This window comes from Streptomyces nojiriensis, from assembly GCF_017639205.1.
In the GTDB taxonomy this organism is placed as follows: domain Bacteria; phylum Actinomycetota; class Actinomycetes; order Streptomycetales; family Streptomycetaceae; genus Streptomyces; species Streptomyces nojiriensis.
Genome location: NZ_CP071139.1, coordinates 5,025,004 through 5,082,674 on the forward strand (window position 1 = coordinate 5,025,004; position 57,671 = coordinate 5,082,674).

General features: G+C 72.8%; 45 protein-coding genes and 1 tRNA gene (2 of these 46 only partly in view). 32 read left to right on the plus strand and 14 right to left on the minus strand.

Features of this window, described 5'->3' with window-relative positions:
* Nucleotides 1–497, plus strand: partial view of an MBL fold metallo-hydrolase gene (locus tag JYK04_RS23520; protein ID WP_189743877.1) — the 3' portion only. Its footprint begins 349 nt before the window's first position; 497 of the gene's 846 nt are visible here — the last part of the coding sequence; its start codon lies off the left edge, out of view; its stop codon occupies nt 495–497.
* Nucleotides 494–793 carry a hypothetical protein gene (locus tag JYK04_RS23525; protein ID WP_189743879.1) on the plus strand — a complete coding sequence of 100 codons (300 nt, stop codon included), beginning with the start codon at nt 494–496 and terminating at the stop codon, nt 791–793. The genes JYK04_RS23520 and JYK04_RS23525 overlap by 4 nt, the downstream gene beginning before the upstream one ends.
* Nucleotides 794–812: 19 nt before the next feature.
* On the opposite strand, the gene JYK04_RS23530 is transcribed toward JYK04_RS23525, so the two are convergent.
* Both JYK04_RS23530 and JYK04_RS23535 read right to left on the minus strand, forming a co-directional pair.
* On the minus strand, nt 813–1,619 hold the full coding sequence (locus JYK04_RS23530; protein WP_189743881.1) for a nucleotidyltransferase domain-containing protein: 807 nt from the start codon (nt 1,617–1,619) through the stop codon (nt 813–815).
* Between the two features lie 160 nt (nt 1,620–1,779).
* The gene (locus tag JYK04_RS23535) at nt 1,780–2,454 is read right to left on the minus strand and encodes a Crp/Fnr family transcriptional regulator (protein ID WP_003981529.1); all 675 of its coding nucleotides are present in this window, start codon (nt 2,452–2,454) and stop codon (nt 1,780–1,782) included.
* Nucleotides 2,455–2,723: 269 nt separating this feature from the next.
* Here JYK04_RS23535 and nth point away from each other — a divergent pair, with 269 nt between their 5' ends.
* The 3 genes from nth (at nt 2,724) to JYK04_RS23550 (ending at nt 5,667) form a co-directional block, all read left to right on the plus strand.
* Entirely contained in the window at nt 2,724–3,572 is an 849-nt protein-coding gene (nth, locus tag JYK04_RS23540) for an endonuclease III (protein WP_229876560.1), read from the plus strand.
* A 156-nt stretch (nt 3,573–3,728) separates the two neighbouring features.
* On the plus strand, nt 3,729–4,451 hold the full coding sequence (locus JYK04_RS23545) for an NUDIX hydrolase (protein ID WP_189743885.1): 723 nt from the start codon (nt 3,729–3,731) through the stop codon (nt 4,449–4,451).
* A gap of 13 nt (nt 4,452–4,464) precedes the next feature.
* Nucleotides 4,465–5,667 (plus strand): MarP family serine protease, encoded by a 1,203-nt coding sequence (locus JYK04_RS23550; RefSeq protein WP_189743886.1) that lies wholly within the window; start codon nt 4,465–4,467, stop codon nt 5,665–5,667.
* 380 nt (nt 5,668–6,047) lie between these two features.
* Here the strand turns inward: JYK04_RS23550 and JYK04_RS23555 are convergent, their stop codons facing one another.
* The 5 genes from JYK04_RS23555 to JYK04_RS23575 all read right to left on the minus strand — a co-directional run bounded on the left by JYK04_RS23555 (nt 6,048) and on the right by JYK04_RS23575 (nt 13,742).
* The gene (locus JYK04_RS23555) at nt 6,048–7,007 is read right to left on the minus strand and encodes an alpha/beta fold hydrolase (protein ID WP_030010121.1); all 960 of its coding nucleotides are present in this window, start codon (nt 7,005–7,007) and stop codon (nt 6,048–6,050) included.
* Nucleotides 7,004–7,462, minus strand: a complete 459-nt coding sequence (locus JYK04_RS23560; RefSeq protein WP_189743890.1) for a phage holin family protein — start codon at nt 7,460–7,462, stop codon at nt 7,004–7,006. Before JYK04_RS23560 ends, JYK04_RS23555 begins: the two co-directional genes overlap by 4 nt.
* A 60-nt stretch (nt 7,463–7,522) precedes the next feature.
* On the minus strand, nt 7,523–8,932 hold the full coding sequence (nhaA, locus tag JYK04_RS23565; protein ID WP_229876563.1) for a Na+/H+ antiporter NhaA: 1,410 nt from the start codon (nt 8,930–8,932) through the stop codon (nt 7,523–7,525).
* Nucleotides 8,933–9,142: 210 nt separating this feature from the next.
* A complete protein-coding gene (acs, locus tag JYK04_RS23570) occupies nt 9,143–11,140 on the minus strand; it encodes an acetate--CoA ligase (protein ID WP_189743892.1) in 1,998 nt (665 codons plus the stop codon).
* Nucleotides 11,141–11,300: 160 nt separating this feature from the next.
* Nucleotides 11,301–13,742 carry a SulP family inorganic anion transporter gene (locus JYK04_RS23575; protein WP_189743894.1) on the minus strand — a complete coding sequence of 814 codons (2,442 nt, stop codon included), beginning with the start codon at nt 13,740–13,742 and terminating at the stop codon, nt 11,301–11,303.
* Nucleotides 13,743–13,977: 235 nt separating this feature from the next.
* On the opposite strand from JYK04_RS23575, the gene JYK04_RS23580 reads away from it, so the two are divergent.
* Entirely contained in the window at nt 13,978–15,285 is a 1,308-nt protein-coding gene (locus JYK04_RS23580; RefSeq protein WP_189743896.1) for a polysaccharide deacetylase family protein, read from the plus strand.
* Here the strand turns inward: JYK04_RS23580 and JYK04_RS23585 are convergent.
* Nucleotides 15,239–16,261 (minus strand): ATP-binding protein, encoded by a 1,023-nt coding sequence (locus JYK04_RS23585; RefSeq protein WP_189743898.1) that lies wholly within the window; start codon nt 16,259–16,261, stop codon nt 15,239–15,241. The genes JYK04_RS23580 and JYK04_RS23585 overlap by 47 nt on opposite strands.
* A gap of 109 nt (nt 16,262–16,370) precedes the next feature.
* Here JYK04_RS23585 and JYK04_RS23590 point away from each other — a divergent pair, with 109 nt between their 5' ends.
* Nucleotides 16,371–17,192 (plus strand): Fic family protein, encoded by an 822-nt coding sequence (locus JYK04_RS23590; RefSeq protein WP_189743900.1) that lies wholly within the window; start codon nt 16,371–16,373, stop codon nt 17,190–17,192.
* Between the two features lie 406 nt (nt 17,193–17,598).
* On the opposite strand, the gene JYK04_RS23595 is transcribed toward JYK04_RS23590, so the two are convergent.
* Nucleotides 17,599–18,474 carry an HAD family hydrolase gene (locus tag JYK04_RS23595; RefSeq protein ID WP_189743902.1) on the minus strand — a complete coding sequence of 292 codons (876 nt, stop codon included), beginning with the start codon at nt 18,472–18,474 and terminating at the stop codon, nt 17,599–17,601.
* A 539-nt stretch (nt 18,475–19,013) separates the two neighbouring features.
* Between JYK04_RS23595 and ssd the strand changes: the two genes are divergently transcribed.
* From ssd to JYK04_RS23630, 7 genes are read left to right on the plus strand one after another with little or no spacing between them, the layout of a single operon-like run.
* Nucleotides 19,014–20,138, plus strand: a complete 1,125-nt coding sequence (gene ssd, locus JYK04_RS23600) for a septum site-determining protein Ssd (protein ID WP_189743903.1) — start codon at nt 19,014–19,016, stop codon at nt 20,136–20,138.
* Nucleotides 20,135–21,283 carry a TadA family conjugal transfer-associated ATPase gene (locus tag JYK04_RS23605; RefSeq protein WP_189743905.1) on the plus strand — a complete coding sequence of 383 codons (1,149 nt, stop codon included), beginning with the start codon at nt 20,135–20,137 and terminating at the stop codon, nt 21,281–21,283. Before ssd ends, JYK04_RS23605 begins: the two co-directional genes overlap by 4 nt.
* Complete coding sequence (locus JYK04_RS23610; RefSeq protein ID WP_229876578.1) at nt 21,280–22,164, plus strand: type II secretion system F family protein; 885 nt, start codon at nt 21,280–21,282, stop codon at nt 22,162–22,164. The genes JYK04_RS23605 and JYK04_RS23610 overlap by 4 nt, the downstream gene beginning before the upstream one ends.
* Complete coding sequence (locus JYK04_RS23615; RefSeq protein ID WP_229876581.1) at nt 22,161–22,940, plus strand: type II secretion system F family protein; 780 nt, start codon at nt 22,161–22,163, stop codon at nt 22,938–22,940. Before JYK04_RS23610 ends, JYK04_RS23615 begins: the two co-directional genes overlap by 4 nt.
* Before the next feature lie 50 nt (nt 22,941–22,990).
* The gene (locus JYK04_RS23620) at nt 22,991–23,188 is read left to right on the plus strand and encodes a DUF4244 domain-containing protein (RefSeq protein WP_189743907.1); all 198 of its coding nucleotides are present in this window, start codon (nt 22,991–22,993) and stop codon (nt 23,186–23,188) included.
* 43 nt (nt 23,189–23,231) lie between these two features.
* Entirely contained in the window at nt 23,232–23,561 is a 330-nt protein-coding gene (locus tag JYK04_RS23625; protein ID WP_373297488.1) for a TadE family type IV pilus minor pilin, read from the plus strand.
* The gene (locus JYK04_RS23630; RefSeq protein WP_189743911.1) at nt 23,558–23,896 is read left to right on the plus strand and encodes an Rv3654c family TadE-like protein; all 339 of its coding nucleotides are present in this window, start codon (nt 23,558–23,560) and stop codon (nt 23,894–23,896) included. The genes JYK04_RS23625 and JYK04_RS23630 overlap by 4 nt, the downstream gene beginning before the upstream one ends.
* A gap of 62 nt (nt 23,897–23,958) precedes the next feature.
* Here JYK04_RS23630 and JYK04_RS23635 read toward each other — a convergent pair whose 3' ends face one another.
* Nucleotides 23,959–26,454 (minus strand): DEAD/DEAH box helicase, encoded by a 2,496-nt coding sequence (locus JYK04_RS23635; protein ID WP_189743913.1) that lies wholly within the window; start codon nt 26,452–26,454, stop codon nt 23,959–23,961.
* Between the two features lie 70 nt (nt 26,455–26,524).
* Between JYK04_RS23635 and bldG the strand changes: the two genes are divergently transcribed.
* The 10 genes from bldG to JYK04_RS23685 all read left to right on the plus strand — a co-directional run bounded on the left by bldG (nt 26,525) and on the right by JYK04_RS23685 (nt 42,791).
* A complete protein-coding gene (gene bldG, locus JYK04_RS23640; protein ID WP_008743037.1) occupies nt 26,525–26,866 on the plus strand; it encodes an anti-sigma factor antagonist BldG in 342 nt (113 codons plus the stop codon).
* A gap of 122 nt (nt 26,867–26,988) precedes the next feature.
* The gene (locus JYK04_RS23645) at nt 26,989–27,429 is read left to right on the plus strand and encodes an ATP-binding protein (RefSeq protein ID WP_189743915.1); all 441 of its coding nucleotides are present in this window, start codon (nt 26,989–26,991) and stop codon (nt 27,427–27,429) included.
* Nucleotides 27,430–27,696: 267 nt separating this feature from the next.
* Complete coding sequence (locus JYK04_RS23650; RefSeq protein ID WP_189743916.1) at nt 27,697–30,099, plus strand: sodium-translocating pyrophosphatase; 2,403 nt, start codon at nt 27,697–27,699, stop codon at nt 30,097–30,099.
* A 164-nt stretch (nt 30,100–30,263) separates the two neighbouring features.
* Entirely contained in the window at nt 30,264–30,830 is a 567-nt protein-coding gene (locus tag JYK04_RS23655; RefSeq protein WP_189743918.1) for a small secreted protein, read from the plus strand.
* A gap of 141 nt (nt 30,831–30,971) precedes the next feature.
* Nucleotides 30,972–32,513, plus strand: a complete 1,542-nt coding sequence (locus JYK04_RS23660; protein WP_189743920.1) for a DUF7059 domain-containing protein — start codon at nt 30,972–30,974, stop codon at nt 32,511–32,513.
* Between the two features lie 610 nt (nt 32,514–33,123).
* Nucleotides 33,124–35,946 carry a type I DNA topoisomerase gene (gene topA / locus JYK04_RS23665; protein ID WP_189743921.1) on the plus strand — a complete coding sequence of 941 codons (2,823 nt, stop codon included), beginning with the start codon at nt 33,124–33,126 and terminating at the stop codon, nt 35,944–35,946.
* A 209-nt stretch (nt 35,947–36,155) separates the two neighbouring features.
* A complete protein-coding gene (gene tmk, locus JYK04_RS23670) occupies nt 36,156–39,500 on the plus strand; it encodes a dTMP kinase (protein ID WP_189743923.1) in 3,345 nt (1,114 codons plus the stop codon).
* A gap of 83 nt (nt 39,501–39,583) precedes the next feature.
* Nucleotides 39,584–40,795, plus strand: a complete 1,212-nt coding sequence (locus JYK04_RS23675) for a DNA polymerase III subunit delta' (RefSeq protein WP_189743925.1) — start codon at nt 39,584–39,586, stop codon at nt 40,793–40,795.
* Nucleotides 40,796–40,979: 184 nt separating this feature from the next.
* Nucleotides 40,980–42,548: an alpha/beta hydrolase gene (locus JYK04_RS23680; protein ID WP_189743927.1), complete on the plus strand. Its 1,569-nt coding sequence runs from the start codon at nt 40,980–40,982 to the stop codon at nt 42,546–42,548.
* 169 nt (nt 42,549–42,717) lie between these two features.
* Nucleotides 42,718–42,791, plus strand: a tRNA-Thr gene (locus JYK04_RS23685).
* A 102-nt stretch (nt 42,792–42,893) separates the two neighbouring features.
* Here JYK04_RS23685 and JYK04_RS23690 read toward each other — a convergent pair.
* The gene (locus JYK04_RS23690; protein ID WP_229876585.1) at nt 42,894–43,472 is read right to left on the minus strand and encodes a TetR/AcrR family transcriptional regulator; all 579 of its coding nucleotides are present in this window, start codon (nt 43,470–43,472) and stop codon (nt 42,894–42,896) included.
* A gap of 118 nt (nt 43,473–43,590) precedes the next feature.
* Nucleotides 43,591–44,847, minus strand: a complete 1,257-nt coding sequence (locus tag JYK04_RS23695) for an MFS transporter (RefSeq protein WP_229876588.1) — start codon at nt 44,845–44,847, stop codon at nt 43,591–43,593.
* A gap of 230 nt (nt 44,848–45,077) precedes the next feature.
* On the opposite strand from JYK04_RS23695, the gene JYK04_RS23700 reads away from it, so the two are divergent.
* Nucleotides 45,078–45,248, plus strand: coding sequence for an MbtH family protein (locus tag JYK04_RS23700; RefSeq protein ID WP_189743929.1), 171 nt, complete (start codon nt 45,078–45,080; stop codon nt 45,246–45,248).
* Nucleotides 45,249–45,266: 18 nt separating this feature from the next.
* On the opposite strand, the gene JYK04_RS23705 is transcribed toward JYK04_RS23700, so the two are convergent.
* The gene (locus JYK04_RS23705; protein ID WP_189743931.1) at nt 45,267–46,274 is read right to left on the minus strand and encodes a helix-turn-helix domain-containing protein; all 1,008 of its coding nucleotides are present in this window, start codon (nt 46,272–46,274) and stop codon (nt 45,267–45,269) included.
* 172 nt (nt 46,275–46,446) lie between these two features.
* On the opposite strand from JYK04_RS23705, the gene JYK04_RS23710 reads away from it, so the two are divergent.
* Both JYK04_RS23710 and JYK04_RS23715 read left to right on the plus strand, forming a co-directional pair.
* Complete coding sequence (locus JYK04_RS23710) at nt 46,447–46,611, plus strand: hypothetical protein (RefSeq protein ID WP_189743933.1); 165 nt, start codon at nt 46,447–46,449, stop codon at nt 46,609–46,611.
* 43 nt (nt 46,612–46,654) lie between these two features.
* Nucleotides 46,655–47,560, plus strand: a complete 906-nt coding sequence (locus JYK04_RS23715) for a LysR family transcriptional regulator (protein ID WP_189743935.1) — start codon at nt 46,655–46,657, stop codon at nt 47,558–47,560.
* A gap of 75 nt (nt 47,561–47,635) precedes the next feature.
* On the opposite strand, the gene JYK04_RS23720 is transcribed toward JYK04_RS23715, so the two are convergent.
* Nucleotides 47,636–48,667 (minus strand): aspartate-semialdehyde dehydrogenase, encoded by a 1,032-nt coding sequence (locus JYK04_RS23720; RefSeq protein WP_189743937.1) that lies wholly within the window; start codon nt 48,665–48,667, stop codon nt 47,636–47,638.
* Nucleotides 48,668–49,132: 465 nt separating this feature from the next.
* Here JYK04_RS23720 and JYK04_RS23725 point away from each other — a divergent pair, with 465 nt between their 5' ends.
* The 5 genes in view from JYK04_RS23725 to JYK04_RS23745 are tightly spaced (each overlapping or abutting the next) and all read left to right on the plus strand, a layout consistent with a single transcriptional unit that may run on beyond the window.
* Nucleotides 49,133–49,732 (plus strand): NADPH-dependent FMN reductase, encoded by a 600-nt coding sequence (locus JYK04_RS23725; RefSeq protein ID WP_189743939.1) that lies wholly within the window; start codon nt 49,133–49,135, stop codon nt 49,730–49,732.
* Entirely contained in the window at nt 49,732–50,607 is an 876-nt protein-coding gene (locus tag JYK04_RS23730) for a thioesterase II family protein (RefSeq protein ID WP_189743940.1), read from the plus strand. Before JYK04_RS23725 ends, JYK04_RS23730 begins: the two co-directional genes overlap by 1 nt.
* Complete coding sequence (locus JYK04_RS23735) at nt 50,604–52,280, plus strand: condensation domain-containing protein (protein WP_189743942.1); 1,677 nt, start codon at nt 50,604–50,606, stop codon at nt 52,278–52,280. The genes JYK04_RS23730 and JYK04_RS23735 overlap by 4 nt, the downstream gene beginning before the upstream one ends.
* Nucleotides 52,270–54,135, plus strand: a complete 1,866-nt coding sequence (locus JYK04_RS23740; RefSeq protein ID WP_189743944.1) for an amino acid adenylation domain-containing protein — start codon at nt 52,270–52,272, stop codon at nt 54,133–54,135. Before JYK04_RS23735 ends, JYK04_RS23740 begins: the two co-directional genes overlap by 11 nt.
* On the plus strand, nt 54,132–57,671 hold the 5' portion of the coding sequence (locus JYK04_RS23745) for a type I polyketide synthase (protein ID WP_189743946.1). Its footprint extends 1,047 nt past the window's final position; only the first 3,540 of its 4,587 coding nucleotides appear in the window; its start codon is at nt 54,132–54,134; its stop codon lies off the right edge, out of view. Before JYK04_RS23740 ends, JYK04_RS23745 begins: the two co-directional genes overlap by 4 nt.

The following is a 57,671-nucleotide window of genomic DNA, read 5'->3' on the forward strand; positions in this document are numbered from 1 at the left end:
GCGACGAGGGCTTGGCCGCCGGGGACGTGATCCGGACCGGCGGGCTGGAGCTGCGGGTGGTGCCGACCCCCGGCCACACCAGCGATTCGCTCTGCTTCCACCTGCCCGCCGACCGGGCCGTGCTGACCGGCGACACCATCCTGGGCCGCGGCACCACCGTCGTCGCCCACCCCGACGGCCGCCTCGGCGACTACCTGGACTCCCTGCGCCGCCTGCGCTCGCTCACGGTGGACGACGGGGTGCACACGGTCCTGCCGGGCCACGGGCCGGTCCTGGAGGACGCACAGGGCGCCGTGGAGTTCTACCTGGCCCACCGCGCGCACCGGCTCGCCCAGGTCGAGACCGCCGTCGAGAACGGCTGCCTGACCCCGGAGGCGGTCGTCGCCCAGGTCTACGCGGACGTGGACCGCTCCCTGTGGCCGGCCGCGGAATGGTCCGTCCGGGCGCAGCTGGAGTACCTTCAAGATCACGGACTGATCCCGGGAGGGCCTGAATGAACACCGTGTTCCTGCTGGTAGCGCTGGTCGCGACGGCCGGATGGATCACCTCGACCGTGACGCTCCGGGTGCAGAGCCTCCAGCACAAGGCGGACCGCATGGAGCGCCGCCTGGCGCTGGTGCTGGACCACTTCGGCATCGAGGAGCCGGAGCCGGCCGGGATGGACGAGGTACGGGCCCACCTGAGGGCCGACCGCCACATCTCGGCGATCAAGGAGTACCGCCGGATCACCGGCGCGGGCCTGGCGGAGGCCAAGCTGGCCGTCGACGCCCTCGCGGCGGCCGAGAAGGTCTGAGTCGGCCCGGGGCCGGTGCTCAGCCCCGGCGCGGCGTCTTCGTGCCGTGCCGGGCCGTGTACTCGTCCGCCAGCCACGGCCCGAGGTCCTCGACGTAATCGCGCAGCACCTCCGGGTCTGCGACGGGATCCAGCGCGACGCGGGCCGCGGCCTCCAGCTGCGCCGCGCGTTCCGGGTAGTACATGGCGAAGATCTCCGCGGACTCGCCGAGATCGCTGGTCCAGCCGCCCCACCGCGGCATGACCAGCGTGAAGGCCGTGCGCACCAGGTGCCGGGAGAAGTGCCGGCTCAGCTTCCGGTACTCCTGCGGGGTCGAGGCCTCCCGCACCCGTGCCCGCCACGCGGGCAGCAGGTCGGCCAGGTCGCCGTTGGTCTCGCGGGCGAGCAGGCTGTCCGGCCGGTAGCGCGGCAGGTGCTCGGCCAGGTCCGCGCCGAGCAGCGGGGTGCACAGGCAGGCGAGGAACCAGCCCAGGTCGAATCGTTCCGCCTCGCTCAGCACGGCGACCTTGTCGTGGAGCAGGATGCCGACCCCGTCGACCTCCGGGAAGTCCTCGTCGAGCCCGCGGGCGAGCACCTCGGCGGTGTCCCGGTCCTCCTCGGACGGCTCGTGGTGCAGGACGAGCAGCAGGTCCAGGTCCGACCGCCCGGGCCGGGCCGTCCCGCGCGGCACGGACCCGTAGAGGTACGCGCTGTGCAGCCGTCGGCCGTACGCCTCGCCGGTCCGGGCCCGCGCGGCCGCCACGACGCCCTTGAACTCGTCCTGCACCCGTCCGAGGGACCCCTCCCGCTCGAAGTACCCGTACGCGTCCAGCCCTCTGTGCTCCATGGCTCCACTGTGCCCGGCCGTCCGCCCGGGGCGGCGGACCGAACGCCGTGCGTCGGCCGGACCGGGCTCCGCGGGCGCCGGCGAGCGTGTCCGCGCCGGGAAAACGCGAAGGGGCCCGTGCCCGGTCGGGCAGGACCCCTTCGAACGGCTGTGGCCGGCGTCAGCGGGAGCGCTTCGCGAGGCGCTCCACGTCCAGCAGGATGACCGCACGCGCTTCCAGGCGCAGCCAGCCGCGGCCCGCGAAGTCGGCCAGGGCCTTGTTCACGGTCTCGCGCGAGGCGCCGACGAGCTGGGCGAGCTCCTCCTGCGTGAGGTCGTGCACCACGTGGATGCCCTCCTCCGACTGCACGCCGAAGCGGCGCGACAGGTCGAGGAGCGCCCGCGCCACACGGCCGGGAACGTCGGAGAAGACCAGGTCGGACATCTGGTCATTGGTCTTGCGCAGGCGGCGGGCGACGGCGCGCAGCAGCGCGGTCGCGACCTCGGGCCGGGCGTTGAGCCAGGGCTGGAGGTCGCCGTGGCCGAGGCCGAGGAGCTTGACCTCGGTCAGGGCGGTGGCGGTGGCGGTGCGCGGGCCCGGGTCGAAGAGCGACAGCTCTCCGATCAGCTCGCCGGGGCCGAGGACGGCCAGCATGTTCTCGCGACCGTCGGGGGAGGTGCGGTGGAGCTTCACCTTGCCCTCGGTCACGACATACAGCCGGTCGCCGGGGTCGCCCTCGTGGAACAGGGCGTCACCGCGTGCGAGGGTCACCTCGCCCATGGAGGCGCGGAGCTCCGCGGCCTGCTCGTCATCGAGCGCCGCGAAGAGCGGGGCGCGCCGCAGAACGTCGTCCACGAGTCTCTCTCCTATGTCGACCAGCTCAGGGGACCGTGCTCCCCATTTTGCCGGACGGCTCAAACAGTGCGATCAATCACAAGGATGCCGGACGGACGGGCGTGCTGTGCGGCGAGAGGCCAATCGGAGTGGTGTTACCTGAGGTCCGGGCGGGTGTCAGCGGCCGGCCTTAGGCTGGCCGGGTGTCCAATAAGCCGGTGAGAGCACAGGCCAAGGGGTCCGCCGGAGTGACGGAGCCCCAAAATTCTGCCGTGGGCGAACATGTCCCAGTGAAGACGCCCGGGAGGGCCGCGGCCACCCCTCAGGGCAAAGTTTCGGCCAAGAAACCGAAGTCGGCCAAGCCGGAATCGCGTCTGGCCATGGTGCGCAGGGCCCGGCGCATCAACCGCGAGCTGGCCGAGATCTATCCGTACGCCCATCCGGAGCTCGACTTCCGCAATCCCTTCGAGCTGCTCGTCGCGACGGTGCTGTCCGCGCAGACCACCGACCTGCGGGTGAACCAGACGACCCCGGCCCTCTTCGCCGCCTACCCGACCCCCGAGGACATGGCCGCGGCCGCCCCCGAGGATCTGGAAGAGCTGATCCGGCCGACCGGGTTCTTCCGGGCCAAGTCGAGGTCCCTGCTCGGCCTCTCGCAGGCCCTGCGGGACAACTTCGGCGGGGAGGTGCCGGGCCGGATAGAGGACCTGGTGACGCTGCCCGGAGTGGGCCGCAAGACCGCGAACGTGGTCCTCGGCAATGCGTTCGGTGTCCCGGGGATCACGGTGGACACCCATTTCGGCCGGCTGGTGCGCCGCTGGAAGCTGACCGAGCAGGAGGACCCGGAGAAGGTCGAGGCGGAGATCTGCGCGATCTTCCCGAAGAGCGAGTGGACGATGCTCTCGCACCGGGTCGTCTTCCACGGGCGCCGGATCTGCCACTCGCGCAAACCCGCCTGCGGGGCCTGCCCGATCGCCCCGCTCTGCCCGGCGTACGGGGAGGGCGAGACCGACCCGGAGAAGGCGAAGAAGCTGCTCAAGTACGAGAAGGGCGGCCAGCCGGGCCAGCGGCTGACCCCGCCCCCGGACTACCCGGGCCTCCCGGCCCCGCCGCTGGGCGGGGCCGTGGCGGCGCCGTAGCGGGTGCCCGGAGGGCGGCGGGGCGGGGGACGGGGACGCAGGGCCGAGGGGGCGTGAAGACCTGCGGACTTGGGGACTTAGGAACGAATCGGTACCCGTACCGCGTTTGCGGTGTGGGAGACGGCGCTGGACAGGACAACGCGGACAGGGGTGCCTATGACGCGCGGTACACGGGACGAGACCGGAACCACGGTGGGAGCCCGCGAGGGCGGCGGCCCGGCCGTCACCACCGACGGCCTGCCCGGATGGCTCGACCCCGTCGTCGAGGCGGCCCGGTCCGTCCAGCCGGGACAGCTGAGCCGGTTCCTGCCGCCCGAGGACGGCCGAGGGCGGCAGTCCGCCGTGCTCGTCCTCTTCGGGGAGGGCGCCCGAGGCCCCGAGCTGCTCCTGATGGAGCGCGCCGGCACCCTGCGCTCGCACGCGGGCCAGCCGTCCTTCCCCGGTGGTGCGCTTGATCCCGGGGACGGCGATCCGCACACCACCGGCCCGCTGCGCGCCGCGCTGCGCGAGGCCGAGGAAGAAACCGGACTCGATCCTTCCGGTGTCCAGCTCTTCGGTGTGCTGCCCCGCCTCTACATCCCGGTCAGCGAGTTCGTCGTGACCCCGGTCCTCGGCTGGTGGCGCGACCCCAGCCCGGTCGGAGCCGTGGACCTCGCCGAGACGGCGCGGGTCTTCACGGTTCCCGTGGCCGATCTCACGAACCCCGAACACCGGGTCATGACCGTCCATCCCAGCGGCCACTTGGGACCGGGATTCACCGTCGAATCGGCTCTGGTCTGGGGTTTCACCGCCGGAGTGATCGACCGGATCCTGCACTTCGCGGGCTGGGAGCGTCCGTGGGACCGCTCACGACAGGTCCCGCTCGACTGGCGCGCATGAGACGGTGGCCCACGTGAACGTGCTGGACATCCTGTTGCTGCTCGCCGCCGTATGGTTCGCGATCGTCGGCTACCGCCAGGGGTTCGTCGTCGGCATCCTGTCGGTGATCGGCTTCCTCGGCGGTGGTCTCGTCGCCGTGTCCCTGCTCCCGCTGATCTGGGACCGGGTGACGGACAACGGCACCCAGGTGTCCACCACGGTCGTCGTGATCTCCGTGGTCGTGATCATCATCTGCGCCTCGATCGGGCAGGCCCTGACCACCCATCTCGGGAGCAAGCTCCGCCGCCAGATCACCTGGTCACCGGCGCGCGCGCTCGACGCGACCGGCGGGGCCCTGGTCAACGTCGTCGCGATGCTCCTGGTGGCCTGGCTGATCGGTTCCGCGCTCGCCGGGACCTCGCTGCCCACCCTGGGCAAGGAGGTCCGCAACTCCAAGGTCCTCCTCGGCGTGTCGCGGGTGCTGCCCGAGCAGGCGAACACCTGGTTCTCCGACTTCAGCTCCACCCTCGCGCGCAACGGCTTCCCCCAGGTGTTCAGCCCGTTCTCCAACGAGCCCATCACCGAGGTGCAGGCGCCCGACCCGACGCTCGCCAGCAGCCCCGTCGCCGAGCTGGCGAAGCGCTCGATCGTGAAGGTCGTCGGTACCGCGCCCAGTTGCAGCAAGGTGCTGGAGGGCACGGGCTTCGTCTTCGCGCCCGGCAAGGTGATGACCAACGCGCACGTCGTCGGCGGGGTCAGCGAGCCGACCGTGCAGATCGGCGGCGAGGGCAGGCTGTACGACGCCAAGGTCGTGCTCTACGACTGGGCGCGCGACATCGCGGTCCTGGACGTGCCGAAGCTGAAGGCCCCGGTGCTGGAGTTCTCCGAGAAGGACGCGGCGAGCGGGAACGACGCGATCGTCGCCGGCTTCCCGGAGAACGGCGGGTACGACGTCCGCTCGGCCCGCGTCCGCGGGCGGATCAACGCCAACGGCCCGGACATCTACCACCGCGGCACGGTCCGACGGGACGTCTACTCGCTGTTCGCGACGGTCCGCCAGGGCAACTCCGGCGGACCGCTGCTGACGCCCGACGGCAGGGTGTACGGAGTCGTCTTCGCGAAGTCCCTCGACGACCCCAACACCGGTTACGTGCTGACGGCGGACGAGATCCGCGACGACATCCGGTTCGGCAAGGACGCCGTGCGCCGGGTCGACAGCCAGGGCTGCGCGCTCTGAGGCGCCGCTCCCGCCGGGTCCCTACGTCCGTGGATGGCGCAGGCGCGCGGAGACCCAGCGGGCCCGTCGGCGCAGGATGAGCGGAATCCCGAGGCGGGGGTCGTGGCCGTGCCGGCCGGCCCTCTCGTGGGTGCCCGGCGTAGCTGCCGAGCGGCGTTCGTGCGCGGTGTCACCGTAGTCGTGCGTCCAGCTCATACTCCGAGCTCTGCCCGTGGCCCAAGGTCCGTAACCCCGTCAGGGGCGGCCAATTGGCCTATGCGCCGGGCAATTGAATGCTCGTAAGACAAGCGCACGATCGAACTCCCGCCCGTTCAGGGGGCGGTCGCCGGTCCGCGCCCGTTCGGCGGCCCGTTCGGCGGCGCGGCGACCGGCCGCCCCCGTCAGCGGTCCGGCTCGGGGTCCTTGAGCCAGTTCACCAGCTCGGACGAGAAGGCGACCGGGTCCTCCTCGTGCGGGAAGTGCCCGAGCCCGTCGAACAGCCGCCACCGGTACGGGGCTTCGACGTACTCCCCGGAACCGGCCGCGCTGCGCGTACGCATCACCGGGTCGAGGGAGCCGTGCAGATGCAGCGTCGGCACCCGCACCGGGCGCTTCATCCGCCGGTTGAACTGGATCCCGTCGGGCCGTGCCATCGACCGCATCATCCAGCGGTACGGCTCGATCGAGCAGTGCGCGGTGGACGGGATGCACATGGCCCGCCGGTACACGGCCAGATCCTCGTCCTCGGGCGGCCGCGGCCCCGACCAGTCCCGGATCAACTCCCCTACGAGCGCCCCGCCGTCGGCGACGAGCTGCCGCTCGGGGACGAACGGCCGCTGGAAGCCCCAGATGTGTGAACTCGCCCGGGTCTGACCGAAGTCCGACAGCATCGCCGAGCGCCACCGGCGCGGATGCGGCATGGAGGAGACGACGAGCCGGCGCACCAGCTTGGGCCGCATCACGGCCGCCGTCCAGGCGAGGTAGCCGCCCAGGTCGTGCCCGACGAGCGCGGCGTCCGGCTCGCCGAGGGACCGTACGACCCCGGTGATGTCGAGCGCCAGGTTGGCGGGGTCGTAGCCGCGCGGGGTGCGGTCGCTGCCGCCCACCCCGCGCAGGTCCATCGCGACCGCCCGGTACCCGGCGTCGGCGAGCGCGGTCATCTGGTGCCGCCAGGTCCACCAGAACTGCGGGAAGCCGTGGAGCAGCAGCACCAGCGGCCCGTCACCGAGCTCGGCGACGTGGAAGCGGGCGCCGTTCGCGGCGACGTCCCGGTGCGTCACCGCCTGCCCGCCGGGGAGGTCGAGCCGTACCGCCGTGGCAGCTGTGGGAGGAACGCTGGAGTCCGGCGTGGGCGCTGTCATGAGGACGAGCGTGCCACACCCACGGCCTTGTCACTCACCGGCCGCTCGTGGGGCTTGACGGTCCCGACGAGCGCGGCGGTCTGCTTGACGGCCTCGATGGTCTTCACCGGCGGCTTCACCTTCTTGAACTTGGCGTAGGCGAGCAGCCCGACCACGCCCGCGAGCAGCCAGAACACCCCGGCGACGATGAGGAAGCACCACGGGAGCCCGAGCCCGGAGGTGTGAATCCAGTAAGCCAGGGCGAAGCTCAGCATCGGCACGGAGGCGAGCAGGAACACCCCGGCGGCGATCGCGGCACCGCTGCCGATGCCCGCGCGCCTGACGTCCTGCTTGATCTCCACCTTGGCGAGGGCGATCTCGTCGTGCACCAGGGCGGACATCTCGGCGGTGGCCGAGGCGACCAGCTGGCCGAGCGTGCGCTCGGCTCCTTGCGCCCCTTGGTCCACTGCGCTCATCGCTCTCTCCCTCTGTCGTCAGCTGCTGGCGGCTGTCCTGCGCCGCCGGTCCCAGTCAGATCATGCCGGACCGTCGCCCTCGATGCTGGACCCAGCCGCCGCTTCGGCCTTGCGGCGGTGCTCCGCGGCCTTCTCGTCGTAGATCTCCGCCATCCGCAGGTGGTACGCGGGATTGTGCTCCTCGTAGATGTCCGGGATGCCGTCGAGGTCCTCGTCGCGCTCCTCGGCCTCGGTGAGCGCCCTGTACTTGCGGTCGCGGAGCTTGAGCAAGACACAGGCGACGATCGCGGCGATGAGGGAACCGATCAGGACCGCGGCCTTGATCTCGTACATGAGGGTCCGGTCGTCGGTGAAGGCGAGTTCGCCGATCAGCAGCGAGACCGTGAATCCGATGCCGGCGAGCGAGGCGACGGCGAACACGTCCGGCCAGGCGAGGTCCTCGTTCAGCTCCGCCTTGGTGAAGCGCGCGGCCAGCCAGGTGCCGCCGAAGATGCCGACGGTCTTGCCGACGACCAGGCCGAGGACGACGCCGAGGGTCTCCGGCCGGGTGAAGACCTGGGCGATGGCTTCGTCGGAGAGCGAGACTCCGGCCGAGAAGAGCGCGAAGAGCGGTACGGCGAGCCCGGCCGAGATGGGCCGTACGAGGTGCTCGATGTGCTCGCCGGGGGACTGCTCCTCGCCCTCCTTGCGGTGGCAGCGCAGCATCAGGCCCATGGCGACACCGGCGATGGTGGCGTGTACCCCGCTGTTGTACATCAGGCCCCAGATGACCAGGGCGAGCGGGACGTGGACGTACCAGCCGCGGACACCTCGGCGCAGCAGGAACCAGAACAGGGCGAGGCCCACGACGGCGCCACCGAGGGCCAGGAAGTTGATGTCGCTGGTGAAGAACACCGCGATGATGATGATCGCGAAGAGGTCGTCGACGACGGCGAGGGTCAGCAGGAAGGCGCGCAGGGCGGAAGGCAGCGAGGTGCCGATGACCGCGAGGACGGCGAGCGCGAAGGCGATGTCGGTGGCGGTCGGGACCGCCCAGCCGGCCAGTGAGCCGTCGCCGAGCAGGTTGACGAGGGCGTAGACCAGCGCCGGGGCGGCCATGCCGCAGATTGCGGCGATGACCGGGAGGGCGGCGGCCTTGCGGTCGCGCAGATCGCCCGCGACCAGCTCGCGCTTGAGCTCGATGCCGGCGACGAAGAAGAAGATGGCGAGCAGGCCGTCGGCCGCCCAGTGCTGTATGGACAGGTCCAGGCCGATGGCGGCGGGGCCGATGTGGAAGTCGCTGACGGTCTGGTAGCTGGCGGCAAGGGCAGGGGTGTTCGCCCAGACCAGGGCGCAGATCGTGGCCACGAGCAGCAGCACGCCGCCGACGGTCTCGGCGCGCAGGGCATCGGCCACGAAGCGGTGCTCGGGCAGCGAGAGCCGGCCGAGGAACTTGCGGCGCTGGGGTTCGGTCGGGGTGGGCGTGGCCACGGAAGGAAACCTCCGGTTGGTCGACGGCATGACGAATGCAGTTGCCGACCAGACTTCCCGGCTCACCCTGTGGACTTTCTTGATGCTTTCAATATTTTACAGGGTGTAACCAAGGGTGTATCCGGCGACCATCACTTTATGCGCGAAAAGGGCGTCCGGCGCGTTGCGCACCGGACGCCCTCCCGAGCCCGATCGGCCCGTCGGCCCGTGTCAGTCCTCGCTGCCGGCGGCCGGGAGCTTGCTCTGGATCAGGTCCATGACCGAGGAGTCGGCGAGCGTGGTGACGTCACCGACCGCCCGGTTCTCCGCCACGTCGCGCAGCAGACGGCGCATGATCTTGCCGGAGCGGGTCTTCGGCAGCTCCTGGACCGGCAGGATGCGCTTCGGCTTGGCGATCGGGCCCAGCGTGCTGCCCACGTGGTTGCGCAGGTCCGCGACCAGGTTCTCGGTCTCGGAGGCGCTGCCGCGCAGGATGACGAAGGCGACGATGGCCTGACCGGTGGTCTCGTCGTTGGCGCCGACCACGGCGGCCTCGGCGACCGAGGGGTGCGAGACGAGGGCCGACTCGACCTCGGTGGTCGAGATGTTGTGGCCGGACACCAGCATCACGTCGTCCACCCGGCCGAGCAGCCAGATGTCGCCGTCGTCGTCCTTCTTGGCGCCGTCGCCCGCGAAGTACTTGCCCTCGAAGCGCGACCAGTAGGTGTCGAGGAACCGCTGGTCGTCGCCCCAGATGGTGCGCAGCATCGACGGCCACGGCTCGGTGAGGACCAGGTAGCCACCCCCGCCGTTCGGGACCTCGTGCGCCTCGTCGTCCACGACGGTGGCGGAGATTCCGGGCAGGGCGCGCTGTGCGGAGCCCGGCTTGGTGGCGGTGACGCCCGGCAGCGGGGAGATCATCATCGCGCCGGTCTCGGTCTGCCACCAGGTGTCCACGATCGGGCAGCGGTCGCCGCCGATGTGCTTGCGGTACCAGATCCAGGCCTCGGGGTTGATCGGCTCGCCGACCGAGCCCAGTACGCGCAGGCTCGACAGGTCGAACTTCGCGGGGATGTCGTCGCCCCACTTCATGAACGTACGGATGGCGGTCGGTGCCGTGTAGAGGATGGTCACCCCGTACTTCTGGACGACCTCCCAGAACCGGCCCTGATGCGGGGTGTCGGGGGTGCCCTCGTACATCACCTGGGTGGCGCCGTTCGCGAGCGGCCCGTAGACGATGTAGGAGTGCCCGGTCACCCAGCCGATGTCGGCGGTGCACCAGTAGACGTCGGTCTCCGGCTTCAGGTCGAAGACCGCGTGGTGGGTGTACGCGGCCTGCGTGAGGTAGCCGCCGGAGGTGTGCAGGATGCCCTTCGGCTTACCCGTGGTCCCCGAGGTGTAGAGGATGAAGAGCGGGTGCTCGGCGTCGAACGGCTGCGGGGTGTGCTCGGCGGACTGCCGGCCGACCACGTCGTGCCACCAGACGTCGCGGCCCTCGGTGAAGGCGGTGTCCTGGCCGGTGCGGCGTACGACGAGCACGTGCTCGACCTGCGGACACTTGGCGACGGCGTCGTCGATGGCGGGCTTCAGGGCGCTGGGCTTGCCGCGGCGGTAGCCGCCGTCGGCGGTGATGACCAGCTTCGCGTCGGCGTCCTGGATGCGGGAGGCGACGGCGTCGGCGGAGAAACCGCCGAAGACCACGGAGTGCGCGGCGCCGACGCGGGCGCACGCGAGCATCGCGACGACCGCCTCCGGGATCATCGGCAGGTAGACGGCGACCCGGTCGCCGGCCTCGACACCCAGCTCGGTCAGGGCGTTGGCGGCCTTGGAGACCTCGTCCTTGAGTTCGGCGTAGGTGATCGAGCGGCTGTCGCCGGGCTCGCCCTCGAAGTGGATGGCGACGCGGTCGCCGTTGCCGGCCTCGACGTGGCGGTCCACGCAGTTGTACGCGACGTTGAGCTTGCCGTCCGCGAACCACTTCGCGAAGGGCGGGTTCGTCCAGTCGAGCGTCTCGGTCGGCTCGGTGGCCCAGGTCAGCCGCCGGGCCTGCTCGGCCCAGAAGCCCAGCCGGTCCGCGTCGGCCTGTGCGTACGCAGCCTCGGTCACATTGGCGGCGGCGGCCAGATCGGCGGGCGGTGCGAACCGCCGCTCCTCCTTGAGCAGATTGGCCAGGCTCTCATTGCTCACGACATCTCCCTTTCCCAGGGTGTCCGTTGTGTCCCCGGGCATAGCTCATCAGTCAGCGGCCCAGGTGACAAGGGGTAGCCGAGAATTGGTTTAGACCTATATCACGACCTGGCCCGCGCGAGAACGGAGTGCGAATGGCCCCTCCCCGCTGCAGGGGGCGGGAAGGGGCCAAACGATTGCACGATTACGGGAGAGTATCGGTTCAGGCGTGCTGGCCCACGCTGTCGAAGACCCGGCAGTCGAAGAAGTCCTCGCCCTCGGACAGCAGATACGCCTGCGCCTCGCCCACGTGGAAGTACATCCCGTGCAGCTCCAGGGTGCCCTCGGCGAGCCGCCTGGCCACCGATTCATGGGCCCGCAGGTGCTCCAGCTGCTGGACCACATTGGTCAGGCACAGCTGCTCCACCGCGTCCGCCGGGAGCCGGCCCGAGATCCGGGCCCAGGCGTGGTGGCGGCTGGCCATCCGCTCCAGGCTGGGCAGCCCGTGCTTCAGCCAGCGGCGCAGCGGGGTCATCGGGGCGCCGGGCGTGGAGGAGAGCAGGGCCTGCATGGCCCCGCAGCCCGAGTGCCCGCACACCGTGATGCTGTCCACCTGCAGCACGTCCACGGCGTACTCGATGGCTGCGGCGACGGAGTCGTCGGTGGACTCCGCGCCGGGCAGCGGGACCAGATTGCCGACGTTGCGGACCGTGAACAGGTCGCCCGGTCCGCTGGCCGTGATCATGCTGGTCACCAGGCGGGAGTCGGCGCAGGTGAGGAAGAGCTGGGAGGGCCGCTGACCCTCGCGGGCCAGCCGGGCCAGCTCGTCCCGCACGTGGGGCGCGGTGTCGCGCTGGAAGGCGCCGATCCCGTTGGCCAGTTGGCCCGCGCCGCGCCGCCGGGGGGCGGGCGAGCCGGCTTGCTCGGTGGCGGCCTGCGCCTGCGCCCCGGTGGCCGCCGCGGCTGCCTCGGCCGCGTCCGCGGCGGTGATCGTACGGGTACCGGCGGGGCGGTGGTCGCAGTGGTTCTGCCACGGCGTCCAGGGGCGGCAGCACTGGTGCGCGCCGCGCTGCGGCGCGCGGCGGGGCCGGTCCGCGGGGTGGCTCCCGTCGGCGTGCCCGCCGCCGGACGCAGCTGCGGGCGCGGCTGCGGGCACCACCTCGGCCGGTCGCGCCGACGATCCGGCGCGTCCGGTGACCTCCAACGAGCCCCCGTGCGCCAGGTGGGAATCCTGCCAGTCGTGCAGCGTCTCGTAGGCCGCGTGGTCCATGAACGAGCCGTCCAGCTCGATCACCGCATGCCCCTCGTGCGGAATCTGGTTCAGCACCCGGCTCAGCCGGGGCACCGCGAGGAAGGTCAACTGCCCGCGCGCCCGCACCCGGTGGGCCCCGTTGTCCAGTCGTTCCACGGTGATCCGGGTCCGGGTGAGCCGGTACAGGGCCAGCGCGACGGCCACCGCGATACCGATGGCCACGCCCTCCAGGACCCCGCCGAGCACCACGGCGACGATCGTCGTGCCGTAGACCAGGATCTCCCGGTGCCGGGTGACACTGCGCAGGTGCGTGATGTTGACCATCTGCACGCCGACCGCCATCACGAGGGCGGCCAGCGCGGCGAGCGGGATCAGGTCGAGGACCGGGACGAGCAGGCCGGCCGCCAGTACCACCCACAGACCGTGCAGCATGGTCGATCTCCGGCTGACCGCACCGGACTTGACATTGGCCACGCTCCGGACGGCCACACCCGAGACGGGCAGTCCGCCGAGCGCGCCGGAGACGATGTTCGCCGCACCCTGCCCCCACAGCTCGCGGTTGAGGTCGGTGCGCGGCGGGCGGTTGTCCGTTCGCCGCTCGGAGGCGATCAGCTTGTCGGTCGCGACCGCGGAGAGCAGGGACTGCACACTGCCGACCAGGGCGATGGTCAGGACGGCGGCGAGGATGCCGAGGACGGGGCCGTCGGGCAGCTCGGGCAGGGCGTGGCTGCGCCAGGACGGCAGGTCCACCCTGGGTAGGGCGAGCCCGGACAGCGCGGCGGCGGCGGTGGCCGCGGCCACGGCGGCCAGCGCGGCGGGGGCCTTGCGCAGGACCCGGCCGGCCCGTCCGGGCAGCCACGGCCAGGCCAGCAGGACGGCCAGGGTCAGGGCGCTGACGCCGAGCGCCGCCGGATGCAGATCGGCCAACTGGGCCGGCAGCCCGAGGACGTTGGCCACGGCGGAGCTCTGGGGGTTGCCGCCGAGCACGATGTGCAGCTGGGCGAGAGCGATCGTCACGCCGATCCCGGCGAGCAGGCCGTGCACGATGGCCGGGCTGACCATGAGCGCCGACCGCGCGGTGCGCAGGGCGGCGAGACCGAGCTGGAAGAGGCCGGCGAGCACGGTGATGGCGCAGGTGGTGCGCCATCCGTAGTGCTGGATCAACTCGGCGGTGACCACGGTGAGTCCGGCGGCGGGACCGCTCACCTGGAGCGGGGCGCCACCGAGCCATCCGGCGACGATCCCGCCGACCGCCGCGGCGACCAGCCCCGCCTGGAGCGGTGCGCCGGTGGCCAGGGCGATGCCGAGCGAGAGGGGCAGGGCGATCAGGAAGACGGCGATGGACGCGGAGAGATCCGCGGGAAGGTCCTTGCGGATCTGTCGGATGGTGCCTGTGGGGGAGGTGGCTGTCATGGGTTCCCGTCTCCTCTGGGGAGGGATGAAGCGGCGGGAGTCTCAACGCTCGGTAAATGAATGGTAATGGAGAGTAAAGGTGAGTGGTGCATAATACGGGCAAATAGCCTATGAATTAGCACTCAAGGGTGATTAAGCATTTTGTACGGCTTGTCATACCTTCTCTCGAGCGGACCGCGTGGGACGTTGCGGCGCGGAAGTCCCGCGATGGAACTGCGAGGAAGAGGTGGGGCGGATGATCGCCGCCACGAAGAAGATCGCCGGCGGCCTGGTCGCCACGGCGCTGGTCCTGGGAGCCGCCGGGTGCAGCACCTCGGAACCCGCCAAGTCCCCGGCCCCCGGGGCCCCGAACGCCCTGAAGGGAGCCGCCGCCCCGGAGGCTCCGGGCAGCGTCAACCGGCCCATCGGCGACGGTTCGACCGCGTACACGGGCATGCAGCCGAACGTGCAGAAGCCGCAGAAGCTCAAGCCGGGCGAAAAGCCGCCGCAGTTCGTGGTGTTCTCGTGGGACGGGGCCGGCGAGGACAGCCAGAAGCTCTTCTCGCACTTCCGCGAGGTCGGCAAGAAGTACAACGCCCGCATGACGTACTTCCTCAGCGGCGTCTACATGCTCCCGGAGGAGAAACGTTCCCTCTATACGGCGCCCCAGCATGAGTCCGGCCGCTCCGACATCGGCTTCGGCGACCTCCAGGGCATCAAGGACACCGCCACCCAGGTCCGCGCGGCCTGGCTGGAGGGCAACGAGATCGGCACCCACTTCAACGGGCACTTCTGCGGCCCCGACGGCGGCGTCGGCACCTGGTCCGTGGACGAGTGGAAGAGCGAGATCAACCAGGCCAAGTCCTTCGTCAAGAACTGGAAGACCAACTCCGGCCTGAAGGACCAGGAGGCGCTCCCCTTCAACTACGACAAGGAGCTCATCGGCGCCCGCACGCCCTGCCTCGAAGGCCAGAAGAACTTCATGCTGGCGGCGAAGGACATGGGCTTCCGCTACGACTCCAGCGGCATCAGCAAGCAGATCTGGCCCAAGAAGACGGACGGGCTCTGGGACATCCCGCTCCAGCTGGTGCCCATGCCGGGGCGTGCCTTCGACACCCTGAGCATGGACTACAACTACATGGTCAACCAGTCCGGGACGACCTCGCAGGGTGATCCCTCCCAGCACGCGTACTGGGGTGACCAGATGCGCGACGGCCTGCGGGAGGCCTTCGACCGCGTCTACCAGGGCAACCGTGCGCCGCTGATCATCGGCAATCACTTCGAGTCCTGGAACGGCGGCACCTACATGCGCGCCGTCGAGGAGTCGATCAAGACCATGTGCACCCAGAAGGAGGTCCGCTGCGTCCCGTTCCGGGAGCTGGCGGACTGGCTGGACGCGCAGGACCCGAAGGCCCTGGAGTGGATGCGCGCCCTCGACGTCGGCGAGGCGCCGAAGGAGGGCTGGGCGAAGTTCCTGACCGCGGGGCCGCCGGCGGCGCCGGCCGCCCCCGCGGGCGTCAAGCCGGCTGCGGAGCCGGCCGGGGGGAGTGCGGACGAGGGCTGACGAGCGCTTCGGCCCCCTCGTGCAGGACGAATCCGGGGTCGACCTGGTCCGCCAGGTCGACCCCGGTCTTGGCGTTGCCCCAGCTCTCCGCGTTCTTGAGGTGGAAGCTCACCATCTGCTCCGTGTACCGGGCCCAGTCGCGGTGCGCGTACGAGTCGTCGGCGGCGTCCTGGAGCTCCTGGAGGGCGAACCGGTTGGACGCCTCCAGCAGCTCGAAGGGGGCCGGCCGGCCCTTCTCCATCGCCCGCACCCAGTCGGAGTGCCCGACGGTGACCAGCAGGTCCTCGCCCACCTCGTCCTGGAGGAACTCGATGTCCTCGGGGCCCTGCACCTTGTTGCCGATGACCTTGAGCGCGACGCCGAAGTCCCGCGCGTACTCCTTGTACTGGCGGTAGACGGAGACGCCCTTGCGGGTCGGTTCGGCGACCAGGAAGGTCACGTCGAAGCGGGTGAACATGCCCGAGGCGAAGGAGTCCGAGCCGGCCGTCATGTCGACGACCACGTACTCGTCGGGGCCGTCGACCAGGTGGTTGAGGCAGAGCTCGACCGCTCCGACCTTGGAGTGGTAGCAGGCCACGCCCAGGTCGGCCTCGGTGAACGGCCCGGTGGCCATGAGCCGTACGGGCTCCCCGTCGAGCAGGAGCGTGCGCGCGCAGGCGTCGTACACCGGGTTGTCCTCGGTGACGCGCAGCAGGCGCGAGCCGCGGCCGGGCGGGGTGGTCTTGATCATCGCGTCGACGGACGCGATGCGCGGATTGGAGCCCCGCAGGTACTCCTTGATCAGGGGCAGGTGCGCGCCGAGGGCGGGCAGTTCGGCGGCCTCCTCCTCGGTGAGTCCGAGCGCGGCGCCCAGGTGCTGGTTGATGTCGGCGTCCACCGCGACGACGGGGGCTTCATTGGCGGCGAGGTGGCGGATGAAGAGGGAGGACAGGGTCGTCTTGCCGCTGCCGCCCTTTCCCACGAAAGCGATCTTCATGTTCACCAAGCGTAGCGGTTCGATAGCGCTGTGTTGTCAAGGTGAGTGAAGAAGACCACTCCAAGGAGGGGTCGGTGCTATGGGTGCGCAGTGCGTAGGCTCCCTACTTATGAGTAGCGCTTCTGACCCGCTGGCCCCCCTGGCCGGGCTGCCTGGTGTCGCCGAGTCCGTGGATTCCGTCCGCAAGGCCGTGGACCGCGTCTACGGGCACCGTGTGATGCGTCGCCGCAGTGGTGAGATCACCTCGGAGGCCGCCCTGCGCGGCGCCCGCGGGAGCGCGGCGCTGTCCGGTGCGGACTGGGCGCTGGAGGAGGTGCGCCGCCGCACCGACTTCGGGTCGGAGCCGGAGGCGCTGACGGTGGGCGCGGCGCTGCGGCTGACGGCGGAGGCCGGCCAGCTGCTGAGCATCTGGCGGCAGTCGCCGCTGCGGGTCCTGGCGCGGCTGCACCTGGTGGCGTGCGGGTCGACGGCGGACGGCGATGTGGTGGGCCGCCCCCGGCTGGCGGGCGAACCGGTGACCGAACCCCTGGTCGGGCTGCCGCTGCCGAGCGCCGAGGAGGTGGCGGGCCGCCTCGACGGGCTGTCCCGTCTGATCATCGCGGGCGGTTCGGCCCCGGCCCTGATCACCGCCGCGGTGGTGCACGGCGAACTGCTGGCGCTGCGTCCGTTCGCCTCGTACAACGGGCTGGTGGCGCGGGCGGCCGAGCGGATCGTGCTGATCAACAGCGGTCTGGACCCGAAGGCCATCTGCCCGGCGGAGGTGGGCCACGCGGAGCAGGGGAGCGATGCCTACCTGGCCGCTTTCGAGGGCTACGTCTCGGGGACCGCGGAGGGCATGTCCGCCTGGATCGCGCACTGCGGCCGGGCCGTGGAGCTGGGAGTCCGTGAGTCGACGGCGGTCTGCGAAGCCCTGCAGCGCGGCGCGGCCTGAGCCGCCCGTTCCGCCCGGTCCCCCCGTTCGGCCCTGTGTCCGAGGCTTTCGGCCCCGGACATGGGTTGCGGCGACACCGTCTTGCTTTGGTGTCGCCGCTGGCATTTACGCCCAGTTACCAAGCGTCCTCGATAGTTGCCCATCAGGTCGGGGTCTTTGCCCGTTACCTGGTGCGGCTGGCCCGTAATCGACGGGTCGACGTCGCGTGGGTGCTCGGCGCTCATGCTTCGGTCCGTGGGCCTTACTGCGTTTTAAAGATGATCCTCTCGGATGTTCTTTGGTCTCGCGGGCCGTTGCTTTATTTGTACTCCGCTTCGGAGCCATGCGAAACCCCTGGCTCCACTTTTTACTTTCCGGGACGACCGAGGGCGAACCGGACAGGCCTTATCCGCGCAGGTCAGGACATTCAGGCGGAGCCGGCCGCGGCCAGTGCATGGGCGCGGCGCCGGCTCGCGTACCAGACCAGCCCGGCCGTGGCGGCTGCCGCGCCCACGGCCGCCGCGGCGACCAGGGCGGGCCGGGCCGGCATGGACAGTCCGGGAAGGCGCTGCTTCAGCCGCACGGGGCGGTTGAAGACCAGGACCGGCCACTCGCGCGCCACGGCTTCCCGCCGCAGTGCCCGGTCGGGGTTGACGGCGTGCGGGTGTCCGACCGCTTCGAGCATCGGGATGTCGGTGGCCGAGTCGCTGTAGGCGTAGCAGCGGGTGAGGTCGTACCCCTCGGACTCCGCGAGTTCGCGTACGGCCTCCGCCTTGGTGGGTCCGTAGGCGTAGTACTCGATCTCGCCGGTGAAGCAGCCGTCCTCGCCCACGACCATGCGGGTGGCGACGACCCGGTCCGCGCCGAGCATCTCCCCGATGGGCTCGACGACTTCCGCGCCGGAGGTGGACACGATCACCACGTCGCGGCCCGCGGTGTGGTGGGCCTCGATCAGGGACGCGGCCTCGTCGTAGATGATCGGGTCGATGAGGTCGTGCAGGGTCTCGGCGACGATCTCCCGCACCTGCTGCCTGTTCCACCCCTTGCAGAGGGCGGACAGGTACTCCCGCATCCGTTCCATCTGATCGTGGTCGGCGCCGCCGGCCAGGAAGATGAACTGCGTGTACGCGGTGCGCAACACGGCTCGCCGGTTGATCAGGCCGCCTTGGTAGAAGGACTTGCTGAACGTCAAGGTGCTCGACTTCGCAATGACCGTCTTGTCCAGGTCGAAGAAGGCTGCGGTGCGAGGCGAGGAGTGCGGCAAGGGCTGATTTTCCACGCCCCGAGCATATGCGCCCACCATTCGGCGTAAGGTGTGGCGCGTGGGTTTGCCTGAGAAGGCTCTCGGGTACACCATGGAAGTCACGGATCGTTCGCGACCGTGCTAACCCGGTCTGGCTCCTCCCCCCCCGAGTCGGACCGTGGGGACGACCCCCGCTCTCCCCCCCGGCGGGGGTCGTCGCATGTCCGGACGCGGTTCGCGTCCCTGCCTTCGGCCCCAAGTGACCATCCTCCGGCCCTTCCTCTTGTGCGGGGCCGACGCGGCGAAGGCCCTCACCACATCAGACACGTGACCGTGCGTAGTGGTTCCGCCGCGCTCCGGAACTCACCTGAGAGGGTGACCGGGTTATTCACAACCGATGGGTTGTCCACAGTTATCCGACAAGATCCACTTCTTTTTCCTGATCGCTGCACGGTGATTCCAGCCGCGAAGTCCGTGGCGGAAGCATTTGCAGGGAGAAGGGGGCGGAGATCGTGGCCCGATCGAAGTCGTGTGAAACGCAGGAGTCCGTGGTCGGCGGAAGGGGAACAGGGGTCGGGGCGGGTCTCGGACCCGGTTCCATGGCCGGATCCGCACCTGGCGGCGGGCGGCCGCTGATCATCACCGAGGACCCGCTGCTGCTCGACGATCTGCTGAGGCTGTGTGCCGCGGCGGGTGCCGAGCCGCATGTGCGCCACGCGGTACCCGAGCAGGGCGGGGCCGTCGGGGCGGGCGCTGCGGGCGCGGATGCGGGGAACGGGGGATGGGACTGCGCACCGCTCGTGCTGGTGGGGGACGACGCCGCCCGACGGGTGCGCGGCGCACCGCGCAGGGCCGGGGTTCTCCTCGTCGGCCGGGACCTGGACGACCCCCATGTGTGGCAACGGGCGGTGGAGATCGGCGCCGAGGAGGTGCTGCGGCTCCCCGACGCCGAGAGCCGGCTCGTCGACCGCATCGCCGATGTCGTGGAGGGGGCCGGGAGGCCCGCCCTCGCCGTGGGGGTGGTCGGTGGCAGCGGCGGTGCCGGAGCCTCCACCCTCGCCTGCGCGCTCGCCGTGCGGGCCGCCCGCGCCGGGGAGCGGACCATCCTCATCGACGGCGATCCGCTGGGCGGCGGCATGGACGTCCTGCTCGGGGGCGAGAGCGCCGAAGGGCTGCGCTGGCCGGACTTCGCGGCCTCGCGGGGCCGGGTCGGTGCCGGAGCGCTGGAGGAGTCCCTGCCCGAGCTGCACGACCTGCGCGTGCTCAGCTGGGACCGCGGTGACCGGGTGGTGGTGCCGCCCGCCGCGATCCGGTCCGTGGTGGCCGCCGCGCGCCGCCGGGGCGGGGTGGTGGTGGTCGACCTCCCGCGGCGGGTCGACGAAGCGGTGGCCGAGGTGCTGGCCCAGCTCGACCTGGTGCTGATGGTGGTGCCGGGCGAGTTGCGGTCGGTGGCCGCGGCGGGCCGGGTGGCGGCCGGGGTGCGGATGGTGGCCCGGGACGTGCGGGTCGTCGTACGGGGACGCTGCCCGGGCGGCCTCGATCCGGAGTCCGTGGCGGGGCTGTTGGGGGCACCGCTGGCCGGGGAGGTGCCGCTCGAGGTGGGGCTCCCGGGGCGGGTGGCCGAGGGCGAACCGCCGGGGACGCAGGCGAAGGGCGCGCTGGCCCGCTTCTGCGACGGCTTCTGGCAGCGGGCCCTCGGCTCCGCCCAGGGGGTGCCGGCATGAGCGCGGTGCTCCTGGACGCGGTGCGCCGGCGGCTCGCCGAGAGCGGGGCGGAACCGACCCCGGCGCGGGTGGCGGCGGCCCTGCGGGCCCAGGGCAGGCTGCTCGGGGATGCCGAAGTGCTCGGTGTGGCCGCCGAATTACGGTCCGAACTGGTCGGCGCGGGCCCGCTGGAGGCACTGCTCGGCGATCCGGAGGTCACCGATGTGCTGGTGGCGGCCCCCGACCGGGTGTGGGTGGATCGCGGTGGCGGGCTGGAGCTGACCGGAGTGACCTTCGCCGACGCCGAGGCCGTGCGCAGGCTCGCCCAGCGGCTGGCCGCCGTCGCGGGGCGGCGCCTGGACGACGCCCGGCCCTGGGTGGACGCCCGGATGCCCGACGGCACCCGGCTGCACGCCGTGCTGCCTCCGGTCTCGGTCGGCTCGGCCTGCCTCTCGCTGCGGGTGGTGCGGCCGCGGGCGTTCACGCTGGAGGAGCTCGTCGCGGCGGGGACACTGCCGCCGGGCGGGCAACGACTGCTCAAGGACATGGTCGGGGCCCGGCTGTCGTTCCTCGTCTCCGGTGGGACCGGAACGGGCAAGACCACCCTGCTCAGTGCCCTGTTGGGGCTGGTCGGCCCCGGCGAGCGGATCGTGCTGGCCGAGGACTCGGCCGAGCTGCGCCCCGACCATCCGCATGTGGTGCGGCTGGAGACCCGGCCGGCCAACCAGGAGGGGGCGGGTCTGGTCACCCTGGCGGACCTGGTCCGCCAGGCGCTGCGGATGCGGCCCGACCGGCTGGTGGTGGGCGAGGTGCGGGGCGCCGAGGTGGCGGACCTGCTCGCCGCTCTGAACACCGGGCACGAGGGGGGCTGCGGGACGGTCCACGCCAACGCCGCCGCCCACGTTCCCGCCCGGCTGGAGGCGCTCGGGACGGCCGCCGGGCTCGACCGGGCGGCCCTGCACAGCCAGTTGGCCGCAGCGCTGACCCTGGTGCTCCACCTGGTCCGGGACCGGGAGGGGCGGCGCCGGCTGGCCGAGGTGCACGTGCTGGAGCGGGACGCCGCCGGACTGGTGGTCACCGTACCGGCGCTGCGCTGGGCCGCCCGGGGCTTCGTACGGGAGCGCGGCTGGGAACGGCTTCGCCCGCTGCTGCGAGGTGTCCGGTGAGCGCGGGGGCGGGGCTGCCGGTGCCGCTGTTCGCCGGGGTGCTGTGCGCCGGGGCGGCCGCCTGGGGGCTGGCCGGCGGTGACCGGGTGTCCCGGCGCGCCCAGGCGGTGCTGGCGGCGGGCGGTCCGGTGGTTCCGGTCGGCCCGCCGCGCCGGGAGCGGCTGCTCATCGCCGTCCGGGTGCGGGCGGCGCGGTGGCGGGAGTGGGCCTGCCTCGCGGCCGGGCTGGTGGTCGCGGTGCTCGGCGGGTCGGTGATCCCGCTGCTGGCGGGGGTGGCGGCGCTGCCGCTGGTGCGCCGGTGGCTGCGGGTACGGGCGCGGGAGCGGGCCCGGGCGGCGCGGGCCGCCGAGGTGGTGGCCCTGTGCGGTGCGGTGGTGGGTGAGCTGCGGGCGGGAGCTCAGCCAGGGCAGGCGCTGACGGCCGCGATGCGCCGGACTGCCGTCGGCCCCGGCGGGCCGGGTGCGGCGGAAACGGGCGTGCTGGCCGCCGCGGCCTTCGGCGGGGACGTGCCCGGTGCGTTGCGCCAGGTGGCCCGGGAGCCCGGGGCGGAAGGGCTGGCCGGAATGGCGGCCTGCTGGCGGGTGTCCGTGGACGGCGGTGCGGGACTGGCCGCCGGATTGGAACGGCTGGAGGGGGCCCTGCGGGCCGAGCGGGACCGGCAGGAGTCGCTGCGGGCCCAGTTGGCGGGGGCGCGCTCGACGGTGCTGGTGCTCGCCCTGCTGCCGCTGGTGGGTCTGCTGATCGGCACCGGGCTGGGCGCGGATCCGCTGCGGGTGCTGCTGCACACACCGATGGGGTGGGGGTGCCTGCTGGCCGGCGGGGTGCTGGAGGCGCTCGGGCTGCTGTGGTGCCGGCGGATCGTCCGGGCGGGGGAGCGGTGACGGGCGGCTTCGTCGTCCACAGGCTGGGGATCGCGGTCTGCCTGGCCGTGGTGGCGCTGTGGCTGGTGTCGGCGGTGACGGCACGGGTCCGGACGCGGGCGGCCGGACGCAGGGCCGCGGCCCTGCTGGGAGCTGGACCGGTGCTCCGCGGGACGGTGTTCGGATCCGCGCTGAGGGGTGTGGCGGCCGCGTGGGCCGGGCCGGCCGGGGCGCTGCTGGCGGGCTGGGTGCTCGTGGGCGGGGCGGCGGGTGTGGCCGTCGGCGGCCTGGCCGCGTTCGGTGTGCGGCGGTGGCGGACCAGGGCGCGGCCGCCGACCGGAGTGGATCCACGGGAGGCGGAGCGCCAGTTGCCGTTCGCGGCAGACCTGTTGGCCGCATGCCTGGCGGCCGGGGCGAGCCCGGTGGAAGCCGCCGAGGTGGTGGGGGAATCACTGGGCGGTCCGGTGGGCGACCGGCTGGCGAGGGCCGGGGCGGAGCTGCGGCTCGGCGGCGAACCGGGCGCCGGGTGGGGGAGGTTGGCGGAGATACCGGGTGCCCGGGCGCTCGCGGACTGCCTGGAACGGGCCGCGCGGACGGGGGCGCCCGCGGCGGAGCCCGTCTCCCGGCTCGCGTCCGGGCTGCGGGAGGACCGGGCCCGCACGGCGGGAGCGCGGGCGCAGCGGGCGGCGGTCCTCGTCACCGCACCGGTGGGGCTGTGTTTTCTCCCCGCTTTTCTCGCGATCGGGGTCGCCCCGGTGGTGATCGGTATGGCCTCGGGACTTCTCTCGAACACCTGAAGTCGCATGGGCCACAGACAGCAACAGTGGAAATACAACAGGAGGTTGTCATGAGGATCATCTGGTTTCGTGTGCGGACGGCGCTCGGGGCGCGCGGGGGCGACAAGGGGATGTCCACGTCGGAATACGCGATGGGCACGATCGCGGCCTGTGCATTCGCAGCCGTCCTCTACAAGGTGGTGACGAGTGAAGTCGTCGCCACGGCCCTTCAGTCGACCATCGGAAAGGCGCTCGATGTGCCGTTCTGAGGGTGCGTCACGGAGTATCCGGGGAAAGTCGGACCGGGGATACGTGACGGCGGAGGCCGCCCTGGTGATTCCGGCGCTGGTGCTGTTCGCGGCACTGCTGGTGTGGGCCCTCATGGCGGCGGCCGCGCAGATCCGGTGTGTGGACGCGGCCCGGGCCGGAGCCCGGGCGGCGGCCAGGTCGGAACCGGTGGAGGTGGCGGAGGCTGCGGCCCGGGCGGCCGCCCCACCGGGGGCGCGGGTGGAGCTGGAGCGGACGGGCGACCTCTGGCGGGTCCGGGTGGCGGCGAAGGCGCCCGGGCCGGGCGGGCTGCCGGTACGGCTCGGCGCGCAGGCGGTGGCCCTGGCGGAGGACAGCGTGGGGCCGCCGCCGTGAGCCGGGACCGGGGTTCGGCCACGGTCTGGGCGGCACTGGTGGCGACGGTGCTGGGCGCGGTGTTCGGCGGGGTGCTGCTGCTCGGCCAGGCCGTCGTGGCCCGCCACCGGGCGGCGGCCGCCGCCGACCTGGCGGCGCTCGCGGCGGCGGCCACCTGGGCACACGGGCCGGAGACGGCGTGCGCGGCGGCCCTGCGGGTGGCCCGGGCGCAGGGTGCGGCGCTCGGCGGGTGCCTGCTCCGGGGCGAGGTCGCCGAGGTCACCGCCCGGGTCGCGGCGGGCCCGTTCACCGCGGCGATCCGGGCCCGGGCGGGCCCGCCCGGGCCGCCGGACTGAGGCCCCGGGGGCCGGGGGCGGGCCAGGGGCCGGAAGCCCGGGTCCGGGGCCGCCGGGGCCCGTCAGGCCTCGGAGGCCTCGGCGGGGGTGGCGGGTGCGGGTGGTGCGGCCGGGGATTCGGAGAGGAGGCGGGTGAGGAGGCGGATGGCGCCGCGCTTGTGCAGGGGCTCGTTGCCGTTGCCGCACTTGGGGGACTGGATGCAGGAAGGGCAGCCGGCCTCGCACTCGCAGGCCGCGATCGCATCGCGGGTCGCCGTCAGCCACGCGCGGGCGGTGCCGAAGGCGCGCTCCGCGAAGCCGGCGCCGCCGGGGTGGCCGTCGTAGACGAAGACCGTGGGGAGGAGGGTGTCGGGATGCAGCGGCACGGAGACGCCGCCGATGTCCCAGCGGTCGCAGGTGGCGAACAGCGGCAGCATGCCGATGGAGGCGTGCTCGGCGGCGTGCAGGGCGCCGCCCAGGATCTCCGGGTTGATCCGGGCCTCGTCGAGCTGGTCCTCGGTCACCGTCCACCACACGGCCCGGGTGCGCAGGGTGCGGGGCGGCAGGTCGAGCTTGGTCTCGCCCAGCACCTCGCCGGTGATCAGCTTGCGGCGCAGATAGGAGACGACCTGGTTGGTGACCTCGACGGAGCCGAAGCAGAGCCGGGCCGAGCCCCACGGGATCTCGGTCTCGGTCTCCAGGACGGAGATGGAGGTGGTGTCACGGGCCGTGGTGGAGAAGGGCGGGTCCGCCTGCTCCACGAGGGCCGCCGAATCCTCCAGGTCCAGGTGCTTCACGAGATACGTGCGGCCCTGGTGGAGGTGGACGGCCCCCTCGTGGACGGCGGTGTGGGCCGCCGACTCGTCGACCGTACCCAGCAGCCGGCCGGTCGAGGCCTCGACGATCTGCACCGGGCGGCCGCCGCCGCCCCGGATGTCGGTCAGGTCCGAGGCCCGTTCCCGGCGGGTCCAGTGCCAGGCGGTCGCCCGGCGGCGCAGCAGCTTCGCCGCCTCGAGCTGGGGAAGGAGGTCCTCGGTCGCCGGGCCGAAGAGTTCCAGGTCCGCGTCGGTCAGCGGTAGCTCCGCCGCCGCCGCGCACAGGTGGGGGGCGAGGACGTACGGGTTGTCGGGGTCCAGGACGGTGGCCTCCACCGGCTGCTGGAACAGCGCCTCCGGGTGGTGCACGAGGTAGGTGTCCAGCGGGTCGTCCCGGGCGATCAGCACGGCCAAGGCGCCCTGGCCCGAGCGCCCCGCGCGGCCCGCCTGCTGCCACAGGGAGGCCCTCGTACCGGGGTAGCCGGTGATCAGGACGGCGTCCAGGCCGGAGACGTCCACACCGAGCTCCAGGGCCGTCGTGGCGGCCAGTCCGAGCAGCTCGCCGGAGTGCAGGGCCCGCTCCAGGGCCCGGCGCTCCTCGGGGAGGTAGCCGCCCCGGTAGGCGGCGACCCGGCGGGCCAGGGACCGGTCGACCGACGCGAGCCGTTCCTGGGTGATCACGGAGATCAGCTCGGCGCCGCGCCGGGAGCGGACGAAGGCGACCGTGCGGACCCCCTGGACCACCAGGTCGGTCAGCAGGTCGGCCGTCTCGGCGGTGGCCGTGCGGCGTACGGGCGCGCCCTTCTCGCCGCGCAGCTCGGTGAGCAGCGGCGGCTCCCAGAGGGCGAAGACCACCTCGCCCCGCGGTGAGGCGTCGTCGGTGATCTCGATCACCCGTACGCCGGTCAGCCGGGACGCGGCCGCCGCCGGGTCGCTCGCGGTGGCGGAGGCCAGCAGGAAGACGGGTTCCGCGCCGTAGCGGGCGCACAGCCGCCGCAGCCGGCGCAGCACCTGTGCCACGTGGGAGCCGAAGACCCCGCGGTAGGTGTGGCACTCGTCGATCACGACGTAGCGCAGGGCCCGCAGGAAGGAGGACCAGCGCGGGTGGGCCGGGAGGATCCCGCGGTGCAGCATGTCGGGGTTGGTCAGGACGTAGTTCGCGTACTGGCGGACCCATTCGCGTTCCTCGACGGGCGTGTCCCCGTCGTAGACCGCGGGACGCACGGCGTTGCCCAGCGGGGCGGCCAGTTCCCGTACGGCACGCCGCTGGTCGGCCGCCAGGGCCTTGGTGGGGGCCAGGTACAGGGCGGTCGCGCCCCTGCCGTTCGGGGCCTCGGCGCCGTCCGCGAGCGCGGAGAGCACGGGCGCGAGGTAGGCGAGGGACTTGCCCGAGGCGGTTCCGGTGGCCACGACCACGGACGTGCCGTCGAGGGCGAGCTCGGCCGCCGCGGCCTGGTGTTCCCACGGATGGTCGATTCCGGCCGATCCGATCGCGGCTACGACGTCTGTTCGGATGCGGTCCGGCCAGACTGCATGACGACCCGCCCGAGGGGGCAAGTGCTCCGTATGAGTGATGTGCGCAGCACGGGAAGGCCCCCGTGACAGGCGGTCCAGGACCGTGTCGGGGGTGGGTCGTGGGTCCGTGGGTGCCGTGGGCCGTCCGGGACCAGATGTGTTGGCCATCGGAACCGAGTGTGTCACCGGCGTGCGGGACAATGGTCCGAAGGCGTCGTGCGCGCCTGCCGGTAAGTGATTGAATGCCATCGCGGCAGCCATTCCCTCGCCTACCTTCGGGTGAGGGGGCGTCGCTCGATAGCAAGGTGCTGGAGGATCCGTGGACCTGTCCCTGTCGACTCGCACTGTCGGCGACCGTACGGTCGTGGAGGTCGGTGGCGAGATTGATGTGTATACCGCGCCCAAGCTGCGCGAGCAGTTGGTCGAGTTGGTGAACGACGGCAGCTACCACCTGGTTGTCGACATGGAGCGGGTGGACTTCCTCGACTCCACCGGCCTCGGTGTGCTGGTGGGAGGCCTCAAGCGCGTCCGTGCGCACGAGGGCTCGCTCCGTCTGGTGTGCAACCAGGAGCGCATCCTGAAGATCTTCCGCATCACCGGTCTGACCAAGGTGTTTCCGATCCACACCACGGTGGAAGACGCCGTCAACGCCACCGACTGACGGCTCCGCGCGGCCCCCTGCAGCCTCCGGGCGGCAGGGAGCCGACAAGGAGAGCGGGGGTACCGGGTCATGGATGGCCCGGGCCCCTGTCAAGGCACGCCCGTAGTCCGAGGGGGATGCGCATGGCCACCGTTGAACTGCGCTTCAGCGCCCAGCCCGAACACGTCCGGACGGCCCGCCTGGTCGCGGCCGCCGTGGCGCGCAGGGTCGGCGTGGAGGAAGCCGTCCTCGACGAGGTCCGCCTCGCCGTGGGTGAGGCCTGTTCCCGTGCCGTCGGACTCCATCGGAGCAACGGACTGACCGCGCCCGTCCGGGTGGTGCTGACCGAGGAGGACAAGACGTTCTCCATCGAGGTCGGCGACGAGGTCCCCGGGCCCTCCGGCAGCGCGGCCGACGCGGTACCCGGCATCACCGCCGTCCTGGAGTCCGAAGGCGAGACCGAGGACGAGATGGGTCTCGCGGTGATCAGCGGGCTCGTCGACGACGTCGAGGTGAGCAGTGGGGAATCGGGCGGGACCATCCGGATGAGCTGGCCCGTCTCCGGAGTCTCCGAGCTTCCCTGAGATCCACCGCGATCCGCTCCGCGTGCAATCCTTCGTATCTTCGGATCTTTATCAAGGCCCTGCTGAGCAGGGCCTTTTTCATTTCCCTAGATCAATGATGAGGCGTCAATGCCTTTGTCCCATTACCACTTTCGAGGGTAATGGAGTGACGCGATCTATTGCTGAGGAGCGAGAGCACGCCAATTGCGTTTCCTGCGCACTGTTTTGATCGGGTCGCGCTCCCTACAATCCGTCCACATCTTGAGCTCATCACGTCAAGGAGGACGAATGACGGGGCTCTTCACCCCTATCGCGCCGGATCGCACCACAGATCTGGCAGCCGCAGTACTCACCGATGACAATCGGCTCATCGTGATCGTCATTGCGGCCGTGGCACTGGCCGCACTCGTCGTCGCGCAGATCCTGGTCCGCCAGGTCCTCGCCGCCGACGAGGGAACCGACAGCATGAAGAAGATCGCCGCAGCCGTCCAGGAAGGCGCCAACGCCTATCTCGGCCGGCAGCTGCGCACCCTCGGCATCTTCGCCGTCGTGGTCTTCTTCCTGCTCTTCCTGCTCCCCGCCGACGACTGGACGCAGCGGGGCGGGCGCTCCGCCTTCTTCCTCGTGGGCGCCGTCTTCTCGGCCGCCACCGGCTACATCGGCATGCGCCTGGCGGTCCGCGCCAACGTCCGTGTCGCCGCTGCCGCACGCGAGGCCACCCCGGCCGAGGGGGAGCCCGCCAAGGACCTGACCGAGGTCTCCCACAAGGCGATGAAGATCGCCTTCCGGACGGGCGGCGTCGTGGGCATGTTCACCGTCGGCCTCGGCCTCTTCGGCGCCTCCTGCGTCGTCCTGGTCTACGCCGCCGACGCCCCCAAGGTCCTGGAGGGCTTCGGTCTCGGCGCCGCCCTGATCGCGATGTTCATGCGCGTGGGCGGCGGAATCTTCACCAAGGCCGCCGACGTCGGCGCCGACCTGGTCGGCAAGGTCGAGCAGGGCATTCCGGAGGACGACCCGCGCAATGCCGCGACCATCGCCGACAACGTGGGCGACAACGTCGGAGACTGCGCCGGAATGGCGGCCGACCTCTTCGAGTCCTACGCCGTCACCCTGGTGGCCGCGCTCATCCTGGGCAAGGCCGCCTTCGGCGACCTTGGCCTCGCCTTCCCGCTGATCGTGCCCGCGATCGGCGTCATCACCGCGATGATCGGCATCTTCGCGGTCTCCCCGCGCCGCAGCGACCGCAGCGGCATGACCGCCATCAACCGCGGGTTCTTCATCTCCGCCGTGATCTCCCTGGCGCTGGTCGCGATCGCCGTCTACGCCTACCTGCCGGCCACCTACAAGGAGCTCGTCGGCGTCGAGAACCCGGCGATCACCAACCACACCGGTGACCCGCGGATCCTGGCCGTCGTCGCCGTCGCCATCGGCATCGTGCTCGCGGCCCTGATCCAGCAGCTGACCGGCTACTTCACCGAGACCAACCGGCGCCCCGTCCGGGACATCGGCAAGTCCTCCCTGACCGGCGCGGCCACCGTCGTCCTCGCCGGAATCTCGGTGGGCCTGGAGTCCGCCGTCTACACGGCTCTGCTCATCGGCCTGGGCGTCTACGGGGCGTTCCTGCTCGGCGGCACGTCGATCCTGCTCGCGCTCTTCGCGGTGGCCCTGGCCGGCACCGGCCTGCTCACCACCGTCGGCGTCATCGTCGCCATGGACACCTTCGGGCCCGTCTCCGACAACGCCCAGGGCATCGCGGAGATGTCCGGCGACGTCGAGGGCGCCGGTGCGCAGGTCCTGACCGACCTGGACGCCGTGGGCAACACCACGAAGGCCATCACCAAGGGCATCGCCATCGCCACGGCGGTGCTCGCCGCGGCGGCGCTGTTCGGCTCGTACAACGACGCGATCGCCACCGCGGTCAAGGAGGTCGGCGCAAAGGCCGGGGAGATGAACCTCAGCCTGGACATCGCACAGCCCAACAACCTCGTCGGGCTGATCCTGGGCGCGGCCGTCGTGTTCCTGTTCTCGGGCCTCGCCATCAACGCCGTCTCCCGCTCCGCGGGCGCCGTCGTCTACGAGGTGCGCCGCCAGTTCCGCGAGCACCCCGGGATCATGGACTACACCGAGAAGCCCGAGTACGGGCGAGTCGTCGACATCTGCACCAAGGACGCGCTGCGCGAGCTCGCCACCCCCGGCCTGCTCGCCGTGCTCACCCCCATCGCCGTGGGCTTCTCCCTCGGTGTGGGCGCGCTCGGCGCCTTCCTCGCCGGCGCCATCGGTACGGGCACCCTGATGGCGGTCTTCCTCGCCAACTCCGGTGGCGCGTGGGACAACGCGAAGAAGCTCGTCGAGGACGGCCACCACGGCGGCAAGGGCAGCGAGGCCCATGCCGCGGTCGTCATCGGCGACACGGTCGGCGACCCGTTCAAGGACACCGCCGGACCGGCGATCAACCCGCTGCTCAAGGTCATGAACCTGGTGGCGCTGCTGATCGCCCCCGCGGTCGTGCAGTTCAGCTACGGCGGGGACAGCAGCCCGGTCGTGCGGGCGGTCGTCGCGGTCCTCGCGATCGGGGTCATCATCGCCGCGGTCTACATCTCCAAGCGCCGCGGCATCGCCGTCGGCGACGAGACCGAGGGCGGAGCCGCCGAGCGGGTGGCCCAGTCGGCCGACCCCGCGACGGTCTCCTGACCCGAGGTCCGGCCAGCGGTACGGGCAGGGCCGGGCAGGGCCGGCCGGTACGCCCGAAAGGCGGATGGGCGGCGCGGACTCACGCGCCGTCTGTCCGCCTTTGTGCGTCTCCGCAGGGTGGGCGTGTATCTTCCGGGCCGAGAGCCTTCGAAGGGACCAATCCGGTGAACAAGAAGATCGCGGCCGCGTTGTCGGGCGGTGCGGCACTGATGCTCGTCCTGTCCGGATGCGGCGGGGACGAGACCGACCAGAAGGCCGGCTCCTGGGCCAAAAAGGTCTGTGACCAGTGGCAGCCCCAGCTCGAGAAGATCGAAGCGGCCAACCTCGAGATCAAGCGAGTGGCCTCGGAGAGCAGCAAGCCAGACGAGGTCCAGAAGACCGACTCGACGGCGTTCGCGACCATGACCGAGTCGTACAAGGCGATGGCGGACGCCCTGCGGTCGGCGGGCGTTCCGCCGGTCAAGAACGGCGCAGCGACCCAGGAGGCGGCGGCCAAGGGCTTCGAGACGACCTCCACGGGCTACGCCGACCTGAAGGCGAAGACGGACGCCCTCGACCCGCAGGACAAGACGAAGTTCGCCGACGGCCTCAAGGAGGTCGCGGGCGGGCTCAAGGACGTGACGAAGGGCGGCCAGGAGGCGCTCGCCCAGCTCAAGGCGGGCGGCCTCGGCCCGGCGATCAACGGCCAGAAGGGCTGCCAGGTCGCGACGGCACCGGCGTCCGCCCAGTAGGACGGCCGGCCCGCGCGGGCGGTGCCGCGCGCGATACGCCGCTCAGGGCGGCCGGGGTCCCGGAAGGGGCCGCGGCCGCCCTTTCGCGTCCGCGGGCCCGGTGTGATCGGCAGGACGGGTCCCAGCGGACACAATGGATGCGTGAGTACCACCAGCCTCCCCAAGCCCGATCGCGCCCCCGAGCTCCGCGCCGCCCTGCTCGCCGCCGGTTTCACCGCCGACGGGCTGCTCGACCTGCTCGGCGCCCCCGCCTACGCCGCGCTGGCCCGCAGCGAGACCGTCCCCGCCCTGCGCGCCACCCGAGGACCGGGTGACGGAGCGCTCGCGAGCCTGGTCCGGCTGTTCCTGCTCCAGCAGCCGGAGCCGTACGTGCGCGCCGCGGAGGCGCTGCCCGTCGAGGCCGCGCTGGCCGACGGCTGGCTGCGGCTGGAGGAGGCCGCCGACGGCGAGGACACGGTGCACGCCACCGTCGACGTACGCCCGTACGGCGGCCCGGACGGCGAGGACTGGTTCATCGTCTCGGACCTCGGCTGCTCCGTCGGCGGGGCCGGTGGGATCGGCAGCCGGGGGCTTCAGCCAGGCACAGCCGTGGTCCTCGGCGTCGGCGGCGCCTCCACCACCCTGGCCGGGATCACCGTCCGCACCCCGGTCGGCTCCGCCCTCGACGTCGGCACCGGATCCGGAATCCAGGCGCTGCACGCGTCCCGGCACGCCACGCGGGTCACGGCCACCGACGTCAACCCCAGGGCCCTGGAATTCACCCGCCTGACGCTGGCCCTGTCCGGGGCCCCGGAGGCGGAGCTGCTCACCGGGTCGCTGTTCGAGCCGGTCGGCGAGGCCACGTACGACCTCATCGTGTCGAACCCGCCGTTCGTGATCTCCCCCGGCGCCAGGCTGACGTACCGGGACGGCGGTATGGGCGGCGACGACCTGTGCCGGACCCTGGTCCAGGAGGCCGGCGCGCGGCTCAACCCGGGCGGGTACGCGCAGTTCCTCGGCAACTGGCAGCACGTGGAGGGCGAGGACTGGCACGACCGGCTGCGCTCCTGGGTGCCGCGCGGCTGCGACGCCTGGATCGTGCAGCGTGACGTGCAGGACGTGACGCAGTACGCGGAGCTGTGGCTGCGCGACGCGGGCGACCACCGGACCGACCCCGCCGAGTACGCGCGGCGGTACGAGGACTGGCTGGACGAGTTCGAGGCCCGCGGGACCAAGTCCGTCGGATTCGGGTGGATCACTCTGCGCCGGACGGACGCGGCCGAGCCCTCGATCGTGGTCGAGGAGTGGCCCCACACGGTGGAGCAGCCGCTCGGCGAGGCCGTCCTGGCCCACTTCGCGCGCCAGGACTACCTGCGGCAGCACGACGACGCGGCCCTGCTGGAGGCCCATTTCGCGCTGGCCGAGGAAGTGGTCCAGGAGCAGGTCGGCGCGCCCGGCGCGGAGGATCCGGAACATGTCGTGCTCCGGCAGAACCGCGGGATGCGGCGCGCCACCAAGGTCGACACGGTCGGCGCCGGCTTCGCCGGAGTGTGTGACGGCTCACTGAGCGCGGGCCGGATCCTGGACGCGATCGCGCAGCTGGTCCAGGAGGATCCGATCGTCCTGCGGGACCGCACTCCGGAGGCCATCCGGCTGCTGGTCGAGCAGGGCTTCCTGGACCCCGTGGCGGGCCCCGCGCGGTAGTCGGCCCCGGAATGTAACCCGGGGTTCGCCCGCCGTATCCACAGGGCTGCCAGTCTCCTGCGCAGGGGGATCCGGGGGGATCCCGTGAGCGGCCCGGGGGTAAGGGGAAGCGGCGCGGAACACGGTCCGGCGATCTTCGCGGCGGCCGTGTTCCCGCTGTTCGGGGCCGCTCTGCAGGCCTGACGGGGGCGCGTTCTCCGCCGCCGTGCGCCGGTAGCGGAGGGCGCGCGCCCCGTCTCGGCCGAAGCGGCGGCCGGGCTCGTCGGCGAGGTGACGAGGGTCTCGGGACCGGGGCACCTCGCGCGGCTCCGGCGACGTGATCGACCGACCCGGGCGGACCGGGCGCGGCTGCGGATCCGGCCCGGAAAGCCGAGGTCGGAGCAGGCCCGGGACCCGATGAGGAGGCGCCGCCAGACGGCCCCCCGGCCACCCTGCCCGGTGATCGGGAACGCCCCGGCGCGGCATCCGGGCGGCAGAAACGGCACTTGTCGGGTTACCGTTCGAGTGGCCGTTGCGGGCTTCTGCCGTTTGACACGGGGGCGGGTTGTACCGTCACACTCCGCAGCGTCGCCGTACTGCGACCGAGTGCCGACCGGAGAGAAGAGCCAAGTTGTCCCCGACTAGCGAGACCGCAAAGGGCGGCCGCCGACTCGTCATCGTCGAGTCCCCTGCCAAGGCGAAGACGATCAAGGGCTACCTCGGCCCGGGATACGTCGTCGAGGCGAGCGTCGGGCACATCCGCGACCTCCCGAACGGCGCGGCCGAGGTTCCCGACAAGTACACCGGTGAGGTCCGCCGCCTCGGCGTGGACGTCGAGCACGACTTCCAGCCGATCTACGTCGTCAACGCCGACAAGAAGGCCCAGGTCAGGAAGCTCAAGGAGCTGCTGGCCGAGTCCGACGAACTCTTCCTCGCCACCGATGAGGACCGCGAGGGCGAAGCCATCGCGTGGCACCTGCAGGAAGTCCTCAAGCCCAAGGTCCCCGTCCACCGGATGGTCTTCCACGAGATCACCAAGGACGCGATCCGCGATGCCGTCGCCAACCCGCGCGAGCTGAACCAGCGCATGGTCGACGCCCAGGAGACCCGCCGCATCCTCGACCGCCTCTACGGCTACGAGGTCTCGCCGGTCCTGTGGAAGAAGGTCATGCCGAAGCTGTCGGCGGGCCGCGTCCAGTCGGTGGCCACCCGCCTCGTCGTCGAGCGGGAGCGCGAGCGCATCGCCTTCCGCTCCGCCGAGTACTGGGACCTGACCGGAACCTTCTCCACCGGCCGGGCCGGTGACGCCTCCGACCCCTCGACGCTGGTCGCCCGCCTGAACACGGTGGACGGCAAGCGCGTCGCGCAGGGCCGTGACTTCGGCTCGAACGGGCAGCTCAAGAGCGAGGTGCTGCACCTCGACGAGGCGAATGCCCGGGCGCTGGCCGCCGCGCTGGCGGACACCTCGTTCGCCGTCCGGTCGGTCGAGTCCAAGCCGTACCGCCGCTCCCCGTACGCCCCCTTCCGCACGACGACGCTCCAGCAGGAGGCCTCGCGCAAGCTGGGCTTCGGTGCGAAGGCGACGATGCAGGTGGCGCAGAAGCTGTACGAGAACGGCTTCATCACCTACATGCGTACCGACTCCACCACGCTGTCCGACACTGCGGTGTCGGCGGCGCGGGCGCAGGTCACCCAGCTCTACGGGGCCGACTACCTGCCGGAGAAGCCGCGCGTGTACGCCGGCAAGGTCAAGAACGCGCAGGAGGCGCACGAGGCGATCCGTCCCTCGGGTGATCGTTTCCGCACCCCGGCCGAGACGGGTCTGACCGGCGACCAGTTCCGCCTGTACGAGCTGATCTGGAAGCGGACCGTCGCCTCCCAGATGAAGGACGCGGTCGGCAACAGCGTCACCGTGAAGATCGGCGGCCGTGCCTCGGACGGACGCGACGCCGAGTTCACCGCCTCCGGCAAGACGATCACCTTCCACGGCTTCATGAAGGCCTACGTCGAGGGCGCGGACGACCCGAACGCCGAGCTCGACGACCGCGAGAAGCGCCTGCCGCAGGTCGCGGAGGGCGACGCGCTGGCCGCCGAGGAGATCACGGCGGACGGGCACTCGACCAAGCCGCCGGCCCGCTACACCGAGGCCTCGCTGGTCAAGGAGCTCGAAGAGCGCGAGATCGGCCGCCCGTCGACGTACGCGTCGATCATCGGCACCATCCTCGACCGCGGCTACGTCTTCAAGAAGGGCACGGCGCTCGTGCCGTCCTTCCTGTCGTTCGCCGTGGTGAACCTGCTGGAGACGCACTTCGGCCGGCTCGTCGACTACGACTTCACCGCGAAGATGGAGGACGACCTCGACCGCATCGCGCGGGGCGAGGCCCAGTCCGTGCCGTGGCTGAAGCGCTTCTACTTCGGCTCGGAGGACGCGACCGAGGTCGTGCCGGCCGACGGGGACCACCTCGGCGGTCTGAAGGAGCTGGTCACGGACCTCGGCGCGATCGACGCCCGGGAGATCTCCTCCTTCCCGGTCGGCGAGGGCATCGTGCTGCGGGTCGGCCGCTACGGGCCGTACATCGAGCGCGGAGAGAAGGACGCGGAGGGCCACCAGCGCGCCGACGTCCCGGACGACATGGCTCCGGACGAGCTCACGGTCGAGTACGCGGAGGAGCTGTTCGCCAAGCCGAGCGGCGAGTTCGAGCTCGGCAAGGACCCGGTCAGCGGGAACGAGATCGTCGCCAAGGACGGCCGCTACGGGCCGTACGTGACGGAGATCCTCCCCGAGGGCACCCCGAAGACGGGCAAGAACGCGGTCAAGCCGCGGACGGCCTCCCTCTTCAAGTCCATGAGCCTGGACACGGTCACCCTCGACGAGGCGCTCAAGCTGATGTCGCTGCCGCGCGTGGTCGGCGCGGACGCGGAGGGCGTGGAGATCACGGCCCAGAACGGCCGCTACGGCCCGTACCTGAAGAAGGGCACGGACTCGCGGTCCCTGGAGACCGAGGACCAGCTCTTCTCGATCACGCTGGACGAGGCGCTCGCGATCTACGCGCAGCCGAAGCAGCGGGGCCGGGCCGCGGCCAAGCCGCCGCTGAAGGAGCTGGGCACCGACCCGGTCAGCGAGAAGCCGGTCGTGGTCAAGGACGGCCGCTTCGGGCCGTACGTGACGGACGGCGAGACGAACGCGACGCTGCGGCGGGACGACGACGTCGAGACGATCACGCCGGAGCGGGGCTACGAGCTGCTCGCGGAGAAGCGGGCGAAGGGCCCGGCCAAGAAGGCGGCGAAGAAGGCCCCCGCCAAGAAGGCCCCGGCGAAGAAGGCGACGGCGACGAAGGCCGCCGCCGCGAAGAAGACGACGGCGGCCAAGAAGACGACCGCCAAGAAGACCGTGGCGAAGAAGACGGTGGCCAAGAAGGCCGCCGCGGCCCCTGCGGCCCCTGCGGACGAGTAGTCGCCCGCCCCGCCCGCCCCGCCGGCCCCGCCGGCGTTCGAGGCGCGGGGGCTCGGGCGCGGCGCCCCCGCAACGGCGCCGCACCCGGACCCTGGGCGCTCCCCGGGGTCCGGGCCCGGGGCGCACGCCCCGGACGGTGGGTGCGGGGTCACACCCGACCCTGTCCACAGGCTTCCGCACCCGCATAGTGCAGCGGATAGGCTGGGCGGATGACGCGAGCCGAGCAGCCGGCGGTCGTGACCGCCCCGGCGAACCCCACCTACGACGAAGCCCTAGCCGCGGATTCCCGCGAGCGTGCGGTGCGCGCACTGCTGCGCACTCCCAGGCTGCGCCGGCTGTGGAGCGCCCAGTTGGTGAGCGGCATCGGTGATGCCCTGGCCCTGCTGGTGCTGGTGCTGCTGGCCCTCCAGGCAGCGGCCTCGGAAGGGGGCTTCGGCGGCGGGTACCGCGGCGCGGCCCTCGCCGTCGCCGCCGTCTTCGGGGTCCGGATCCTCGCCACCCTGCTCTTCGGCGCGGTCCTCCTCGGGCCGCTGGCCGGGCTGCTGGGCGCCGGGGGCAAGCTGGACCGCCGCTGGACCATGATCGGGGCCGACGGGGTCCGCCTCGGGCTCTTCGTCGTCGCCCCGCTGTGGCTCGACTGGATCCCGGCCCACGCGCTGACCGCGCTGCTGGCCACCGTCTTCGTCTCCGGCGCCGCCGAGCGGCTGTGGACCCTGGCCAAGGAGAGCGCGGCGCCCGCCCTCCTGCCCGCGCCGCCGCCGGAGGGGGCGACCGTGCGGCCGCTCCCGGACCACCTGGACGCGCTGCGCCGGCTGACCCTGCGTACGTCCTTCGCGGCGCTCCCGATCGCCGCGGCCGCCCTGCTCGCCGCGACACTGGTCGGCAAGGCGCTCGGCCTCGGCATCGACTGGTTCGCCGCGAACCAGGCCGCCCTCGGCTCGTACGTGGCCTCCGGCCTCTTCGCCGCCTCGGTCTCGCTGCTGCTGCCGCTGGTGCTGCCGGGCGGGGCGACCCCGCGTCCGCGTTCGCCGCTGGAGGGCCTGCGTACCCCCAAGGCGGGCGACCGGCCCGACAAGGGCCGTACGGGCGCCATCCCGCTTCTCGTCCTGAGCTGCGCCGCGGTCGCCGGAGCGGTGTCCTGCGCCGTGTCCGTGTCCGTACTGCACGCCTTCGACCTGGGCGGCGGCCCGGCCGCCTTCGCGCTGTTCGTCCTCGCGCTGGTCGGCGGCACTGCCGCGGGCATCCGCGCCACACAGGCCGGCAAGGTGCTGCCCGCCCTGTCCCGCCGCCGGCTGCTGGCCCTCGCCATAGCGGTCACCGGACTGGCGCTGCTGCTGACCGGGCTCGTCTCGGACATGGCGACCGTGCTGTTCCTCTCGCTGCTCGCCGGCACCGCCGCGGGCGTCGCGGCCAACACCGGCCACACCCTGCTGGACCAGGAGACCGAGGAGTTCCGGCGGGCCCGGATCACCGAGCACCTCCAGGCCGCCGTACGGGTGGCCCTGGCGCTCGGCGCCGTCGCCGCGCCCGTCCTGGCCGCGGCGATCGGCCCGCACCGGCTGACCGGCGCCGAGGTCGTCTTCGCACACGGCGGCGCCGCCTTCACCCTGATGCTGGTCGGCGCCCTGCTGCTGCCGGTCTCCGTGGTGGTGCTCACGAAGGCCGACGACCGCCGGGGCGTACCCCTGCGTCGGGACCTGCGCGAGGCGCTGCGCGGCGGGGAGCCGGTACAGGCCGCGTCCGCCACCGGGTTCTTCATCGCCCTGGAGGGCGGCGACGGAGCCGGCAAGTCCACCCAGGTCCAGGCGCTGGCCGACTGGATACGGGGCAAGGGCCACGAGGTCGTGGTGACCCGGGAGCCCGGCGCGACCCCCGTCGGCAAGCGGCTCCGCTCGATCCTGCTCGACATCTCCTCGGCCGGTCTGTCGAACCGCGCCGAGGCACTGCTGTACGCCGCCGACCGGGCGGAACACGTGGACACGGTGGTGCGTCCGGCCCTGGAGCGCGGCGCGGTCGTCATCTCGGACCGCTACATCGACTCCTCGGTGGCCTACCAGGGCGCCGGCCGTGACCTCTCCCCGACGGAGATCGCGAGGATCTCGCGCTGGGCCACCGACGGGCTCGTGCCGAACCTGACCGTGCTGCTCGACGTATCGCCGGAGGCGGCGCGCGAGCGGTTCACGGAGGCACCGGACCGGCTGGAGTCGGAGCCGGCGGAGTTCCACCAGCGGGTGCGGTCCGGGTTCCTGACCCTCGCCGCGTCCGACCCCGGCCGCTACCTCGTGGTCGACGCGGGCCAGGACCCGGGGTCGGTGACCACGGTCGTACGGCACCGCCTGGACCGGATGCTTCCGCTCTCGGAGGCCGAGGTGGCCGCCCAGGCGGAGGCCCGGCGCCTCGCCGAGGAGGAGGCCCGGCGCAAGGCCGAGGAAGAGGCTGCCCGCAAGGCGGAGGAAGCGCGTCTGCGGGCCGAGGAGGAGGCCCGGCTGGCCCGCGAGGCCGAGGAAGCGCGGATCAAGGCGGAGGCGGAGGCCGCCCGCAAGGCGGAGGAAGAGCGTCTGCGGGCCGAGGAGGAGGCCCGGGCCCGGGCCGAGGCCGAGCGGCTGCGCCTGGAGGCCGAGGAGAAGGCGCGCGCGGCGGAGGCCGAGCGGCTGCGCCGGCAGGCCGAGGAGGAGGCACGGCTGCGGGCCGAGGCCGAGGAGCGGCGGCTGGAGAAGCAGCGGCGGGCCGAGGAGGCCCTGCTGAAGGCCGAGGAGGCGCGCCGGATGGTGGCGGCCGAGGCGGCGGCGAAGGCGGCGGCTGCCGCTGCCGTGGCGGCCGCGGAGGCTGCTGCGGTCGCGCCGGCGGCTCCTGCCCCTGCGCCTGCCCCCGCTCCTGCGCCTGCCCCTGTGCCGAAGGTCGCCATGACCAAGAAGCCGGAGCCGGAGCCGGAGCCGGAGTCGTACCCGGACGACGCGGTGACGGTGGAGACCCCGGTGGTCCCGGCGACTCCGGTGGCTCCGCAGGCCAAGCCGGTCAAGCGGGTCGTCCAGCCGGACGACGTCACCCAGACCGTCCCGGTGCCGAAGATCGACCCGGCCTCCGCCGACGAGACCGCGGTGCTGCCTCCGGTCCGTCCGGTCGACGAGACCGCGGTGCTGCCTCCGGTCCGTCCGGTCGACGAGACCGCGGTGCTGCCTCCGGTCCGTCCGGTCGACGAGACGGCGGTGCTGCCGCCCGTACGTCCGGCCGCGACGCAGGCGCCGCAGCCCCCGCAGGACGGCGGTGCCGGGCGGGCCCGGTCCGCCACGCGGCCGACGGCCCAGCGCCCCGAGGAGGACCCGGCCGACCGGGTGCCGTCGGGCATCTTCCGGGACTCCGGCAACGACCGGACGCGGGAGCTCCCCGTCGTCGACGGCGAGGGGCGGCCGCGCCGGCCGCGCCCGGACTGGGCCGAGGAGACCCCGCTGGACGACCTGCCGACGCTGGCGGACGAACTGCTGGGCCGCCGCCGGGACGACGAGGACGGCGACGAGGGCGACGAGGGCGGGCGGGGACCGCGCCGCCACCGCTGACCTCGGCGGGGACGGGATCGGGACGGGATTGTCGGTGGCGCCCGCCACAATGGGTGCACGGAGAGTGAAAGGCGGTGGGCGGGATGCCCGTATGGGACGACCTGGTGGGACAGGAGCGGGTCCGGACACAGCTGGCCGCCGCCGCCCGCGACGCCGACGCACTGGTCACGGCCAACACGACCGGGACCGAGCCGCCCGCGGCGTCCAAGATGACCCACGCGTGGCTGTTCACCGGTCCGCCCGGATCCGGGCGGACCGTCGCCGCCCGGGCCTTCGCCGCCGCCCTGCAGTGCACCAGCCCCGACCGCGCCCTCGGCGGTGAGCCCGGCTGCGGGTTCTGCGACGGCTGCCACACCACGATGGTCGGCACGCACGCGGACGTCTCCACCGTCGTCGCGGTCGGCAGCCAGATCCTCGTCGACGACATGCGGGACACCGTCCGCAAGTCCTACACGTCCCCGGCCACCGGCCGCTGGCAGGTCATCCTGGTCGAGGACGCAGAGCGGCTGAACGAGAAGTCCGCCAACGCGGTCCTCAAGGCCGTGGAGGAGCCCGCGCCCCGCACGGTCTGGCTGCTGTGCTCGCCCTCCGTGGAGGACGTGCTGCCGACCATCCGCTCCCGCTGCCGCCACCTCAACCTCAGCACCCCCTCGGTCGCGGCCGTCGCCGACATGCTGGTGCGGCGCGACGGCATCGAGCCGGCGGTGGCCCTGGCCGCCGCCCGGGCCACCCAGGGGCACGTCGACCGCGCCCGCCGGCTGGCCACCGACGAGGTGGCCCGGGAGCGCCGGGCGACGGTCCTGAAGCTCCCGCTCCGGGTGGACGACGTCGGCGCCTGCCTCAAGGCCGCCCAAGAGCTGGTGGACGCCGCCGCCGAGGACGCCAAGCAGGTCGCGGAGGAGGTCGACACCAAGGAGACCGAGGAGCTGAGGACCGCGCTCGGCGCCGGGACGGGCGCCGGCAGCCGGATGCCGCGCGGTACGGCGGGCGTGATGAAGGAGCTGGAGGACCGGCAGAAGCGCCGTCGCACCCGTACCCAGCGCGACACCCTCGAACTGGCGCTGACCGACCTCACCAGCTTCTACCGGGACGTCCTGGCCCTGCAGCTCGGCTCGTCCGTGGCCATCGCCAACGAGGAGGTACGGCCCGACCTGGACCGGATCGCCCGTGCCTCGGGCCCCGAGCGGACCCTGCGCCGGATCGAGGCGATCATCGCCTGCCGGGACTCCCTCGACCGCAACGTCGCCCCGCTCCTCGCCGTCGAGGCGATGACGATGGCCCTGCGCGCGGGCTGACCGCGTCCGGGCCGCCGGGCGGCGGTCCATGCCCGGTTGACCGGATCACCCGTACGGGCGAACCGGTCGCCGGGGCGGCGCAGGGGCCGGTCCGTGCGGGCCCGGCAGGGGCCACGCAAGGCGAGCGGGCCGTCCGGTCCCGGACCGCCTGCTCACCTCCTGCGGTACGACGTACGCTCCGGGGATGGACACCAGTCGCCTGCTGCGTACCACCGGAACCGTGATCGCAGCCGCCGGGCTGCTGCTCTCCGGGTGCACCTCGGGCGGGCCGGGGCAACCCCGGGCCGCCGCGTCCTCCCCAGCGGAGTCCGCCACGGCCCCGGCGCAGCCGTCCCCCGACGCGGCCGCGCTGCGCCCGTACTACGAGCAGAAGCTGACCTGGCGCGACTGCGGTGTCCCCGGATTCCAGTGCTCCACCATGAAGGCCCCGCTGGACTACGCGAATCCCGGCTCCGGGCAGGACGTCGACATCGCGGTGTCGCGCCGCACGGCCACCGGTCCCGGCAAGCGCCTCGGCTCGCTGGTGGTCAACCCGGGCGGCCCGGGCGGCTCCGGCATCGGCTACCTCCAGGCGTACGCGGGCATCGGCTATCCCGCGGCCGTCCGGGCCCAGTACGACATGGTGTCCTTCGACCCGCGCGGGGTGGAACGCAGCAGCCCCGTCGAGTGCCTGAGCGGCCCGGCCATGGACAAGTACACGCAGGTGGACCAGACGCCGGACGATCCGGCCGAGCGGGCCGAGCTGGTTGAGGCCTTCAAGGAGTTCGCGGCCGCCTGCCAGAAGAATTCCGGACGGGTCCTGCCGCACGTCTCCACCGTCGACGCGGCCCGGGACATGGACCTGCTGCGCGCGCTGCTCGGGGACGACAAGCTGAACTACGTCGGGGCCTCGTACGGCACCTTCCTGGGTGCCACGTACGCGGACCTCTTCCCGGACCGGGTCGGCCGGCTGGTCCTGGACGGGGCGATGGACCCGACCCGGCCCGCGCTCGAACTGAACCGGGACCAGACGGAGGGTTTCAACACGGCCTTCACCGCCTTCGCCAAGGACTGCGCGAAGCAGCCGGACTGCCCGCTCGGAAAGGGCGGTCCGGACGCGGTGGAGGCGCGCCTGAAGGAGTTCTTCCGCAAGGTCGACGCCCAGCCCGTGGCGAGCGGCGACCCGAACCGCCCGCTGGGCGAGGCCCTGGCGACGACCGGGGTGATCGCGGCGCTGTACGACGAGAGCGCCTGGCCGCAGCTGCGCGAGGCGCTCAGCTCGGCGATGAACGGCGACGGATCGAGCCTGCTGAGCCTGGCCGACAGCTATTACGAGCGCGAGGCGGACGGCAAGTACGCCAACCTGATGTTCGCGAACGCCGCCGTCAACTGCCTCGACCAGCCCCCGGCCTTCAGCGGCCCCGAGGCCGTCGACACCGCCCTGCCGTCCTTCGAGAAGGCCTCCCCGGTCTTCGGCGCGGGCCTGGCCTGGGCCGCGCTGAACTGCACGTACTGGCCCGTGAAGGCCACGGGCAAGGCGAGGGAGCTGACCGCGAAGGGCGCCGCGCCCATCGTGGTGGTGGGCACCACGCGCGACCCGGCGACCCCGTACAAGTGGGCCAAGGCGCTGGCCGGCCAGCTCGCATCGGGCACGCTCCTCACCTACGACGGCGACGGCCACACGGCGTACGGGCGCGGCAGCGCCTGCATCGACACGGCGATCAACCGCTACCTCCTGGAGGGCAAGGCCCCGCAGGACGGCAAGAAGTGCTGAGCCCGCCGCCCCGGTCATAGCGTGCTTCCGGCGAGCGGAAAGACAGCCCGCCACGGCCCCCGCCCCGCCCCCGCGAAACCTGGTTCAGGGCACCCGTCCACACCCTGTAGACTTGGCGCCGCTGCTGATGAGCGCCCCTCTTCGAGGGAACACTTGTCTGACCAGCGGTGCCGCCTTAGCTCAGTTGGCCAGAGCAACGCACTCGTAATGCGTAGGTCTCGGGTTCGAATCCCGAAGGCGGCTCTGTAGAACCCCCAGGACTCACTCGCCGTGACCTGGGGGTTTTGCTTTTTCCCCGGCCCGGGCCCGTTGCGGTGCTGCCGCGCGGGGCCCGGGAGCGGGGGATCAGATCGCGAGTTTCAGGGTGAGGTGGGCGGTGGCCTCGAGGAGGTCCTTGTCGGCCGGTTCGCCGAAGACGAGTACGCGGTAGTAGATCGGGCCGAGCAGGAGATCGGTGAGCCGGGCGAGGTTCTCCTCGTCCGGGGTCCTGCCGGTGTGGCGTTCGATGATCGCGCCGAGGCCCGCCAGGTCGCGCTCGCGCTGCCTGAGCAGAAAGCCCTCGCGCAGGGCGGCGGCGGCGCCCTGGTCCAGTTGGGCGTGGCCGAGGAGCGCCTGGAGCACCTGACCCGCCGGCTCCTGGAAGAAGCCGGCGATGCGGTGCAGGTGTGCGGTGAGGTCCTCGGCGGCGGTTCCCGACGGCTCGGCCCAGGCCAGGCCTTCGAGGGCGTCGTCCGCCAGGGCGTCGAGCAGGATCTCGACCTTCGACTTCCACCACCGGTAGATCGTCTGCTTGGCGACGCCCGCCCGGGCGGCGATGCCCTCGATCGTGGTCGCGGCGAAACCCTGTTCCACGAGCAGGTCGTCGGCGGCGTTCAGCACCGCGACGCGGATGCTCTCGCTGCGCCGCGGACCCGTGCGGCTCACGACGGGGGAGGGGGCGCGGCGGCCTTCGGTCTTCCGTGCGGCGCTGATGGTCGTTCACCTCTTGTTCCGTGCGAATGCCGCGATTCTGGCACACCGGACCGGTGCCGTGACCGGCCCGTCAGGCAGGTGCTTCCGGTCCCTTGCGGCTGCGGGCGAGGCTCAGCAGCACGGTGAGCGCGAGCAGGGCGACCAGGGCGCTGAAGATCTCCCCGGCCGGCCGCAGGCTCGTGGCGCGGATCAGTACGCCGACGCCGATCGCGGGGACGGCGAGCATGGAGTAGAGGATCGCGAAGAACGTCGACACCGATGCGCCGCGGTGCTGCGGGGCGCTGCGGGTGGTGATGCCGCCGATGCCGTGGCCGAGGGCGATGCCGGTGGCCAGGCCGTTCACCGCGGCGCCGATGAGCAGCGGGACCAGGGAGGTGAGCGCCATGGCGAGCGCGATCAGCCCCGCGGCGAGGATCAGCCCCAGGCAGGCCACCGAGAGCGCGGCGCCCGGCTTGATCCGGCGGACCAGCAGCTGACCCAGCGCGGTGCAGGCGAAGGCGGTGAAGACGACGAGTCCGGTGAGCGAGTGGCTCCTCGCGTGGAGGACCGTGCCGAGGAACAGGCCGGTGACGGCGGTGAGTACGCCGAGCACCGCGAAGCCCGCCCCGGCGGCCATCGCGGAACGCAGGAAGTCCGGGCGGATCTCCGACGGGATGTGCAGCGGCTGGAACCGGAAGCTGAATCCGGAGCGGTGCGCGGCCGTCTCCCGGGACGAGGCCGCCCCGACGAGCCCGATCGCCGCCAGCGCGAGCATCACGAGCCACGGGGTGCGCAGCGGCGAGGGCGCGGTATCGGCGAGGATCCCGGCGAGCAGGGTGCCGCAGGCGAGGCCGCCCATGTTGGCGAACAGCGCGACCGTCGCGGGCCGGACCCTGCGGCCCTGCGGGATGAGCTCCGTGAGCGAGGCGGTGGCGGCGCCGGTGACGAGCGCGGCGGAGAAGCCGGAGATCACGCGGGCGACGAGCAGGACGGCCACGTCGTCGGCGGCCAGGAACACCAGGGCGGCGCAGACGGAGAGCAGCGTCGCCGCGACCAGTACGGGGCGTCGCCCGATCTGGTCCGACAGGCGCCCGAAGGCGAGGAGTCCGACGACGACCCCGAGGGCGTAGACGGCGAAGATCACGGTGACGGTGATCGGGGAGAAGCCGAACTCCTTGCCGTACACCGGGTAGAGCGGGGTCGGTGCCGTGGTCCCCGCCATGGTGATCCAGAAGGCGAAGGCCACGACGGCGGCCGCGAGCCCCCGGCGGGGCTCGGGCGAAGTCGCCGATCCCGGCGGGGAGTCGGTGTCCGGCGGGGAGTCGGCGCGGTCGGTTCGGTTCGGCACGGGATGACCTCCGGCATGAGACTGGACGGTGCGTTGCGTCTGACGGTGACATTAGACTAGACGTTGCGTCTACTCAATGGCGCCCACGCCGTCGTCGATCGGCTGCGGCGATTGCGCGGTTCGGGAGCCGGTATGGGGTGGGTGTTGTGGTGGCGGTGCGTCCCGATGAGGCTGGGGCCCGCAGATGAGGTCGCCGGGCTGTCGGGCCGGCGCGTACGTGGAGGTGCGGCGTGGGGCGGTTCACCGTTGTCGTCAACGGCGAAGAGCAGTACTCGATCTGGGCCGAGGGGCGCGAAGTGCCCCTGGGCTGGCGGGACACGGGTGTGGCCGGGACCAAGGAGGAGTGCCTCGCGCACATCGACGAGGTGTGGACGGACCAGCGCCCGCTGAGCGTGCGTTAGCTCTTCACCGGTTCCGGGTCACGCGTCCGGGGGGAGCCAGCCGCGCTGGACCGCTCGGACGCCGGCCTCGAAGCGGCTGCGGGCGCCCAGGCGTTCCATCAGGACCGTGGCGATGCGGCGGGCCGTGCGGTGGGAGACGCCGAGGCGCTTGGCGATCCCCTCGTCGGTGTGGCCCTCGGCGAGCAGGCGCAGGCTGGCCGCCTCCTGGTGGTCCAGCTCGGACTCGTCGCGGCGCGGGGCCTGGCCCAGCGGCCGGGCGTTCTCCCACACCGTCTCGAAGAGCGTGCACAGGGCGGTGAGCGTGCCCTGGCCGGTGAGGGCGACCGCGCCCTCACCACTGTCCTCGCTGTTCACGGGCAGCACGGCGGTCGTCCGGTCCACGATGGTCATCCGCAGCGGCAGCACGGCGATCGTGCGGACCTGGCCGCCCAGTTCGGTCAGCCACTTGGCGTGCGCCTCGCTGGCCGGGTTGTTGCGCACGCTGTCCAGGTAGATCGTCCGCATGGTGACGCCCCGGCCGAGCAGCCGCTCGTTGAGCGGGCGGGAGGCCGCCATGTTCGCCTCCGTCTGCGCCCCGCCGGGGGCGAACACCATCACCTCGGTGCGGACGTTCTCGGTGAGCACCGCGAGGCGGGTCCTGACCTCGTCGACGTCGGCGAGGTGCTCGACGCTGACCGGTGCCCCGACCGGGCGCAGGTCCTCGTACTCGGAGATCAGCTGCTGGGCCGCGGCCCGGGCGCCCGCGATGCGCTGGTTCTCCACGGCCAGCTCGGCCTGACGGCGGGTGAGCAGGTACTCCAGGCCGACCTCCGGGCTGACCGCGCGGGGCGCCGGCGACGCGCCGGCCGGTCCGTCGGCGGGGTACTGCACGAGCGAGAGGCCGGACAGCCGCTCCCATGCCTCGTGCACGGCCTCTTCGGAGATCCCGAGCAGCCCGGCCAGGGTCTTGGCGTCGTCCCGCGGGTGGCTCAGCATCGCCCGGTAAACGGCTTCGGTCAGTCTGTCCAGTCCCAGTACGTCGAGCATCGGCCCCCCATCCGTCAGCAGAGGCCATTATCTCTGGCGGGGCCCGTTCGGCCCGTGCTGGCCAGATTGGGTCAGGGCCCAATCTGGCCACCGAAAACCCCTTTCCCGACTCTGTGACGCGTGGTGATGCTGGAGCCGCAAGAAACACGCATGTCACAGGGGGATGTATTTCATGCTGAGCACTCGTATGGGCAAGGCCGTGGCGATCGCCGTCCTCGGCGCCGCCGTTCTGATGGCGCCCGCCACCGCACAGGCCGCCACCACCGAAGTACCGCAGGGCGCCGCCGCGCCCACCACCCAGGCCGATGCCCAGAAGACGGACATGGGCTGGCAGTGACCGACGCCACCAGCACGGGGACGGCGCGGCGCCGGGACAGCGTATGGATCTGAAGCAGCTCACCACCTTTCACCGGGTCGCGACCCTGCTCAGCTTCACCCGCGCCGCAGCCGACCTGAAGTACGCGCAGTCCAGCGTCACCGCCCAGGTCAAAGGCCTGGAGGTGGCGCTGGGGGTGGAGCTCTTCGAGCGCCTGCGGGGGCGGATCAGGCTGACTCCGGCCGGGGAACGGCTCGTTCCGTACGCCGAGCAGATCCTGTCCCTGGTCGACGAGGCCCGGGACCGGACCACCGGCCTGGGCGAGCCCTCGGGGGTGCTCACGATCGGCACGATGGAGAGCTTCACGTCCTACCGGATGCCCCCGGTCCTGGAGTACTTCCACCACCGCTACCCGCAGCTCCAGCTCGCGCTGCGGCCCAGCATGTGCCGGGACACCTGCGAGGCGCTCCGGCAGGGCACCTTCGACCTGGGCTTCCTCATGGAGGCCGAGACCGACCACCCCGGGGTCAGGACCGAGATCCTCGGCTCCGAGCCGCTGGTCGCGGTCGCCGCCCCGGACCATGTCCTGGCCGGTGCCCGCAACGTCACCACCGGCGATCTGCGCGCGGTGCCGATCCTGGCGCCGGAGGCGGGCTGCTCGTACGGGGCGATGTTCGAGGCGGAGCTCAACGGCGGCGCCGAGCAGCCCGTGCCGCTCCTGCAGTTCGGAAACATCGAGTCGATCAAGCGCGGGGTCTCGGCCGGTCTCGGCGTCAGTGTGCTGCCCGCGATGGCGGTGGCCGCCGAGATCGAGGCGCGGTCCCTGACCGTGCTGGACTGGAAGGCTCCGTTCGAGGTCTACACCCAGATCGCGTGGCGCTACGGGCGCCACCTCACGCGTGAGATGCGCGTGTTCATCGACTGGATGGTCCGCTTCGCCGAGCAGGACCGGCAGCTGGTGGCCTGCTGAAGGCCGCCGTCCTACGGCTTCGTCAGCACCCGCGGCTCCGCCCGTACCGCCTCGCGCGGGCCGGCGGGGCCGCGCTCACAGGGTGCCCCGGGCCAGCAGCTCCTCCACTATCCGTACGGCGTCCAGCGCGCCGCCCACCCGGAGGTTGTCGGTGGCCAGCCACAGCCAGAAGCCCTCGGGGGCGGTGGCCGAGACCCGGATGCGCCCCACGTGGAGCTGGTCCGGATCGCCCAGCGCCGCCGGGGTCGGGCCGCCGGGGTCGTGGACCACGACCTCGGGCAACGCCCGCAGCAGTGCCACCAGTTCGGCGCGGTCCACCGCCGAGCGGCACTGCACCCACACCGCCGCGCCGTGCCCGCTGACCATCGGGACCCGGACGCAGGTCGCCGTGACCTCGATGCCGGGCAGCCCCAGGACCTTACGGACCTCGTCGGCCACCTCCCGCTCCTGGAGGGTCGAGCCGTCCTCCAGGACGTCGCCGATGCCGGGCAGCACGTTGAAGGCCAGCGGGGGCGAGAACTGCGCCGAGGGCACGGTGGCCTGCGGGTCCTGCAGGACCGTGCGCGAGCCGTCCTGGAGCTCCTCGATACCGCCGTGGCCGGCGCCCGAGGCGCCCTGGTACGTACTGACGACGATCCGGCGGATCCCCCAGCGGCGCTCCACGTCCCGCAGCACGCGGACCACGGGCACCGCGGCGGCGCCGGGCACCGCGATCACTCCGCCCGCCGGACGGCGGCCCAGCTCGGCCGCGTTGAGCTGCGGGACGACCAGGGGGGTGCCCGGAGTCATCCGGAAGGCGGAGGTGCTGTCGATGGCCAGGGCGCCCTGGGCGACGGCGACCGGGACCCACTCCCTGCTGACCTGCTCGCCGGCGCAGAACAGGGCGGCGTCGACCGCGCCGAACGCGAACCGGTCGAGCGCGGTGACGCGCTGGTCGCGGCCGTCGACGCGGATCGTACGGCCGGCCGAGCGGGCGGAGGCCACCAGGTGCAGGCGCCGGTACGGCAGAGCGCGGTCCTCGATGAGTTCGAGCAGGGTTCCGCCCACCGCGCCGGTCGCTCCGACGACGGCGATGCGGGGGGCGGCGGGGTCGTCGACCTGGGGCATGGGCTTCTCGGATCCGCGGTGGGCAGGGAACACGGACGGCCGGCGGCCGTGCGGGCCGTCGGTTCCGGGACATGACCCTGTTCGAGTACGCGCCGGAAGCTCGGCATGGGGCGGTGTGCGCGATCGGCGCCGTTCCCATGATCCGCGCATCCGGGGCGCCCGGCAAAGAGCGGGCCGACGGGCATCTCCGATGGCTCCCATCAGCGGGAGCGATCGGTCGCGGGCGGTGCGGGCCCCCGGTGGGAGCAGGCCGCCGATGCGCTCCGGGCGTTACCGCAAGCGGCATCGGAATGTCCGAACGGGGCCATCGGATCTCCCCGGACAGCGGGCGTTGACCTGCAAGTTGGCTTGCCGAAGGCTGTGGCCGGTCCTGATCGACCGGGGAGATCGACCACCGGGGAACGCGGAGCGCCAGGAGGACGGGCGGCCGGGGTTCCGGACCGGAACACGCGAAACGGGGAGTTCATGCAGCAGGCCGTGAAGGTCGTCGGAATCGGGGGGTCCTCCCGACCTGGCTCCACCGCGGAGCTCGGGCTGCGGGTGGTGCTCGCGGAGGCCGCCCGGCTGGGCGCACAGGTCGCTCTCGTCAGCGGCGCCGACCTCGTCATGCCGCTCTACGACCCGCGCGTGGCGGCCTGCCCGCCCCAGGCGCGCCGGCTCCTCGACGAGGTGGCCTCGGCGGACGGCGTGGTGCTGGCGAGCCCCGCGTACCACGGCACGGTGTCCGGGCTCCTGAAGAACGCCCTGGACTACACCGAGGAGCTGCGCGGCGATCCCCGCCCGTACCTCTCGGAGCGGGCCGTCGGCTGCCTGTCCGTCGGGATGGGCTGGCAGGGCGCGGTGACCACGCTCGCCGCGCTCCGGGACATCGTGCACGCCCTGCGCGGCTGGACCACCCCGCTGGGCGTGGCGATCAACAGCGCGGCGGCAGGGTTCGGCGCCGACGGCGAGTGCTCCGACCCGCACATCCAGCAGCAGCTGACCGCGATGGCCGGCCAGGTCGTCGAGTTCGCGCAGGCGCGCCGGGCCCACCGGGCGCTGCGTGCGGACACGGTGCACGCCTGATGGGCGGCACCGGCGAAGGCCACTGTCCCGACGGCGGCACGGCCACGACGACACCGGCGCGCGTCCTCGGGACCGCCGCCGCCCCCACCACCTGGCTCCGCTGCTTCCACCCGAAGCCGGCGGCCCGGTACACCCTGGTCTGCTTCCCGCACGCGGGCGGGTCGGCCAGCTACTACTTCGACCTGTCGGCGGCGCTCGACCCGGACATCGAGATGCTGGTCGTCCAGTACCCGGGGCGCGAGAACCGGCTCTTCGAGGAGCCCGCGGGATCGGTGGCGGCGCTGGCGGACGGCGTCCACGAGGCGCTGCGCACCCGGCTGCCGCGGCGCCCGGCCTTCTTCGGGCACAGCATGGGCGGGCTCATCGGCTTCGAGGTCGCCCGGCGGCTGGAGTCGGCCGGGGGCACCGCTCCGCACCTCCTCGTCGCCTCGGCCAGTTCGGCGCCCTCGGTGCGTACGGACCGGCTGACCTCGGGCGGGGCCGGGTCCGAGCCCGGGCACGAGGCCGAACCCGAGCCCGACGACGCCGTGCTGGCCCGCATCATGGGCCTCGGCGGTACGAGCGACGGGGTGCGCCAGGACCCGGAGCTGCTGCAGCTCGTGCTTCCCGCCATCCGCGGCGACCTGCGCGCGCTGTCGGAGTACCGGGTCGACGCGGGCGCCGTGGTCGGCTGCCCGGTCACCGTGTTCGTCGCCGACGGCGACGTCGACGTGCCGCTCGCCGAGGCCGGCGCCTGGGGCGCCCACACGACGGCCACCGCCGACGTGCACGTCTTTGAGGGCGACCACTTCTACTTCAGCGGCAACCCGCCGAAATTCCTCGAACTGCTCCAGGACGCCGTGCGTCACTCTCACTCCGGGACACAACTCATATGACGGTCATGGGATTCGTGGAGGAGGAGCTCGCCCAGATGTGGGCCGAGATCCTCGGCGCCACCGACGTGGCGCTCGGCTCGCACTGGCAGGCACTCGGCGGGCGGCCGGAGACGGTACGCACCCTCGCCGACCGGATCGACGAGGAGCTCGGCGCCCGGGTCGAGCCCGAAGGGCTGCTCGACGCGGGCACCCTGGAGGGCATGTCCCGCCTGGTGCGCGGCGCCATGACGGCCGGGAAGGCGGGGGCGGCACCCGCGGCGGCCGGACCGGCGGGCCCGCGGGCCGGGGCGCGGCCGGAGCGGCCCGCACTGTCCTTCGCCCAGCAGCGGCTCTGGTTCATGCAGCAGATCGACCCCGACACCACGCTCTACAACGTACCGACCGTGCTGCGGCTGCGCGGCGCCCTCGACCACGGTCGGCTCGGCCGGGCGCTGACCGCGCTCGTCGCCCGGCACGAGGTGCTGCGCACGACCTACCGGGCGTCGTCCGGGGTGCCCCACCAAGCCGTCGCCGCCGCACCCGGGGAGTTCCCGCTCCCCACCACCGACCTGACCGCCGCGGCGGAGCCCGCGGCCGAGGCGGCCCGCATCGCCGCCGAGGTGGGCGCGTACGTCTTCGACCTCGCCGCCGACCTGCCGCTGCGGGCCCACCTGCTGCGGCTCGGCGCCGAGGACCACCACCTGGTGGTGACGTTCCACCACATCGCCATCGACGGCTGGTCCGTCGAGATCTTCTTCCGGGAGCTGGGCGAGCTCTACGGCGACCCGGGCACGGGCACGGGGTCGGGCACGGGGCCGGGCACGGGCGGCGAGCCCGCGCTGCAGTACGCCGACTACGCCGTCTGGCAGCGCGAGCGGCTCCAGGGCGACACCCTGGACGCCCTGACCGCCCACTGGCGGTCGGTGCTCGGCGACGACCCGCAGGCCCTCGCCGTGCCCACCGACCACCCCCGGCCCCGCCACCGGTCCTTCCGCGGCGCGGTCGCCACCCGCGATCTCGGGCCGGAACTCACCGCCCGGCTGCGGGAGTTCGGCCGGGCGGAGCGCGGCACGCTCAACATGACGCTGCTCGCCGGGTTCCAGGCGCTGCTGGCGGGCTGGTCCGGGACCGAGGACGTCACCGTCGGCATCCCGGTCGCGGGCCGCACCCGGCCGGAGCTCCAAGAGCTCCTCGGCTGCCTCATCAACATGGTTCCGGTCCGCGTCGGACTCGGCGGGGACCCGGCCTTCCGGAGCCTGCTCGCCCGGACCCGCACCGCGCTGCTCGACGCCTCCGCGCAGCAGGAACTGCCCTTCGACAAGCTGGTCGAGGCCCTGGTCTCCCGGCGCAGCCGGGACTTCCTGCCGGTGTTCCGGGTGATGTTCAGCTTCCTCAAGGAGCAGTCGGACCCGGTCTTCGCCGGGCTGGAGCACTGCTCCCTCGACCTCACGGGCCCGCAGGACACCGCGAAGTACGACCTCAGCCTGTACGCGCAGGAGAGCGGTGCGGGCGTCGCGCTGACCCTCGAATACGACACCGACCTGTTCGGGCCCGAGACCCCGGCCGCTCTGCTGGCCGCGTACGAGCAGACCCTGCACGACGCAATCACCTTCCCGGACGGGCCCGTGCTGGATCTCCCAGCGGTCCGCTTCCGGCCGTCCGGCACCGAGAGGAACACGCACCGTGACCGCTGACCCACTGGCCGCCCCGGCAACGGGCACCATCGACGCCCGGTTCGCGCGGCAGGCGTCGGTCCTGGGCGACGCGATCGCCGTGACCGGCATCGACGGCCGGCTGACCTACCGCGAGCTCGACCGGTCCGCCAACCGCCTCGCCCACCACCTGCGCTCCCTCGGCGTCGGCCCCGAAGTGCCGGTCGCCGTCTGCATGGAGCGCACCACCGCCCTGGTGACGGCGCTGCTCGCGGTGCTCAAGGCGGGCGGCGCGTACGTGCCGCTCGACCCGGCGAGCCCGGACGAGCGGATCGCCTTCACCCTCGCCGACGCCGGCGCCACCGTCCTGGTCACCGACCGGGACGGGCGGGGCCTGCCCGCCGCGCACACCGTCGTGACCGGCCCCGGCGGCACCGACCTGAGCGGGCACCCGGACACCGCGCCCGAGGACGCGGGCACCGGCCCGGCGAGCCTCGCGTACGTCATCTACACCAGCGGCTCGACCGGCACCCCCAAGGGCGTCATGATCGAGCACCGCAACGTCACGGGCCTGCTCACCGGCACGCAGGGCCACTTCGGCTTCGGCCCCGACGACGTCTGGTCGATGTTCGCCTCGGCCGCCTTCGACGTGTCGGTGTGGGAGATGTGGGGCGCGCTGCTGCACGGCGGCCGCCTGGTCGTGGTACCGGAGGAGACCCGGCGCTCGCCGCAGGAGTTCCACGCGCTGCTGCACCGCGAGGGGGTGACCGTCCTCAACCAGACCCCGGCGGCCTTCCGGCAGCTGGTGCGGTACGAGGAGGAGCAGCAGCCCGGCGCCGGACCGGCCGCCCTCGACGCGCTGCGCCTGGTCGTCTTCGCGGGCGAGGCGCTGCCGCCCGAGATGCTGCGGCCGTGGATCGCCCGGCACGGTGAGGTGCGGCCCGAGCTCGTCAACATGTACGGGATCACCGAGACCACCGTGCACTCCACCTACCGCCGGATGACCTCGGCCGACCTCGACGCCGGGGCCGGCTCCATGATCGGCGGCGCCTTCGAGGGCTGGACGATGCAGGTCGCTGCCGCGGACGGCACCCCGGCGGCCGACGGCGAGGCCGGCGAGCTGTTCGTCGGCGGCGCCGGAGTGGCCCGGGGCTACCTGGGCCGGCCCTCCCTGACCGCCGAGCGCTTCCTGCCCGACCCGGACGCGGCCGAGCCCGGCGCCCGCCGCTACCGCTCGGGCGACAGCGCCCGACGGGGCGCGGACGGCGACCACGAGTACCTCGGCCGGCTCGACCACCAGGTCAAGGTGCGCGGGTACCGCATCGAGCTCGGCGAGATCGAGAACGCCCTGACCCGCCACCCGGACGTCCGGGACTGCGTGGTGACCGTCGACGAGGACTCGGTGGGCGAGCCGCGCCTGGTCGCGTACTGGGTGTCCGCGGGGGCGGAACTCGCCGACGGCACCGGCGAGTTGCGCGAGCACCTGGGGCGCACCCTGCCCGCGTACATGCTGCCGAACGTCTTCGTCCCGCTGGAGCGGCTGCCGCTGACCCTCAACGGCAAGGTCGACCGGCGGGCCCTGCCCGCGCCCGAGGCCGTACGCCCCGACCTGGGCGGCGACTTCGAGGCCGCCGGCACCCCGGTGGAGAAGGCCCTCGCGGAGATCTGGGCCGATGTGCTCTCGGTCGACCGCGTCGGCCTCGACGACGACTTCTTCGATCTCGGCGGGCACTCGATGCTCGCGACCCAGGTCGTGGCCCGTTCGAAGGAGCAGTTCGGCGTCGCCGTGACGCTGCGGATCTTCTTCGACCTGCCCACGGTCCGAGAACTCGCGGCGGCCCTGGAAGAGCTGCTCGCCGCACAGTCCACAACCAACCCGCACGGGGAGAACGCATGACGTACGAAGCGGATCTGCCGCTGCCCGAGCAGTCCGTGGCCATCATCGGGATGAGCGGCCGCTTCCCCGGTGCCGGCGATGTCGACGCCCTGTGGCGCATGGTGGCGGCGGGCGAGGAGGGCCGCACCGACTACTCGGACGAGCAGCTCGCCGAGGCGGGCGTGCCCGAGCGGCTGCTCGCCGACCCGGCCTACGTGAAGTCGGGCTTCCCCGTCGAGGGGTTCGACCGGTTCGACGCCGAGTTCTTCGGCGTGACCCGTTCCGAGGCCGAACTGATGGACCCGCAGCACCGGTTGCTGCTGGAGACCGCCTGGCAGGCCCTGGAGCGGGCCGGCTACCCGGCGGGCTCCTTCGAGGGCCGCACCGGCGTCTTCGCCGGCACCTCGGGCAGCGGCTACCTGCGCGAGCGGATCTCCGACGGCGGCGCCGACGGCCGGATCTCCGACGAGATCCAGGTCGCGATCGGCAACGACCCCGGCATGCTGGCGCTGCGCGTCTCCTACAAGCTCGGCCTGAGCGGGCCCAGCTTCACCGTGCAGAGCGCCTGCTCCTCCTCGCTGGTCGGCGTGCACCTGGCCGTGCAGTCGCTGCTCAGCCGCGAGTCCGACCTGGCCCTCGCGGGCGGCGTCGCGGTGCGCGAGTTCGAGCCGCGCGGCTACCGCTACGAGGAGGGCGCCATCCTCTCGACGGACGGCCACTGCCGCCCGTTCGACGCGGACGCCTCCGGCACCGTCTCCGGCGACGGCGTCGCCCTGGTCGTCCTCAAGCGCCTGGAGGACGCGGTCGCCGACGGTGACCACATCCACGCCGTGATCCGCGGCTCGGCCGTCAACAACGACGGCGCCGCCAAGATCGGCTTCACCGCGCCGTCCCCGCACGGCCAGGCCGAGGTCATCGCCGAGGCGCTGGCCGTCGCGGGCGTCGAGCCGGGCACCGTCCAGTACGTCGAGGCGCACGGCACGGCCACCCCGCTCGGCGACCCCATCGAGGTGCAGGCGCTCACCGAGGCCTTCGGTCCCGACGCGGCCGCCGGCTCCGTCCACCTGGGCTCGGTGAAGTCCAACATCGGGCACCTCGACGCGGCCGCCGGCGTGGCCGGCCTGATCAAGGCCGCGCTCGCCCTGGAGCACCGCTTCATCCCGCCGACCGCCCACTTCCGCGCCCCCAACCCGCGGCTCGCCCTCGACAAGGGCCCCTTCGTGGTCACCGGCGAGGGCACCCCCTGGCCGAAGACGGCGACCCCGCCGCGCGCCGGGGTGAGCGCCTTCGGCATCGGCGGCACCAACGCCCACGTGGTCCTGGAGGCAGCCCCGGCCGTCGTCGCGGCCCCCGACGCGGACGGCGACTGGCAGGTCCTGCCCCTGTCGGCCCGTACCCCCGAGGCCCTCGACGCCGCCGCGGAGCGCCTGGCGGCCGCGCTCACCGAAGGCGGTGCGGCCCTCGCGGACGCCGCCCACACCCTGCAGTCGGGCCGCGCCGAACTCCCCTACCGCCGCGCCGTGGTGGCCGACAGCCGGGAAGGCGCCGCCGCCGCGCTGCGCCAGGACCGGCCCGCCGTGGCCGCCGGGCAGGGCGAGGGGCCGCCCGAGGTGGTGTTCCTCTTCCCCGGCCAGGGTGCCCAGTACCCGGGCATGGGCGCGGACCTGTACCGCACCGAGCCCGTCTTCCGCGCAGCCCTCGACCGGTGCGCCGAGCTCCTGCTGCCCCAGCTCGGCTGGGACGTCCGGGACGTGGCGTTCGCCGCCGACGGCGAGGAGACCCGCGAGCGGCTGCGGCAGACCCTCTACACCCAGCCCACCGTCTTCTGCGTCGACTACGCCACCGCGCAGCTCCTGCTCTCCTGGGGCGTCGAGCCGTCCGCCATGACCGGCCACAGCCTGGGCGAGTACGTATCGGCCTGCCTGGCCGGGGTGTTCGGCCTGGAGGACATCCTGCGCGTGGTCGCCCGCCGCGCCCAGCTGATGCAGGACCTCGCGCCCGGCCGGATGCTGTCGGTGCTCCTCGACGAGGAGGCGCTCACCCGGGCGCTGGAGGGCCGCGCGACGATCGCCGCGGTCAACGCGCCCGGCTCCTGCGTGGTCGCCGGCACGCCTGAGGAAGTCGCCGAGGCCCGCCGGGTCCTGGAAACCCAGGGCGCCTCCGTCCGCGAGCTGGAGACCTCGCACGCCTTCCACACCGCGCTGGTCGAGTCCGCCCTGCCCGGCCTGGAGGAGGTGCTGCGCTCGGTCACGCTGAACACGCCGAAGATCCCCTTCCTGTCCAACGTCACCGGTACCTGGATCACCGACGAGCAGGCCACCGACCCGGCGTACTGGGTCGCCCACACCCGCCGGCCCGTCCGGTTCTCCGACGGCATCGCCGCCCTCGCCCAGCGCGGCCCCGCCGTGTTCGTCGAGGCCGGCCCCGGCAGCCAGCTCGGCGGGCTCGTCAAGACCCACCCGGAGCCGGGCCCCGTCGTCACCCTGCTGCGCAAGCCGCGCGCCGGCGCCGAGGCGCCCGCCGAGCACCGCGCGGTCCGCGAGGGCCTGGCCGAGCTGTGGCGCCACGGCGTCGGCGTCGACTGGAGCGCCCTGCACGAGGGCGGCGGGCGCCGCCGGGTGCCGCTGCCCGCCTACCCCTTCCAGGGCCGCAGCTTCCTGCTGCCCAAGCCGGCCGGGGCCACGAACGTGCGCACCGACAGCGCGCGCTGGACGTACGCGCCGGTCTGGCACCGCGCGCCGCTGGCCGGGGCTCCGGAGCCGGCCGGACCGGCCACCTGGCTGGTGCTGGCCGACGACCGCGGACTGACCGACGACCTGGCAGCCGCCCTGCGCGAGCGCGGCGACAGCGTCACCACCGTGCGCAAGGCGGCGGCGTACGCCCGCACCTCCGAGCGCGGCTTCGACGCCGACCCGGCGGACGCCGGGCACCTGGGACGCGTCCTGGCGGAGCTGCGCCAGGACGGTTCGGTCCCGGACCGGATCCTGCACGCCTGGGCCGTCACCGGGCCGGACGGCTCGGCTCCGGCCACGGCCGCGGACCGCTACGCCGACGGCGTGGCCACCGGCTTCCACAGCCTGGTCGCGCTGGCCCAGGCCCTCGGCGAGAGCGGCACCGACACCCCGGTGCGCGTCGACGTCCTGACCGACCGGCTGCAGGACGCGTACGGCTCCGACGTGACCCGGCCCGAGCGGGCCGCCCTGTACGGGGCGGTCACCGTCCTGCCGCAGGAGTACACCTGGCTGACGTGCCGGAGCATCGACGTGCTGCCCCCGGCGGACACCGCCGCACGGACGCGTCTGACCCGGCAGCTCACCGCCGAACTGGCCGGTCCCGGCACCGAGAACCTCGTCGCCTACCGGGGCACCCAGCGGCTGGGCCGCGCCTTCGCGCCGGTCGAGCCGGCGGCCGTACCCGTCGAGCGGGCCTGGCGGGCCGACGCCGGCTACCTGGTCACCGGCGTGTCCGGTGAGGCCGGGCTGAGCTTCGCCGAGCAGCTCGCCGAGGCGGGCGCCCGCCTGGTGCTCGTCGGGGACCCGCAGTTCCCGGCCGAGAGC

Excerpts from the sequence above, each read along its gene's own strand:
- JYK04_RS23525 (WP_189743879.1), top strand. The coding sequence starts at position 494 with ATGAACACCGTGTTCCTGCTGGTAGCGCTGGTCGCGACGGCCGGATGG.
- JYK04_RS23530 (WP_189743881.1), bottom strand. The coding sequence starts at position 1,619 with ATGGAGCACAGAGGGCTGGACGCGTACGGGTACTTCGAGCGGGAGGGG.
- JYK04_RS23545 (WP_189743885.1), top strand. The coding sequence starts at position 3,729 with ATGACGCGCGGTACACGGGACGAGACCGGAACCACGGTGGGAGCCCGC.
- JYK04_RS23555 (WP_030010121.1), bottom strand. The coding sequence starts at position 7,007 with ATGACAGCGCCCACGCCGGACTCCAGCGTTCCTCCCACAGCTGCCACG.
- JYK04_RS23560 (WP_189743890.1), bottom strand. The coding sequence starts at position 7,462 with ATGAGCGCAGTGGACCAAGGGGCGCAAGGAGCCGAGCGCACGCTCGGC.
- acs (WP_189743892.1), bottom strand. The coding sequence starts at position 11,140 with ATGCCCGGGGACACAACGGACACCCTGGGAAAGGGAGATGTCGTGAGC.
- JYK04_RS23575 (WP_189743894.1), bottom strand. The coding sequence starts at position 13,742 with ATGACAGCCACCTCCCCCACAGGCACCATCCGACAGATCCGCAAGGAC.
- JYK04_RS23580 (WP_189743896.1), top strand. The coding sequence starts at position 13,978 with ATGATCGCCGCCACGAAGAAGATCGCCGGCGGCCTGGTCGCCACGGCG.
- JYK04_RS23585 (WP_189743898.1), bottom strand. The coding sequence starts at position 16,261 with ATGAAGATCGCTTTCGTGGGAAAGGGCGGCAGCGGCAAGACGACCCTG.
- JYK04_RS23590 (WP_189743900.1), top strand. The coding sequence starts at position 16,371 with ATGAGTAGCGCTTCTGACCCGCTGGCCCCCCTGGCCGGGCTGCCTGGT.
- JYK04_RS23595 (WP_189743902.1), bottom strand. The coding sequence starts at position 18,474 with ATGGTGGGCGCATATGCTCGGGGCGTGGAAAATCAGCCCTTGCCGCAC.
- ssd (WP_189743903.1), top strand. The coding sequence starts at position 19,014 with ATGGCCGGATCCGCACCTGGCGGCGGGCGGCCGCTGATCATCACCGAG.
- JYK04_RS23605 (WP_189743905.1), top strand. The coding sequence starts at position 20,135 with ATGAGCGCGGTGCTCCTGGACGCGGTGCGCCGGCGGCTCGCCGAGAGC.
- JYK04_RS23620 (WP_189743907.1), top strand. The coding sequence starts at position 22,991 with ATGAGGATCATCTGGTTTCGTGTGCGGACGGCGCTCGGGGCGCGCGGG.
- JYK04_RS23635 (WP_189743913.1), bottom strand. The coding sequence starts at position 26,454 with ATGGCATTCAATCACTTACCGGCAGGCGCGCACGACGCCTTCGGACCA.
- JYK04_RS23645 (WP_189743915.1), top strand. The coding sequence starts at position 26,989 with ATGGCCACCGTTGAACTGCGCTTCAGCGCCCAGCCCGAACACGTCCGG.
- JYK04_RS23650 (WP_189743916.1), top strand. The coding sequence starts at position 27,697 with ATGACGGGGCTCTTCACCCCTATCGCGCCGGATCGCACCACAGATCTG.
- tmk (WP_189743923.1), top strand. The coding sequence starts at position 36,156 with ATGACGCGAGCCGAGCAGCCGGCGGTCGTGACCGCCCCGGCGAACCCC.
- JYK04_RS23675 (WP_189743925.1), top strand. The coding sequence starts at position 39,584 with ATGCCCGTATGGGACGACCTGGTGGGACAGGAGCGGGTCCGGACACAG.
- JYK04_RS23680 (WP_189743927.1), top strand. The coding sequence starts at position 40,980 with ATGGACACCAGTCGCCTGCTGCGTACCACCGGAACCGTGATCGCAGCC.
- JYK04_RS23705 (WP_189743931.1), bottom strand. The coding sequence starts at position 46,274 with ATGCTCGACGTACTGGGACTGGACAGACTGACCGAAGCCGTTTACCGG.
- JYK04_RS23710 (WP_189743933.1), top strand. The coding sequence starts at position 46,447 with ATGCTGAGCACTCGTATGGGCAAGGCCGTGGCGATCGCCGTCCTCGGC.
- JYK04_RS23715 (WP_189743935.1), top strand. The coding sequence starts at position 46,655 with ATGGATCTGAAGCAGCTCACCACCTTTCACCGGGTCGCGACCCTGCTC.
- JYK04_RS23720 (WP_189743937.1), bottom strand. The coding sequence starts at position 48,667 with ATGCCCCAGGTCGACGACCCCGCCGCCCCCCGCATCGCCGTCGTCGGA.
- JYK04_RS23725 (WP_189743939.1), top strand. The coding sequence starts at position 49,133 with ATGCAGCAGGCCGTGAAGGTCGTCGGAATCGGGGGGTCCTCCCGACCT.
- JYK04_RS23730 (WP_189743940.1), top strand. The coding sequence starts at position 49,732 with ATGGGCGGCACCGGCGAAGGCCACTGTCCCGACGGCGGCACGGCCACG.
- JYK04_RS23735 (WP_189743942.1), top strand. The coding sequence starts at position 50,604 with ATGACGGTCATGGGATTCGTGGAGGAGGAGCTCGCCCAGATGTGGGCC.